Origin of the sequence: Pseudoalteromonas sp. NZS127_1, assembly GCF_015864295.1 — a bacterium.
Lineage (GTDB): Bacteria > Pseudomonadota > Gammaproteobacteria > Enterobacterales > Alteromonadaceae > Pseudoalteromonas > Pseudoalteromonas arctica.
Genome location: NZ_JADYXO010000005.1, coordinates 173,015 through 214,055, shown reverse-complemented (window position 1 = coordinate 214,055; position 41,041 = coordinate 173,015). Strand labels below are relative to the sequence as shown.

The window sequence follows — 41,041 nt, the reverse complement described above, 5'->3', positions numbered from 1 at the left end:
TAGGCGATAACGCAGCATAAATACCAAACATGCGCTGCCCATTGGGTTCTTTCTAGGGACGATTAACTCTTTGTTGCCTACATGGATGTAGGTAAGGGGCGTGAGCAGGACGCGGAAGCTTTACTCGGTTTTTACTTAGCCCACTAGGTTACAAACCTCGCGCCGCGATTTAATCGCCCCTAGATTGAACAAATTTCAATCCACAAAGATCAACACGCCCTAGTGAAATAAATTAATTTTGCAGATAACAAGCTTGCTAAGCTCTTTTAATATGCGTTAACTTGCTGTTTTAAGGTTTATTAGGAAAAGTTAGTGCAGTCAATTACGCTTGAGCAATTTAATGGTTACTTACAAGGGCAAGGCAAAAGTCGTTACGACATATGCAACCTAGATTGGCAAGTGAATCTAGGAGAACATTGGCTGCTTCTAGGTGCTAATGGAGCCGGTAAATCTGCACTGACAGCTGCGTTAGTTGGTGAAGCTAAGTGCGAAAGTGGTAAGCGTATAAGTAGTATTAATAAGCTTATGCTCGTGTCTTCAGATTCGCATAAACAGTTACTAGCTCAAGAATTAGAGCATGAAAAGCACTCCCTCGTTAAAGACCTTATTTTTACAGGGCATAGTAATAATGATGAGTTATTAGCGCAGCTAATAGAATTATTTAAATTTAGCTCATTACTAAATAGGCATTTTAGAGACCTTTCAACGGGTGAAACTCGTAAACTCCTACTTATAAAAGCACTCAGCTCCCATAGTGAGTTAGTCGTACTTGACGAGCCATTTGATGGACTCGACGTACAATCTTGCCAGCAACTTAATAAAATACTCATAGAGCTTAGCCACACGATTACTTTTGTTTTTGTGCTAAACCGCTTAGACGAAATGCCTTCATTCATTACTCACTATGGTTATGTAAACCAAGGCTGCTTGTTACATACTTTAGCAAAGCCAAGTAGTGAGCAATTAAGTGACTTACTAAAACTACTTCATTTAGAGCATACTTCATTGGATGTGCCATCTCCTGATACCGAACAAGAGCAAAAGACATTCACTGGTAATACCTTAGTTAAATTGAGTAATGCTAAAGTTAGTTATAGTGACGTAAGCATATTCAAAAATCTCAATTGGACTATAAAAAAGCATCAGCATTGGCAGCTTACTGGAGCGAACGGTTCAGGTAAAACATGCCTATTAAATTTAATAACAGGTGATAACCCACAGTGTTATAACAATGACATTGAAGTGTTCGGTTTTAAACGTGGGACAGGGGAGAGTATTTGGGATATAAAACAGCATATTGGTTTTATATCTAACGCGCTACATATGGATTATCGCGTAAGTATATCGGCTTTAAATACTGTTATATCTGGTTTTTATGACAGCATAGGTTTATATCAAAAGCCGAGCGACGCACAAGTTAATATTGCTCAACAGTGGCTGGCATTTATTGGTTTAAGTGACAAGCAAAACACCTCATTCACCCAGCTTTCGTACGGCGATCAACGTATGCTTTTAATTGTACGAGCTATGGTAAAGCATCCAACGTTACTTATTTTAGATGAACCTTGCTTAGGATTAGATGAAGCAAACAGGCAACGTGTACTGCTACTAATAGAGAAAATTTGTGCTGCTAATACAAGTACTGTGATTTATGTAAATCATCATGCGGCAGACAAAATTAAAGGAATAGAGAATTACTTAAAAATGGAAGACTTTAATTAAAAGCTCAGAGAAAGGTTGAGCGAAAATTCACTCAACCCATTTTTATTTTAAAGACGAGTAACGCTAAAGCCTTTATCTCGTAGCTGTTTAAGTAACCCGTGTTTTTCAGGTAAATGCAGAGCGCCTACGGCAATAAATAGTTGCTCGTTTGCTAAACGCGGTGTGAGTTGTTTAACCCAATTATTATTGCGGTTAGTTAGCATTACTTGCTCGCTAATTTCACCATAATTACTGTCATCAAAACTCATGTTGTAGTAATCGGTTAGTGTATCCATATCCCCGTTTTTCCAGGCATTAACTAATTTGATAAAGTAAGTATTAATATCGCTGAGTTGCTCAAAGGTTTCTTCAATCATTTCATTGCTTAATAGCGCCATGCCATCAAACATTTGCAGTTGTTGCTCTAGAGTTTCAAGCTCACCAATTTTTATTTTATGCTCTTTAGCATAACTAAGCACTTGCTTGTCTATGCCGGTTTTATCTGAATATCCTGCATTTTGAAATTCAATTTGCATCATAGTCACCATAACAGCCCAAGGCTTTAAGCCATTAAACATAGCAATATCAATCGACTTTTTAGCAAAGTAATTTTTTAGCTTGGTATAATTTTGCTTTGAAAGCTCAGTTTGTAATGTTTTACCGTCACTTAGCATCATAAATGGCATTGAGCGCTGTTGCATTTCAAGTGGTGTAAGTTTGCTTATATCAACTTCAACAATGACTTCTTTGCTTGCGCTAATTGCATCGGTTACATTTTTAGGTAAGCCTTTCATGCTGGCATCACCAACGTGTACAGTGCCAAATAAGTAAGAGCTGACGCCATTTTTTTCTATTTTATATAAGGCGGGAGCTGCATAGCTGTTAAGGCTAAATGTTATAAGCAATGCCACAATAAAAAAGTGGCTAATACGGGTAAGAGCATTCATGGTTTGTCCTTAAAATCTCGAAGGTTAGTAGTGTAAATACTAACCTAAATTTACTTCAGAGGTAACGTTAATATAAACGTTAACGTATTGCTTTCGGTATTACTGGCCGTGATAGTAAAGCCATTTAAGTTACATAAGCTCTGTACAATTGATAATCCTAAACCATGGCGCTGGTTATTAGTTCTAGATGAATCTAGCTGATAGAGCGGGTCAAAAATAGCAGTGAGCTGTTCACTACTTAGTGGTTTATTTACTTTGTTACTAACAGAGATGGTCATGTTTGTGCTGTTATTTACGGCAGTTAATTTAATTGGTGCCTCAGGGAGTCCATAAAATAGTGCGTTATCGATTAAGTTACATAAAATGGTATTTAAACTAAATTCGTCAGCATTAAGTGTAAACTCGTCAGTTATCTCATTATTTAAACGCGCTTTAATAGTTGGGTGCTTAAAGGTCAGCTCATCAACAATTTGATTTACTAGGTTATTTAGAATGATATTTTGTGCATTTAATTGCATTGCACTGCTACTTGAGCGCTGCAACAGTAATAGGTTGCTAACAATCGTTTTCATACGCTGTGAAATATTAAGCACATCACTGGTATAGGTGTCGCTAATGCGTCTATCGTCAGGGTAGCGAATAGCCACTTCTGAGAGGCTTATTAGTTCAGCTATTGGGGTTTTAAGCTCGTGTGCAATGTCGCTTGTTAGGCGTTTTTCATTACTATAGAGTTGCTGATTAACGGTAATAAACTTATTTAGCTCGTTACGTATAGGTTCTATTTCTTCTACTTTAAAGTCGCTTTCTATTGTTTGCGCAACACCGGTAATATCGAGTAACTTAATTTGGTCGTTTAAGTTGTGTAGCGGGTGCAGACCTTTATTTACAATACGTGTCACTAAATAGCGCACACCAAACACACCAAGTACACAGGTTAAAATAAAGACCACATCAATAATAATCAGTACTTTATTAAGTTCGGCTGTCGGCGCTGCAATCGCAAGAGTCATGGTATTAAAAACAGCAGAGTGAGTGGGGTTTCTATCGTCTTTTTGGGCTACAAAGTGACTTATAAGTGCGCGGCCATCACGCCCGTTAGGAAGCTCGTAATCTATAATTTTAGATTCGTTTATCGGCATTTCTAAAAAAGGTAGGTTAGCATTTTCATAAAGCTCTAATGAGTCCGAGCGCTCAAACACATCACGGCCATGCCATAATTGGTAAAACTCCGTGGCATCGGCTGCTTCATACTCCGACATAAACTCACCAGCAAAATCAAATTCAACTACGTTGTTGTCATCCTCAACTAAGGTTTTTAAGTAGTTAGCTTTGTTAGTTAGAGACTGATTGAACTGATCTTCCACCCAAGTATCAACACTTAGATCAACGGTTAAAAATATGGTGAATAAAATAACAGAGATCACAGCGCTAATATTATTAACGAGTTTACGTTTTATTGAGTGATTTTTATTTTGTTGTTGCGACATAACCAAATCCACGTTTATTTTTTATCGGGAGCTCGCCATCAAACTGTCTTACTTTTTTACGTATGGTTGAGATGTGTGCTTCAAGCGCATTTTTAGAGAGCATATCAAACTGCCCTACCACCGCTTCACTTATAAGCTCAAGCCCCAATACTCGCTCTGGGGCGTTAAATAAGCATTCTATTATTTTGTATTCATTACGCGTGAGCTCAATGGCATGTTGCTTGTAATGAAGCGTTTTAAGTGACAGATCTAATACGCAATCACCTACGGTAAGGGTATTTTGTTGGTTTTGCAGTGAACCACGACGAAGTAATGCAAGGACGCGAGCATGGAGTTCTTCAAACGAAAATGGCTTAGTTAAATAATCGTCAGCGCCTTTCATAAGGCCGTTAATTTTATCTTGAGGCTCACTTCGTGCCGATAAAATTAGCACACGGCTTTGGCTATTACTGCTGCGCAGTGCTTGTAAAATACTCATGCCATCAACGCTCGGTAGCATTAAATCAAGCACGAGGAGGTCGTAGTTTCCACTCAGTGCCATACTCAACCCTTCTGAGCCATCACCAGTTTCATCTACGGTAAAACCAAGGTTGCTAAGGCCAACTTGCAAGCTGCGTCTTAGTGCTTCAGAGTCTTCAATAACGAGGATTTTCATGTTTACTCGGTTTATAAAAATAGCCTTGTTACTTTAACAAGGCTTTATTATCAAGTCACTTGGTTAATGATACCAACCATTTGTGTAGGCTAAATTACCCAAGTTCGCGTGGGCTAGGGCTTTTTTAACTAGTTGCTCATCGTTTTCACATGGCACAAGCTGGTTATTGCTATACGTATAGGTGGTTGCTGATTTTTGTGGTTGTAACACCACCACTTTATTATCGTGCATGTAGGCAAAGTTTTTGTCGTATTGCATCATTGCGCGTTGTTTGTTGTCGCTAATTGGCTTTGATAAATCATGACCTATCATAGGGTGCTTACCACTTGCGCCAATTAAAGACAGTAGAGTCACAGGAATATCGAGCTGGCTGGCTAGTTGGCTATCTCGTTTATGGGTAATATTTTTACCAAAAATAACGGCCGGAATTTTAAAGTGATCAACCGGTACTAAACTCGCCCCAGATACACGCGAGTCGTGATCAGCAATAACTATAAATACAGTGTCGTCCCAGTAGCTCGATTTTTTAGCTTTTTCGATAAACGTGCCTAGTGCGTAATCGGCATACTTTGCTGCATTATTACGGGTTTGTTTTTGTTTATCGTACAGCGTTATTTTATCGTCAGGAAAGTCATACGGGCTATGATTAGAGCTTGAGAATATAAGGCTAAAAAAGGGTTTGTTTTGATTTTTAAGCTTAGTAAGTTCTATGTCGGCCTGGTCGTACAAGTCTTCGTCTGATGCGCCCCACGAGCCATTAAAATCTATTTTATTAAAGTTATTTGTATCTACGATACTTTTAAAACCGTTGCCTAAAAAGAAGCTGCGCATGTTATCAAAATGGCTTTCGCCACCATAAATAAACTGCGTGTTGTAATTTTGCTTCGCTAAAAAATCAGCAATGGTAAAAAAGTCACGTTGTGATTTATCAAGCTTAACAACCGCACGCGAAGGTGTGGGTGTAAACCCTGTAATTACCGCCTCAATCCCACGCACTGAACGTGTACCCGTGGCGTATAAATTATCAAACCCCCAGCCTTGTTTATAAAGGGCGTCTATATTAGGTGTAAGCGGTAAACCGCCAAGCGTGCCTACATAACGAGCACCTAAACTTTCTTGTAAAATAATGACTAAATTTTTGGGTTTACCTATATTACTTGCTTCATGAAACGTTTTTGTAGGGGCGGTTACATCATTAAATGCGGCTTGCGTGTTTTGCATGTTACTACGCACAATGCTAAGCAATTCATCGGTAGGCATTTTGCCATAATAGTCTTGGCTTGATTGCTCGTTAGAGAGTTGCTTAACTGCAAATGCGACGCTATAAAGTGAGTTAAGGGTTAAGTCGTTAAGTAAGTGATCAGTAGAGAACGAGACCATGGCGGGGTTAAGTGGTCTGTGCCCTAATGAGTTACGCGCGCCCAAAATAGTTAAGCATACTAAAACGAGCGCTAAAATTGATTGGTTTAAGCCTGTTAGTGATGACGTACTTTGCCATTGATTGCCAAATACTTTACCTGCAAATTTACAGCTTAAAATAAGTGCTATAACAGCAATAAATACTTCTAACTTATAGCCTGAAAAAATCATTTTTGAGACTTCTTTAGGGTAAATTAAATATTCTATAAATAAGCGGTTTGGGCGTAAATCGTATTCGTTTATAAATGTAGGCGTAATCACTTCAAAAAAAACGAGTAAAGCAGACATCCCCACTAAATAAATTTTAATGAGGCCGCGTACTTTAATTTGCCAACCTACGCTTTGCGTCAGTAAACTAAGTAGTAATGCGGGCATAATAATGTAGCTTAGAGTGGCTATATCTACTCTTAACCCACCTATAAATATAGATAACCACGCATGCGATCCAAATACACGCTCCCCTTGCCATACACTTAATCCAAAGCGAGCAAGTGTTAAAAAGCTAAGTGCCAAAACAGTAAATACAACAAAAATCCATACAGGGCCAAGTGCATTTTGTATTTTAGGTATAAAAGTTAGCTTTATGCCCATAACACAGCCCACCAAATAAGAGCGGCAATTAGCATAGCTATAAACACGCTTGCAGAGGCAATATCTTTAGCTAGCCCCGAAAGCTCATGGTATTCACTGCCAATTCTATCAACTACAACCTCAACTGCCGTATTTACCAGCTCAGCAAACAATACAAAAAGCAGGCTGGCTATCAGTAATAACTTGTCGCTTAGTGCAATTTCTTGTAGCCACACAAACACACCGAGTAACGAAAACAGTGCTAACTCTTGTTGAAACGCCGCTTCAAATCGACTCATCCATTTTAAGCCGTTAAAAGAATGGCTTAAGGTAAAAATAAGGCGCATTAAGCCTTGGCGTTTTATAACGGTTTTATTGCTCATAATTGTATTTCGCTTGGTGTTGTTTGGCAGCTAGCAAGTAAATCAAGCGATGCCTGATATGTTTTGCTCTTAATGCCAATTAAATTTAAAAGGGTGTGAAAAATATTGTTGTGTGAGCGCGCAGCGCGGGTGTCTAAATTAGCTAAACAGGTATTAGTAATGCGCTGGTTATGCTCATCAGCCCACATATAAAGGGGGACATGTGTTTGTGTACTTGGGGCAAAGCTATACGGAAAACCATGCAAATAAGCACCGGCTTCGCCAAGTGATTCACCATGGTCAGAGACATATAAAAACTGCTTATCTATGTTGTTTGGCAGTGCTTTTAATTGCTCAATTACTTGGGCGTTAACAAAGTCGCTGTACGCAATTGTGTTGTCGTAGGTATTAACTAATTCATCGAGTGAGCAGTTTTGAATGTCGCTTCTATCGCACGTAGGCGTAAATTGCTTAAACTTATCTGGGTAGCGTTTAAAGTAAGTTGGCCCGTGTGAGCCCATCATATGTAGGACAAGAACGGTGTTAGCTTGGCTTAAATTAGCGAGTTTGCGTTTAAGTGGAGCAAGGAGTGCTTCATCAAAACAATATTTCCCATCGCAAAGCGCTGATGGGGTGGTTGGGATATCAATGTTAACAACACGAGGGCATACGTTTTTACAGCCGCTGTTATTATCAACCCACAATACATCGCTGCCAGCTTGTTGTGCTAAGTCAATCAGGTTTTGTTGGTTGTCGGCTGCTAATCGATCAAAGTTATCTTGTGTTTGCAGTGAAAACATACACGGCACAGACACAGCAGTAGCGGTGCCACAAGACGCCACATTATTAAAATACGTCACATTGTACTTTTGTGTGTAAGAATTTGTGTTGCGCTTATAACCTTGATAAGCAAAGTTTTCTGCTCGTGCGGTTTCGCCAACAACCATAACGGTTACGCTGGTGGTGTTAGGCGCAATAAGAGTGGGTGTTGCATCTATATTTTTAAATTCTATATTGGTATACAGCAGCTGATCGCGCATATATTTATAACCGCTAGAGAGGTATTGAAACGGAATAATTTCTTTTTTCAAAATGCGGTTGTTACGACCAGTGGCTGCGTAATCGGCGTAAAAGTTAGCGACCACTAAAGCAATTAGCGTTAAGCAGGCAATAATAAGTTTTATGCGGCTAATCGCTTCTTGATGAGGGCGAGTAAAGTGTATTTTTACTTTGCTTAATATAAAAACAGGTAGCGCACAAAACAACAGTAAAAAGGCTATGAGTTGCGGATTTAAATAGCTCAGCGCTTCGCTTGAATCGGTTTCGAACGTGTTTTGAATCATTGAATAGTCAAACACGACACCGTAATTTAATGAGCCGTAAAGCACGGCGCTCGAAATTATCAGTAAAAGATAGTTAACTGGTTTTAATAACCATCTAACCGACACTATCGAAAAGAAAATAATTAAAAGGCATAACAAAAGTAGCGGGACTGAAAGTAAAAATAGCCATGAAAAAGATGCAAGAGAGGTTATGGCGCTAAACGAACCTTGAATAAAAGGAATGTTTATAACTAAACAGTAATAACAGGCAATCATCACTACAAAGGAATTTGCACTACAGTGAATGTAAAACCGTTTACTACGATTTGGCTTTTTTTGTGCTGGTGTTTGACTAATTACGTTCATATTTAGGCTCGTTTAAAATAACAACGCCATGCTATGCAACAACACTTAAGAGTCGCTTAAGAGAACCTACGCATTACCTGAAGGTGATAAATAATTTTATTTATAAAAATATTCTTAAAAATTAATCAAACCTTAAATAAGGGATATAAGAATAGTGAATTTCTGAGAATAAAATTAGAGCATAAAAAAACCACTACTAGCTTGTATAATGAATTTTAAAACCTGATAAATTGCCTTTTAGTCTTTTTGTTAGATTAACTTTGGTGTTGACTTAAAGGGCCTAGCGCGGTACTAATATAAAAAGAGAGCGAAGGAATAACCTTCGCGATAATTGAACAAAATTTGGTATTAATTACATGCTTACAAACGCACTTAACCTAGTCCTGATTATTATCGTGGTGATTATTCCCGCGAGGGCTTCGTAGTGCTTTAAAAACTTAAGCATTAAAAAAGCCCTCCGCACTTAACCGTTCGGAGGGCTTTTTAGTTTTAAGGGCAAAGTTTTTAGCGTAAAAATGTAATTGGGTTGTCACTGAGGAATGAGGGTTTATTAATGACAGGCGCAGAACTAACAATCGACTTATTGGCCAAACACGGCGTAAATGAAGTATTTGGCTACCCAGGCGGAGCTATTATGCCAATTTACGATGCGCTGTATGGCGCGCCAGTCAAACACTACCTTACTCGTCATGAGCAAGGTGCAGGGTTTGCAGCTGTTGGTTATGCTCGCAGCACGCGTAAATTAGGTGTGTGTTTTGCAACATCGGGCCCAGGTGCAACTAACTTAATAACTGCCCTTGCTGATGCGATGATGGACTCAGTGCCATTATTGGCGATCACAGGCCAAGTGCCTACTGCAGCTATTGGTTCAGATGCGTTTCAAGAAATAGATGTACTAGGTATGTCGCTTTCGTGTACTAAGCACAGCTACATGGTAGAACGAGCGGAAGACTTAGCAGAGATATTACAAGAAGCAATTCATTTAGCGCAAAGCGGCCGACCAGGTCCAGTACTTGTCGATATCCCAAAAGATATTCAAATGGCGCAAGTACCATTTAAGCCTTGGCTTGCAGCTGATGAATACTTACCTGAGTTAGATTTAAAGCAAGTTGCTATTGCTAATCAATTGTTGAGTGAGGCTAAACAGCCTGTAGCGTACGTAGGCGGTGGTGTACAAGCCGCTGATGCGCAAGACGAGTTAATGCAGTTTTTAAATAAAACTCAGATGCCGGCTGTATCAACACTAAAAGCATTAGGCAGTGTGTTACCTGACTACGAGCATTACTTAGGTATGCTAGGTATGCATGGTACTCAAGCGGCTAATATTGCCGTGCAAGAATGTGATGTACTTGTGTGTATAGGTGCGCGCTTTGATGACCGCGTAACGGGTAACTTAGCTAAATTTGCAGCTAAAGCTAAAGTAATTCATTTAGATATTGATGCCGCTGAAGTAGGTAAGCGAAAACCTGCTAAAGCTTCATTAATTGCTGATTTAAAAACGTCGTTACCTGCACTTGAGTGCTTTGTAACACCTAAAGCGTGGTGTGACACAAATAAAGAAATGAATATCAAGCACGCGTGGCGTTACGATTACCCAGGTGAGAAGGTTTACGCACCGTACTTATTAAACCAACTGAGCCAACGCATGCCAAAAACTGGCGTTGTGTGTTGCGATGTTGGCCAGCATCAAATGTGGGTAGCACAACACATGAAGTTTACTCACCCGAGCAATCATTTAAGCAGTGGTGGCGCAGGCACAATGGGCTTTGGTTTACCGGCTGCTATTGGCGCACAAGTAGCACGCCCTGATGACTTTGTTATCACTGTATCGGGCGATGGCTCAATAATGATGAATATTCAAGAATTGGCCACGATTCGCCGTAATAATTTACCTGTAAAAATATTAATTTTAGATAACCAGCGCTTGGGTATGGTTCGCCAATGGCAAGAGCTATTTTTTGAAGGACGTTACTCTGAAACTAACCTTTCGGATAACCCAGACTTTGTGCAACTAGCTGCTGTATTTGGTATTCCAGGGCAAACAATTACCCATGCTAACCAAGTTGATGATGCTATTACAGCATTAGTTAACAGCAAAGGCCCGTACATAGTACATGCTTGTATTGATGATAAAGAAAATGTTTGGCCACTTGTACCACCTGGGGCTGCTAACGACGAAATGATGACGGAGAAAGCAAAATGAAACACAGCCTAACTATTGCATTAAAAAGCCAAAGTATAGCGGTAGAACGCTTTTTACGAGTGGTGCGTCATCGTGGTTTTAACCTAACGCATTTTCAGCTCAATATAGATGATGGCTTATACAACGTAGCCATGACGGTAGATAGTGATAAACCTATTCATCTATTAACCAGCCAGCTAAACAAGCTGGTGGATGTAAAAGAAGTCACTTTACAAAATTTACAGCACCAACAGGCTGTATAATTACGAATTACAAAATAATTTACGAGTAACTGAGTCACTCGGTTATTCACCAATTTTAGAATGAGGAATGCCCGCTTATATTGCGGCAAAAACTGAGGTAACTATGGCTAAATTAAGAAGTGCAACAACAACTGAAGGACGTAAACGTGCAGGCGCAAGAGCATTATGGCGCGCAACAGGTATGACAGACTCTGATTTTGGTAAACCGATTATTGCCGTAGTTAACTCGTTTACACAATTTGTACCAGGGCATGTACACCTTAATCAGCTTAGTGAGCTTATGGGTGAGACAATAACCCAAGCCGGTGGCGTTCCAAAAGAATTTAATACCATTGCTATTGATGATGGCATTGCGATGGGACACGGCGGTATGCTTTATTCATTGCCTTCACGCGATTTAATTGCTGACTCGGTTGAATACATGGTAAATGGACACTGCGCCGATGCGATGATCTGTATTTCAAACTGCGACAAAATCACCCCAGGGATGATGCTGGCAGCGCTACGTTTAAATATACCGGTGATATTTGTATCGGGCGGTCCAATGGAGGCGGGTAAAACTAAACTTGCTAACATCGACATTAAACTTGATTTAGTTGATGCCATGGTTAAAGGCGCAGATGAATCGGTAAGTGATGCAGATTCAGAGCAAGTAGAGCGCTCTGCGTGTCCTACATGTGGTTCGTGCTCAGGCATGTTTACTGCAAACTCAATGAACTGTTTGTTAGAGGCTATAGGTTTGGCACTGCCGGGTAACGGTACCACGCTTGCTACCCATAAAGACCGTAAACAACTGTATGTTGAAGCAGGGGCTCGTATTGTTGATTTATGTCGTGAGTATTATCAAAAAGATAATCAAGATGTATTGCCACGCGCAATTGCCAATAAAACAGCCTTTATGAATGCAATGGTTGTTGATATTGCAATGGGCGGCTCGTCAAATACCGTATTACATTTACTCGCAGCAGCGCAAGAGGCCGGCGTTGATTTTGATATGTCGCACATTGATGCGCTTTCTCGTAAAACACCGTTTTTATGTAAAGTTGCACCAGCAACACCAGAGTACCATATTGAAGATGTCCACCGTGCAGGTGGCATGATGGCTGTTGTACGCGAGCTTGGTAAAGCGGGCTTAGTTGACATGTCGGTTAATCATGTAGCTGGGTCAACAATGGCTGAGCTTGTTAAAAAATGGGATGCAACCGACCCAACTAACGAAGTTGCGCGCAAATTTTACCGTGCGGGTCCTGCGGGCATTCGTACTACTAAAGCAATGAGCCAAGAGTGTCGTTGGGATGAAGGCGATAATGACCGCGTGAATGGGTGTATTCGAAGCGTTGAACATGCTTTTCGCCAAGACGGTGGTTTAGCTGTGCTTTCGGGTAATCTAGCGGTTGATGGCTGTGTTGTAAAAAGTGCTGGCGTAGTTGATGAAATGCTACATTTTGAAGGCACCGCCATTGTATACGAATCACAAGATGATTCAGTAGAAGGGATTTTAAATAACGAAGTAAAAGCCGGCGATGTTGTTGTTATTCGTTACGAAGGCCCTAGAGGCGGCCCAGGTATGCAAGAAATGCTATACCCAACAAGCTACTTAAAATCGAAAGGCTTAGCTGAAAAATGCGCACTTATTACTGATGGTCGCTTTTCGGGTGGTACTTCGGGTTTATCAATTGGCCATGTATCGCCAGAAGCGGCGAGTGGTGGTGCAATCGCTTATGTTGAAAATGGCGACAAAATCATTATTGATATCGCAACACGTGAAATCACATTAGCGCTAAGCGATGAAGAACTTGAGGCACGTAAACAAAAGCAATTAGCACGCGGAAAAATGGCGTACAAGCCAGTTGATCGTGAGCGCTATGTCTCGTCTGCTTTAAAGGCTTATGCATTACTTGCAACAAGTGCTGATAAAGGCGCTGTGCGCGACTTAGCTAAATTGGAGGCGCTTAGTTAATTATGGTCTCTCAAGAGCTCGATTATTTTCGCGCTATTATTCAAGCAAACATGGAGCCTTTGGCTAAAGTTACTGAGGTTAGCGAAATGGCTGAACTCAGTAAAAAGCTAGGTAACCATGTTTGGTTAAAGCGTGAAGACCAACAGCCCGTGTATTCATTTAAGTTACGCGGTGCGTATAACAAATTAAATAAATTACCTAAAGGCTCAGTGGTTATTACTGCTTCTGCGGGTAATCATGCTCAAGGGGTTGCATTAAGTGCATCTCACCTTGGGCATCAAGCAACTATTGTAATGCCAGTAACAACGCCTGAAATAAAAGTCAGCGCAGTGCGCGCACTTGGCGGTGAAGTTGTATTACATGGCCATCATTTTGATGCAGCAAAAGCCTATGCGCTTGAGCTTACAGATCAGCGTAACGGTATATTTGTCCCGCCATTTGACGATCCGGATGTCATTGTTGGTCAAGGCACTGTAGCACGCGAGTTAATGCAGCAATTAAACGAGCTTGATGCTGTGTTTATTCCTGTTGGCGGCGGCGGTTTACTTGCTGGTATGGCGGTTTACATTAAATCGTTGCGTCCAGATATAAAAGTAATTGGCGTAGAAGCCGACGAAAGTGCGTGTTTACAAGCAGCACTTGAAGCTGGTAAGCCAGTAGAGCTTGATCGCGTTGGTAGTTTTGCCGATGGCGTAGCGGTTAAAATTATTGGCACTGAAACATTTCGTTTAGCGCAAAAGTTTTGCGATGAAGTCGTAACCGTTACTAGCGATGAAATATGTGCAGCCATGCAGGATATTTTTGTATCTACGCGTGCAATTGCAGAGCCATCAGGTGCACTTGCAACGGCTGGGCTTAAAAAGTGGAGTCAGCAGTCGGGGTTAAAAGGACTACATTTAGCGGCTGTGCTTTCGGGTGCTAATTTAAACTTTGATCGCCTGCGTTATGTTGCAGAGCGCACTGCGCTGGGTGAAAAAAACGAAGCGCTATTAGCCGTTACTATTAAAGAAGAAAAAGGCAGTTTTAAACAGTTTTGTGCTTCTTTAGGTGGCCGTGCTATTACTGAATTTAACTACCGTTATGCAGGGCCTGGTGAAGCACAAATATTTGTGGGCATTGCTCTGCGCCAAGGCGAGCAAGAGCTTAATGAGTTAAAGCAAGACTTAACAAATAACGATTATCAATTTTGCGATTTGTCGGATAACGAACTCGCTAAATTACATGTGCGTTATATGGTTGGCGGAAAAGCACCAGAGCAATTACATGAACGTTTATTGCGTTTTGAATTTCCTGAGTATCCGGGTGCGCTTGCACGCTTTTTAGATACTTTAGGCTGCAATTGGAACATTACCTTATTTCATTATCGTAATCACGGTGGTTCGATGGGGAATGTACTGGCAGGTTTTGCTATTGAGCCGAGTCAGTATGAAATGTTTAACGAGCATTTGAATCGCTTAGGTTACAGTGTACAAGATGAAACACAAAATCCGTGTTTTACCCAATTTTTAACATCAAAACCGCAAGCAGAAAAAGCCGAAAAACTCGCCTCAGTATAACCCTTCTTTAAAGGCAGGCACCTAACTAGGGTGCTTGCTTTATTACACGTTTTACATATAGTTACAGGTAATCGTCATACCTTTTGAGGACACCTATTTGCTATTTAAAGGATTAATCATTGGATTGTGCTTTTTTTGCAGCCATATCGCGGCGCAAGAATCAGTCACATTACAGCTAAAATGGACACATCAGTTTCAGTTTGCTGGCTACTATATGGCTAAGCAAAAAGGCTTTTATAATGAAGCGGGCCTTGATGTAACTATTAAACAAGCTAATCCAATGAAACCTGATACCTTTGGTCCTGTGGCCAGTGGCGAAGCACAATTTGGTGTAGGGCATTCTGGTATTTTACAGCAACGTATTAATGGTCAGCCTTTTGTTGCAATGGCAGCCTTATTGCAGTTTTCACCTTATTGCTGGATGGTAAAAGACACGTCTGATATTTTTCACCCTCGTGACTTTGTTAATAAACGTATCACTGCTGTGAGCAAAAATGACGGCACCGAGCTACTTATTATGCTTAAACGCAGTGGCGTTGATGTAGATAAACTCAAAGTTTACAATGGCGAAAATTTTAACCAGGCTTGGATTGAAAACAAGCTAGATGCTATGCAAGTTTATGTTACTACAGAGCCTTATTATATGACTCAACAAGGCATCGCTCATCGGCTTGTTTGCCCACAGCGTTATGGTATGGATGTATATAGCGACATTTTATTTACCAGCGAAAACATGCTTAAGCAAAATCCACAAACGGTCGAAAAATTCTACCAAGCGAGCCTAAAAGGTTGGCGCTATGCAATGATGAATATGGATGAAGCCATTGCAGTCACCCAGCAAAACTATGCACCGAGTAAGAGCTTTCATCAGCTCGCCTTTGAGGCTGAAGTACTAAAAAGTTATATAACCCCACCCACTACCAGTTTAGGGCATATGTCGATAGCAAAGTGGCGCTTAATAGCTGACTTATATGGCATACAGCAAAACGAATTTGACGAAGTGAAATCTCACTTTATTTATAAATACCAAGAGCCTGAAAAGATGCAATTATCATGGATGCTTATAGCAGCTATTTTGGTGAGTATTATTTCAATACCTTTGTATTTACGGCTGATTTTTAGGCAAAAATAACTGCTTAATGAGAGCTCACTGAGCTGATATAATTAATTGTCTTTTTATTTTTTAAGCTGTTATGACTTTAGCTGAGCAATTTTTTGCACTTGATTCACTTTTAATGCGCCATCGTCAGTATTGGCAGTGCACCGCATTTGATTTTGACACTATTCCTTGGCCAGAGCTGCAAGGCATACTTAACGAACTAACTGATGATCAGGTAACCGTTCTTGATAACGATCAAAATCAGCTATACCAATTTTTTAGCCAACACATAAACCAACTTGATGAACTTGCTAAGCTATGTGACTTACCTAGCTCTGCACACTCTCGAGCTGATTATCCGTTTTGGATAAGTAACGGCATTAAAGGTCGTAAGTTTGATCAGTTACAAGATTTTGTATCTGCACTACCTAATACTAAGCAACCAGTTTTAGAGTGGTGTGCGGGTAAAGGACACTTAGGGCGAATGCTTGCTTTTAATGGCGCAAGTGATGTGCATAGTATTGAACTGCAACAAAGCTTATGCGAGCAAGGACAAAAAAGTGCACAGCAACAAGGCTTGGCAATGCACTTTAGCCAAGCAGATGTATTAAAAGAGGATATCACTCAATTTTTTAATGCTGATATGCATGCCGTAGCGCTACACGCATGTGGTGGTTTGCACCAAGCATTTATGCGTCAAGCAAGTTTAGCGAAAGTACAGCAAATTAGCTTTTCACCTTGTTGCTATCATTTATTTACGGCTAATGAGTACCGTGTAATGAGTGAGGTTGCAAATAAAAGTGAGCTTAACCTAACGCATCGCGATTTAAAGCTCGCATTACAAGAAACCGTTACAGCGCCTTCTCGTCTGGAAAAAGTACGTAAAACAGAACTAGAATGGCGGCTTGGTTTTGACGCACTTAGAAAATCGATTACTGGCGAGCAATATTATGTAAGCGTACCTTCGGTTAACAAAGCTATATTCTCAGATTCGTTTAAATCATTTTGTGTATGGGCTGCAGATAAAAAGGCAATAAACCTACCTCAAGGTACTGATTATAATAAATATTTAGATATTGGTGTTGCTCGAAAAAAAATAACTGACCGAGTTGAACTGGTTCGACATGTGTTCAGAAGAGCAATTGAAGTTTGGCTTGTGCTCGATCGTGCTTTATATTTGCAACAGCAAGGCTATCAAGTAAGCGTTAAAACGTTTTGTGAAAAGCAGTTAACGCCTCGTAATATTTTGATTCTTGCTAATATCCATTAAATTTCCGTCCTCGACTTAATAAGAGATGCAATGAGAAAGTTAAAAAATTTATTCGATAACAATAAACGTTGGGCTGCACGTACAAGCGAAGCTGATCCTGAGTTTTTTAAAATTTTATCTATGCAACAAAATCCAGAGTATTTATGGATTGGTTGTTCAGACTCTCGTGTACCTGCTAATCAAATAGTTGATTTATTACCAGGCGAATTATTTGTGCATCGTAACGTTGCAAACGTGGTTGTACACACTGACCATAACTGTTTGTCGGTTATGCAGTACGCTGTAGAGGTTTTAAAAGTAAAACATATCATGGTAGTAGGTCACTATGGCTGTGGTGGCGTACAAGCCGTTTTAAACAATGCAAAATTTGGCTTTATTGATAATTGGCTACGCCATGTAGGGGATGTAAAAGAAAAGCATCTTGAACAACTTGATGCAATGCCAGAAAGCGAACGTTTAAGCCGCCTTATTGAGCTAAATGTAATTGAGCAAGTGCGTAATGTATGCCGTACTAACATTGTGCAAGATGCGTGGGAGCGCGGCCAAGAGCTAAGCGTTCATGGTTGGGTTTATGGTTTAGAAAACGGCCATCTTCATGATTTAGAATCTGTAGTAACGTGCGCGAGTGAAGAAACGCAAAGCTACAAAAAAGCAGTGCAGCACGTACTTAATAAAGTGGGCGAAAATAAATAAATTTATGACTAAAACGGCGATATTAATAGGTGCTACAGGTTTGGTCGGTAATGAGTTGCTACATAAGCTACTTAAGAGCGATCGTTATACCAAAGTGGTTACGTTAAGTCGTCGGGCTTTGCCTATTACACACGCAAAGCTAGTTAATCACGTTATTGATTTTGAAAAATTAACTCAATACGTTGAGCTTTTTAAAGGTGACGTATTGTTTTCGTGTTTGGGCACAACCCGTAAACGGGCGGGCTCTACACAAGCTCAGCGTAAAGTAGATTTTGATTATCAGTTTATAGCGGCGCAGTTAGCGGCATGTAATGGTGTTACGCATTACTGCTTAGTGTCATCAAGCGGGGCGAACACGCACAGTAATAGTGCTTATTTGAAAATGAAGGGTGAGCTTGAGCAACATATTAAAGCACTCCCTTTTGATAAAATAAGTATTTTACAACCGTCTTTATTATTAGGTGATCGTGAGCAATTTAGAGTGGCAGAAAAGATAGGTAGTATTATTTTTCCTGTTATTACACGGCTCCCGTTTTTAAAGCGTTACAAACCAATAACAGGTGAGCAAGTTGCGCAAAAAATGCTGAGTGTGAGTTTAGCGCAGCAGGCTAAGTTATTTTATTATGTGCTAGATGAGCTATTTGAATAAACTTGGTAAAACGCAAAAGGCAGCCTAAGCTGCCTTTTTTGTACATTAAATTAATACCAATTTTATTAAAAAAATGCTCATTCTAGCGTATTAAATAACTCACTAACTACGTTAAAAATTATTTATATAGAACAACTATGTACCATAACTTTAGCCTTGTTATTGAGCTATTTTCTTATCGCTATAATAGAACACTAATTTAATGCAATTGGTATAATTATTCAGCGTCAGTTTTAGTGCTAAGTTGTTGCTCAAGCAATGCAACTTTAGCTTCAAGTTCGGTTAGTTTTTCGCGAGTACGAATAAGTACTTGGCTTTGCACATCAAATTCTTCACGGCTCACAAAATCCATCTCAGCAAGCTTGTTTTGTAAAACTTGCTTTGTTTTACCTTCGAGTGTCTCTGCTAGGTTTTTTACACCTTGTGGCATATTGCTAGTAATTTGCTTAGCAATTTCTTCAAGTTTTGCTGGGTTGATCATATTTGTCCCTTCGATGCGGCCTAAAATAATAATAACTAATATTACCTTATACCCACGGTATTTAACACATGATCATCTTTACCTTAATTAATTAAGGCAATTGCTATGCTCGCAGTAATGGTTACGTTAAAATTGCGCGTCTTTTAAATTTCTTTGGTCGTTATGAAACTCAATCCTAAACAAGATGAAGCCGTAAAATATATTAGTGGTCCATGCTTAGTACTCGCAGGCGCAGGCTCTGGTAAAACCCGTGTTATTACGAATAAAATCGCTTATTTAGTGAAAAAATGTGAGTACAAAGCGCGAAATATAGCCGCTGTTACTTTTACCAATAAAGCAGCCAAAGAAATGCGTGAACGAGTACTGCAAACGCTCGGAAAGCAAGACGCTAAAGGTTTATGGGTATCAACGTTTCATACACTCGGTTTAGAAATAATAAAAAAAGAGTTAAGCACATTAGGGTTTAAACCCGGCTTTTCGTTATTTGATGATCAAGATACCAATCAGCTTCTAAGTGAGCTCACCGAAGATGAGCTAAAAAAAGACAAGGACTTACTCAAACTACTTAAAATGGAAATTGGTAGTTGGAAAAACGAATTAGTACTGCCAGAGCAAGCAATACGCGAAGCGCGTGATGCGCAAAAGGCATTGTTTGCACAGCTGTATGCTCGTTATCAAAATCAACTGCGTGCTTATAACGCACTGGATTTTGATGATTTAATTATGATCCCTACTTTGTTACTTACTAATAACGCCACATCTCGTGAGCGCTGGCAGCAACGCTTTAAATACTTGCTGGTGGATGAGTATCAAGATACCAATACAAGCCAATATCAACTTGTTAAATTGCTAGTAGGCGAGCGTGCCCGTTTTACTGTGGTAGGTGATGACGATCAATCAATTTACTCATGGCGTGGTGCTCGCCCGCAAAACTTAGTGTTATTAGGTAAAGACTACCCAGGGCTTAGACTTATAAAGCTTGAACAAAACTATCGAAGTGCAGGGCGAATACTAAAAGCGGCTAACATTTTAATTGCGAATAACCCACATGACATAGAGAAAAAGTTATTTAGTGAACTAGGTTATGGTGAGCCGATTAAAGTAATAGGGTGCCGCGATGAAGAGCATGAATCTGAGCGTGTGGTTGCTGAAATAATTTCACATAAGTTTATGAAGCGTACCAGCTATAAAGATTACGCGATTTTATATCGTGGTAATCATCAAGCACGTGGCTTTGAAAAATCATTAATGAGTAACCGTATCCCTTATAAAATTAGTGGCGGGATGTCATTTTTTGCTCGTTCAGAAATTAAAGATATTATGGCGTATTTACGTTTGCTAGTTAATCAAGATGATGACAATGCATTTTTACGTATCGTAAATACACCACGACGCGAAATAGGCACGGTCACACTTGAAAAGCTTGGTACGCTTGCTAACGAAAAGCACATGAGCTTATTTGCTACCTGTTTTGATAACGATTTAGGCTACAGACTAAAAGGGCGTGGTTTTAATGCGCTTGCTGGGTTTGCACGCTGGGTTGTTGAGCTATCCGATAACGCAGTACGCGGTGATACGCTCGAAGCTGTTAAAGACTTAGTGCGTAATATTAATTACGAGGCATATTTGTACGAGTCGTCACCGAGTGCAAAAGCCGCTGAAATGCGTATGAAAAACGTATCTGAGCTGTATCGCTGGATCACCGATATGTTGACCGGTGATGCCGACAACGAGCCAATGACATTGGCTGAGGTTGTTAGCAAGCTAACCCTTCGCGACATGCTTGAGCGTAACGAAGAAGAAGATGAAACCGATGCAGTGCACTTATCAACACTTCATGCATCAAAGGGCTTAGAGTATCCATATGTATTTATGGTAGGCATGGAGGAGGGCTTACTTCCGCATCAGGTAAGTATTGATGAAGATAACGTAGATGAAGAACGCCGCTTAGCTTATGTCGGTATTACTCGTGCGCAGCAGGAGTTAACACTTACTTATGCAAAAATACGTCGTCAATTTGGTGAAACCTCACAAACTGAGTTAAGCCGATTTGTACAAGAGTTACCGCAGGACGATCTCGCGTTTGAAAATAAAAAGGCGCCAAACACGCAAGCAGAGCGAATGGAAAAAGGCCAAGCAAGAGTCGCTAACCTTCGTGCAATGTTTAAAAAGCCTGAGTAATACCTCAGGCTAATTTTATAAAGACTGGGTTGCTTGTATTTCAGGTAACTCAGAACACACTAGAGCGTGTTGTTTTCCCACAAAAAATGCCAAACCGTGCTTGTCTAGTAAAGCTCTAAAATTAAGTATTGATGGGCCTTTAGCAATTACTTTCATTGCTTTGAGCTTCGTAATTGCTAGCACCCCTTGTAGCTGAAAATCGTAACTTTCTTGTTGTAAAACACGTTTACTAAAGGTCGAGCTAAGTAGCAGATAGTCAAAATTAATATCGGTTAGTAAATTAAGTTCGCATCGATCTTTAGCAAAATTGTTTAAACCAATTGAATAACCAAGTTGTGATAGCTTTTTGAGGTTTTCTATTTGTGTTGCGCTTGCGTGACGAATTTCTTGCTCATCAAATAGCAAACAGAGCTGGCTATGTCCTTGTTGTTTATTTAGCGTATCTGTAAATAAAACAAATTCGTGCTCCTCGAGTAGTAAACCAGAGCAAGGAACCAGCGCCATAGTTACATCTGCGGTAATTGCTTGTGCATAAGCGCGTTGTAATAACTGTAACTCTATCTCAAGGTGCTGTTCTTTATCTGATGCAAACTTTTTCAAAATATCAAAGCTAGTAAAGCCAAGTATTGGGTGTTCACCAAATGCTTCAAATAAAGATTCAGACTGATGTTGTTCATCAAGCGTAATTATTTCTGAGCTTCTAAAGCTCATAGGTAATATATCAAGGTGATGTTGTGCTTTTAGTGCCTGCGCAGGTATTGATTGTGTTAGTAGCGGATGAAATAGCTCGTAGCGATTTTTTCCGGAGTTTTTAGCGTGGTACATTGCGGCATCGGCATCACGAATAATTTCATCCGTATGCATATAGCTTTTCTTTGAGTAGGTTATTCCTATACTAGCACCACTTTGAAGTGATTCGCCTTTAAGGAAAAAAGGCTTTTTCATTAAATCGATAATACGATTAGCAACATCTTCTGCTTGTTGAGGCTCAGTTAAGTGCGTTAATAAAATAACAAACTCATCGCCACCTAAGCGTGCTAGTAAATCATGTTCGCGTATACACTGGGCAAATAACTCACTAACGTTAATTAAAAACTGATCGCCAGCATGGTGACCAAGTTGGTCGTTAATGTCTTTAAATTTATCTAAATCAATAAATAAAACAGCAAAATTATGTTCAGGAAAGCGCTGATAATGTTGTAGTGTTTTTTCAAGCTGAGTTAAAAAGAGGCTGCGATTAGGTAAGCTAGTAAGAGAGTCGTGATGTGCGTCGTGATAAAGCTGCTGCTCTATTTTTTTACGCTCATCTATTTGCATTTGTAAGTGCAGATTTGTTTGACGCAGTTCTTTGGTTTTTTCGTTTACTCTAAATTCGAGTTCTTGATGGCTTTTTGCAATCGCTTGATTGGTGAGCTTTGTTTGTAAAACCGCTGCAATTTGATGAGATACAAAGGTAATTAACTCGCAATCATCCCGGCTGAAAATATGTTTGTTATCGTAAGCTTGGCAAACAATAAGGCCGATAACACCTTGAGCTGTTTTAAGTGGAGCGCCTAACCAACTAGTGGCCATTTGCTCTTTTTGTACAGGCTTAGCTCTTTGTACTACACCGCTTTCTATTAATTCTTTTGCTCTACACGGGTGTATAAGTTGCGTTTCTTCAGTGCTTATTACCAGTTCACTATAACCTTTAGCAAAGCGTCTTGGTTGTGTGTTTTCTTTAAATTCATCTACACAATAAGGGAAGCTTATCCAGCCCGACTCTTTATCGTAAAGTGCAATATATAAGTTTTCTGCGTAGGTAATTGTTTTTATTATTTCATGTATCTTAAAGTAAGCATCATCAAGGTTTTTAGCTTGCGTTGCTATTTCAGATATTTTAAACAGAATTTGTTGGCGTTGAAGTGCGCGTTTGCGTTGTTCTATTTCAAGGTTTAACGCGTCGTTACTTTGAGTGAGTGCTCGGGTACGAATTTTAACTTCTGACTCAAGGAGCTCTCTTTTTTTTACACGCTCTATTGCAGTTGCTAAATAAAGCGACATAAACTCAAGTAATTGTATTTGTTGTGAGCTATAGCCCTGTTTTGTATCGTAACTTTGCGCTGCTAAAACACCGATAATATTGTGTTCTTGGTAAACTGGAACACCTACCCAATGCTCTGCTGGAGTGCCTAATGCTTTAAATAAGCCTTCTGCTGCGGCATTTTGCATTTGCTGCTTGGTAAAACATGTGGTTTTACCCTGTTTAAATACATAACCAGTGGCGCCTTCATCAAAGCTATTTGATTGGTTAAGGGCGACGGCAATACCATCTTTTTCATCTGAAAAGTAAGAAAGTTCTAGCGATTGACTGTATTGATTTGATAGCACCACATAAAAACTTTTACTCGGCACATATTTTTGTAAAATGTCGTGGATAGCGGGATAAAGTAGGGTTAGCTCGGCAACAGTACTTGCTTGCTCTGATAATTGTATCAGCGCATTTTGTAAGTGATGTGATTGTTTGTATTTATTGAGTAATGTTTTTAGACGTTTATTTTGATACGCCAATTTACTCGATACTGAGAGTTTATCTTCCAATGATCTAACCGGCTATTTTTATTGTATAGTTATTAGCCTTATACTTTCACTTTTAGCGCTTATCGTCAAGTTGATATTCGTACTATCATACTGGCTAGAAACACTATTTTAGGTATTAAAAAAGGCTTACCGAAGTAAACCTTTTTTGTGTATTTCAGCTGTATTTACTTAGATGTCATGAAGTCGATAGCAGCGCTTATCTCATCATCAGAACAATCCATACAGGTGCCTTTTGGAGGCATCGCATTAAAGCCATTTAGTGCATGCTCAAGTAAAGTGTCTTTACCTTTAGCTATACGTGGAGCCCAATCGTCAGGCGATTTAGGCGCGCCTAGTGCACCAGTACCGTGACATGCAAAACATGCACCTTGATAGACTTGCTCACCAGAACGAGGGCCTGTAGGCGCCGCTGCTACAGCAGCTTTATCGCCTTCAAGGTATACAGCACCAACCGGCGCGAGACGTGCTTTAATTGCATCTTCAGTCATAGAGTTATCATATGGCTGTGCGTATGCAGTGGTTGCTAGCATTAATAATGCTGCAGCTGTTAATTTTTTCATTTTGCCTTGCTCACTTCGATTTGAACGTGATCAATCACGATTAAAGATGACGGAAATTAAACCGATTATAACTCTCTGAGCCAATTTATAAAATGCTAAGAGGCGTTTTTATTAATAAAACTGACTACTTTTTGCGTTAACGCAATAAAATTTAATTATTTACTGTTTTTTGTTAAGCAATTTAATAAGCGCAAACAGTCATACAATTAACTTTTAGATCCTAATATCAATTTATTGATAATACGCTACTAACTAGTTTTTCGATCCCTGCATCGGCTTCAATAATCGATTGCGCAAGCATATAAGCTGGGGTTGTAACTAGCTTATTTGGCTGATCAATAACAACATCATCTACTGCACAATTTATATGTTTAGCGCCTAATGTGCTTAGCGCTTGTGCTGTCTCTGCATCGTTACCAATCGTAAGTACAGCGTTATCGTAAATAAATGGGATCAAAGCGGGTGCAATACACATATAACCAGCAGGCTTATTTTCTTTTGCAAATGATTTACAAGCATTAAGTACGTCTTCATTAATATTTGCTTTTGCGCCTTTAATTGCAAAGTCACATAAGTTTTTTGCAGCGCCAAAACCGCCAGGTACAATTAATGCGTCAAACTGAGTTACGTCTAATTCAAGCAGCGATTTAATGTCACCCCGTGCAATACGAGCCGCTTCTGTTAATACATTACGTTTATCAGGCATTACTTCGCCCGTTAAATGGTTAATGGTATGAAGTTGTTCAATATCCGGTGCAAAACACTGATACGTTGCGCCATTTTTGGCTATATGTAATAAAGTTAAAATTGCTTCATTAATTTCACTACCATCGTACACACCAGACCCTGCTAATATTACCGCTACGTTTTTCATGCTTTTGTGCCCCTAAAGTCTTTTTTATAAGTCGATCGGATGAAGTCTAACATGCTCAAAATTTCTCGCGAAAATAAATTTTTAGTACAAAAATCATTCTCTATGCAAGTTGTATTGCGGTTTATGCCATTTGCGATCACTTTGCCTTTAAAAAAATTATAAAGGATCGCTATGATCTTCGATCCATTGTGCTAGAATACTCCTCCGGTTATTTAAATGGACGCGAATAATCAAAGTGAATAACAACACAAGCAGTCGTTAGAAAACCTTTTTCCACATTGGTTTAAAATAATAAAAAAAGAACCTCGTATTATCTTTTTTAAATTAAAACATACAGTTAAAGTATTTTCTAAGCATTTTATAATGCTTTGGAAGAATAGCTCGTGGCTGTTATCTACACACTTATCCACAGCTTGCTATAGTTTTAATAACACGATAAGCAGTAATTCACTGTCGTTTTATTTACTACCTTATGGCATGCTTATAATTACCTTAATTTTTTGCATTTAGGATCCAAATTCACCATGGCTCAGATCCCCGAAAACCCACTTATTTTAGTTGATGGCTCGTCATATTTATTTCGTGCTTATCATTCTCCGCCGCATTTAACTAATTCTAAAGGTGAAGCTACGGGCGCTATTTATGGCGTGATCAATATGCTTAAAAGCTTGATCAGACAATACGATCCATCACATATGGTGGTTATATTTGATGCTAAAGGTAAAACGTTCCGTAACGATATGTATAGCGAGTATAAGGCAAATCGTCCGCCTATGCCGGATGACTTACGCACTCAAATAGCACCGATACACAGTATTATTAAAGCGATGGGCTTTCCGCTAATTAGTATTGAAGGCGTTGAAGCTGATGATGTTATTGGTACATTTGCACGTATAGCATCAGAGCAAAAACGACATGTACTCGTCTCTACTGGCGATAAAGACATGGCACAGCTTGTTAATGAACACGTTACGCTAATAAACACGATGACTGACAGTATTTCAGATCCCGTTACCGTGGTTGAAAAGTTTGGTGTAGGCCCTGAACTTATTATTGATTACTTAGCATTAATGGGTGATAAGGTCGATAATATTCCGGGTGTTGAAGGCTGTGGTCCTAAAACGGCAGTTAAATGGTTAGAAAAATATGGTTCTCTTCAAGGTGTAATGGATCACGCCAGTGAGATTAAAGGTAAAATAGGCGAAAAGTTAGCAATTGCTCTTGATCATCTGCCTTTAAGCTACGAACTTGCGACAATTAAGTGTGATGTTGAAGTTGAATCTGATCTTGATACATTCAAACTTCAAGAGCCTAACAAAGACGAATTAATTGCATTATATGGTGAGTGCGAATTCCGTCGTTGGTTAGCTGAATTACTTGATAATCCTAAAGATGCTGAAACACATTTAGCTGTACCTACCGAAGCTACTGAATTACCAAAAGTAGAAGATGCTCATTACGAAACTATTTTAACGCAAGTGCAATTTGATACGCTAATAGAGCAATTAAATAGTGCTGAGTTATTTGCATTTGATACTGAAACAACCAGCCTTGATTACATGAAAGCGCAATTGGTGGGTATGAGCTTTGCCGTAAAAGCGGGTGAAGCTGTGTATTTACCGGTAGCGCATGACTACCCAGGTGCGCCTGAGCAATTAAGCCTTGAATTTGTAATGCAAAAGCTAGGTCCAATTTTGGCAGATGAAAACAAAGCTAAAGTAGGGCAAAACCTTAAATATGACAAAAGTGTATTAGCGAATGCAGGTTTTGCGCTAAATGGTATTAAGTTTGACACCATGCTTGAGTCGTATGTATTTAATAGTGTAGGCACGCGTCACGATATGGACTCGCTAGCACTTAAATACCTAGGTCATAAAAATATTAGCTTTGAAGATATTGCTGGCAAAGGTAAAAAGCAACTTACCTTTAACCAAATTGAACTTGAAAAAGCAGCGCCTTACGCCGCAGAAGATGCCGATATTACTTTGCGTTTACACGAAGTGCTTTGGCCAAAAATAGCAGCTGATGAAAAGCTAAAATCGGTATTTGAAGATATAGAAATGCCACTTATTAGTGTGATTTCTGATATTGAACGCACCGGTGTTGCGATAGATAGCAATATGCTTGGAGCGCATAGTCAACGTTTAGGTGAGCGTTTAATTGAGCTTGAAAAAGAAGCGTTTGAAATAGCAGGCGAACCATTTAACTTAAGTTCTCCAAAACAGCTACAAGTACTGTTGTTTGAAAAGCTTGGGCTGCCTATTATTAAAAAAACGCCTAAAGGTGCACCTTCTACCGCAGAAGAAGTACTGCAAGAACTTGCTCATGATTATCCGCTACCTAAAGTAATTATAGAGCATCGTGGTTTATCAAAGCTTAAATCAACGTATACCGATAAATTACCATTAATGGTGAATGAGAAAACCCAGCGTGTACATACGTCTTATCATCAGGCAATTACAGCTACGGGGCGCTTGAGTTCAACTGATCCTAATTTACAAAATATTCCTATTCGTTCAGAAGAAGGACGTCGTATTCGTGAAGCGTTTATAGCCGCAGATGGTTATAAAATTGTTGCTGCCGATTATAGTCAAATTGAGCTACGTATTATGGCGCATCTTTCACAAGACAAAGGTCTATTAAATGCATTTGCTAACGGCTTAGATGTACATAGTGCAACTGCCGCTGAAGTATTTGGTGTAGAGCTTGATGATGTAACTACCGATATGCGCCGTAAGGCGAAAGCAGTAAACTTTGGCTTAATTTACGGTATGTCGGCATTTGGTTTAGCACGTCAACTAGATGTGCCACGCCACGAAGCGCAGCATTACATAGATAAATACTTTGAGCGTTTTCCAGGTGTATTAGAGTACATGGAAACAACACGCGAAAAAGCAGCTGAAAATGGCTACGTTGAAACAATATTTGGTCGTCGCCTACATTTACCAGAAATAAACGCACGTAATGGGGCGCGTAGAAAAGGAGCCGAACGTGCTGCTATAAACGCACCAATGCAAGGTACTGCCGCCGATATTATTAAAAAGGCAATGCTGAGCGTTAACCGCTGGGTACACGAACAAGCGCCAAATACAATTAAGCTGCTTATGCAAGTGCACGATGAATTAGTATTTGAAATCAAAACAGACTGCGCACCACAGTACACAAAACACATCTGTGAACTGATGTCGCAAGCTGCTGCGCTAGATGTACCACTTATAGTTGAAGCTGATGAAGGTGACAACTGGGAACAAGCTCATTAATGCAATTTGAGCATTTTAATTAAAGCGCCTTTTGGCGCTTTTTTTATGTTTAATAAAAATGGCGAATAACAGCGATTCAATCAGGTATATGCAAGCTTTAGTTAAAATAAGGTTAATTTAAGCAACTATTTGTATTAAATAGTTATATGTTCGTCAATTCGAGCTGTTTTACAGGAATATGATTGTATTTTAATGCGTGCTTTTGTTAAAGTCCCGCCTGTCCTATCCTGTAGGACATCCTGTTGATGATGCATCTGAAAGGGTGCAACAAATTGATAGCTTCTCCCCAGTTTGCTATACCGGCCTACCAACTTGTTTGGTGGGCCGTTTTTTGTTTTACGCCTGAAAATCCTATCTAATTAATTCTTTATTGCGCTATACCAATTGTATTATTCATTCGTCATTTCGAGGTGGTTTGGGTACATCGCAGGTGATACCATCGAAGTGATATTATTTTTATTCTTTTCATTTTATTACTAAGGAGTGCGTTATGTTTAAAGCATTAGCTATTGCAGGTTTTTCTTTATCAAGTTTAGTTATTTCTAATGTTGCTCAGGCCAATTGGCAGCTAGTGAATGATAAAAGCCAACTAAGCTTTGTTTCAATTAAAAAAGATTCGATTGCTGAAGCTCACCATTTTACTAACCTTGAAGGTATGCTTTCTGATAAAGGCGAGTTTAGCGTTAATGTTGATTTAACATCAGCTGAAACTCTAATTCCTATTCGTAATGAGCGTTTAACGACATTTTTATTCGAAGCGGCTAAATTTCCAAATGCTGTTTTAACTGCAAATTTAACTAAAGAACTGAGCAATATTAAAAAGCCTGGTCAATATGTATTAAAGGGTATTAAAGCTGAGCTTGATTTTCACGGTAATAAAAAGCCATTGGCAATTGATGTACTCGTTAACAGCACGCAAAGTGGTGATTTAACGGTATCATCATTAACACCTATTATTATTAATAGTGATGATTTTGGTGTAACCGAAGGCGTTAAAAAGCTGCAAGAGCTAGCGGGCTTACCTTCAATTGCAACAGCAGTGCCTGTTACATTCGCAATTACACTTAAAAAACAGTGATTTCTTTAAGTGAGCTTAGCAAGCAATTAAGCGAGCCAAGCAAACCTTTTGATAGTTGGCAGCCTAATCATTGTGGTGAACTGCCAATTGTCATTAATCATAAGGGGAAATGGTTTTACGATGGCAGCGAAATAACACGCCCAGCCATGGTGAAGCTGTTTGCTTCTGTTCTATGTAAAGAAGGTGAGCAATTTTATTTAAAAACACCTGTCGAAAAAATAACAATAACGGTTGATGATGCGCCGTTTATTATTGTTGATTGGCGTTTTGAAAATACAGTGCAAGGGCAGGTGTTGTGTTGTATTGATAATTTAGCTAGGCACTGGTTGGTGAGCGCTCAGCAGCCTTTAGTTATAAAAGACTATAAAGGGTCAAAAGTACCTTATCTAAAGCTACCTTATGGCTGTAGTGCGCGTGTTGCGCGAAGCGTATATTATCAGTGGGCTGAAAAAGCCGAGTCTGATAAACTCGGCTATTTTATTAAATCTGCAGGAAAGCAGTTTTATTTATCGTAACGCCAGCGTTTAAGCCTCTGGGTTAGTTTCGTCTGTGATTGTTTCATCGGTAGGTGGTACAGCAATAACAGGACCTAAAAACCATTCATCTAGTTTTTTAGCTACTTCTGGTAAACCCGTGCCTTTTAATGATGAAAATGCATGAACTGTAATATCCCCATCAAGCGTGCTTAATTCACGACGAACTTGCAGTACTTGTGATTTACGAGGGCCTTGCTTTAATTTATCGGCTTTAGTTAATAGTGCCAATACTGGAATTTCACTACCAATAGCCCAATTAATTAAATCGCGGTCTAAATCTTTTAATGGATGACGAATATCCATTAAAATAACAATACCTTTTAGGCTTTGACGCTTTTGTAGGTATTCGCCTAGCGATTTTTGCCATTTCTTTTTCATTTCGATTGGTACTTTAGCAAAACCATAGCCTGGTAAATCGATAAGGCGCATATCGTCAACATCAGCTAAATCGAATGTATTGATTAGCTGAGTACGTCCAGGTGTTTTACTTGTACGTGCTAGCTTCTGATCGGTTAATGCATTTAATGCACTCGACTTACCTGCGTTGGAGCGACCGGCAAACGCAACTTCAATTCCCGTATCAGCAGGTAATTTAGTAATGTCGGGAGCGCTTGTTACGAAAGACGCAGTATTATATTTGATACGAGATTTGAGCACAGGCTCTCCTAAAACTTAAATAAATAACGTTGAGTAAACCAAATTCACTCAGGGCGCGTATTTTATACTATAAAGGATGTATTAAAAAGCGTATTTAACCACCTAAAAACAGCACCTATGGTACATTTAAAACATGTTAAAGCTTAATCTAAGTCAAAACCCTGTAAATTATAAGCTTAATATGTGTAGAAAACGTGCCAGAGAATTTATTATCGTGTAGAATATATGTATTACAACATCACGATTGTAGATGATACAGGGTCGGAAACAGAGAATTCACCATGAAAAAAATAGCACTATCTTTAACAATATTGCTTGGTGCGTTGTCAGCAAGCAACGCAACAGCATTTGATGGCGATGTAAACGCAGGTAAAGAAAAATCAGCAACGTGTGCGGCTTGTCACGGCCCAGACGGTAATGCGCCGGTTAATATTTACCCTAAAATTGCAGGTCAACATCCAGATTATATCCTTAAGCAACTTCAGGATTTAAAATTAGGTATGACGTCAGGCGGCAAAGAAGGGCGTATGGATCCAGTAATGAGCGCTATGGCTATGCCACTTAGCGAGCAAGACATGAAAGATCTAGCTGCTTATTTTTCTTCAATGAACATGACTGAAGGTGCTACACCTAAAGATGTTGTTGAAGTTGGCGAGATGCTTTTTAAAGCAGGCGATGCAGAACGTGGAATTCCATCATGTGCAGCATGTCATGGCCCACGTGGTAATGGCTCGTCACTTGCTAAGTTTCCAAAAATTTCTTTTCAGCATCCAGGATATATCAAGGCTCAACTTGAAAAATTCCGTGATGGTACTCGTCATAATGACTTAAATGGCATGATGGGCGATATTGCAAAAAAATTAACAGATAAAGACATCGAAGTACTTTCTCAGTATTTAGGTGGCTTACACTAAAGTCGTATTTATTTAGCAGTTAATAATAAATAAACTACAATGTGTTAAAAAAAGCAGCCTAGGCTGCTTTTTTTGTGTCAAAAATTAACGATATCGTCCGTTTTAATGTAAGACATTGACCATGTCTGGTTGTAAGAAAAGTCTTCTTTTTATTTTTGATTATTGATTAACTTATTGTAATTTATGTTTATTTTTATATCTCAATGTAATAAAGATAATAAAAGTTATATAAACCAGTTGTAACAAAATCATTAACGAGTAAATTAACCACTGTCGCAAAACAACAATAACAAAACGGAAATAACTATCAAGGAAAGTAACGCGGCATGACTACATAGCATAAGATTAGTGCTACTAAAGGAAATAATAAAAAAGTGTCAGGATGACCGAAAATAATAAAAAACTCATGGAAGTTTAATAATAAAAACAAAATGGAATGTAACAAGGAACGTAAAAATAATAACAATACGGACTGATAATAATAAAAATAATAAAGACTAAAAAAAGTCGAAGGGAGAAGTGTCCAGATAATGGCGCTCAGATTAGCAGGCGGTAGAGATGTTTTCTCTACCGCCTTTTTATTTGTCCTGTTACAATACCCACCGTTTAAAATTAGCGATTAATTAGCTAAGGCGCTTTTAAATGAGAGACCCAACCTCTAAGCGCAAACTGAATTCTTCTGGCTAGGCCAGCACTGCGATGCCCATTAATTTGCGCTTCGCTCAAAACCTCTTAAGTGAGATGATCAAGATATGAGTAGAACTAAAAAGTCACGCAAAAGCCCAGCAAACGGACCTGTTCGTTTAAGCCAAGATAAGCTTAAAGAAATGCGCGCATTAAAAGAGCAGCGAGTTAAAAAAACCAAAGGTGCTAAGCCAGGTTCTCGTAACGCGCCAGATTTACTAGATAGCGAAAGCCATAATGCTGGTCACGCGCCGAAAGATAAGCGTGTAGGCAGTAAAAAGCCGGTACCATTAATTGCAACTGCGCCTGAGCCTAAAGTTGAAATGAAACGCAACTTAAAGCCAACTATTGAGCTGAAAAAGGTAATCGAGCCTGAATTTACACCTGAACAAGAGCTAGAAGCACTTGAGAATGACGAGCGTTTACTTAAACTAGTAGAGCGTCATGAAGAAGGTGAAATGCTAACTGGTAAAGATGCTAAGTACTTTAATAGCCGTATTGCTCGCCATCAGGCGTTATGTGAAATTCTTGGTATTGAAGACGAGGATGAAGACGAATTTGAAGATGACCTTGAAGATGATATTGAAAGCAAAGGCAATTCTGATTTCGATCAATACTTATCTGACGATTTAGCCAACGAATGGTTAGATGAAGACGACAAATAGTAAGGATAAATAATGAGTACCGCGGTAATTTTAGCCTTACTTTTAGGCGCTGCTATAATAGTTGGTCTGGCATTTTATGCGGGTCAGTTGCTGTATAAGTTAAATGCGCAAAAAAAGTTAATTGCTAAAACGCAGGCTGAACAAAAGCAAAAGCTTGAGAAGTCGCGTTTAAAGCGAAATGCCAAACTAGCCGATAGTATTCATTTAATTGCGCGTGCAATGAATGAAGAGCAGTGTGAGTTTTCTGAAGGCTGTTTACGTATTTGGGTACTTATGTCTCAATATGGCTTTGAGAGCGAGCGTGATTTAACGACACAATATCCTGGCATTTATAAAATGTACCGGGTAGTTAAAGAAATGCCGACACACGATGCACGTAAAAAATATGCTAAAAAAGAAATTTTTAAGCTAGATAAAGCTCGCTGGCAAGCTGAAGAAACACTTAAAGATGAAGTTAAAGCCGATTGCGCTAAAATTATCATCGAGTTTAAAGCCGCTCCTGGCAGCGATAAAGTGGTTTTTAACTAGCTTTAGTTTTTCGAGTACTCAAAAAAAGCAGACCTTGGTCTGCTTTTTTTATGCGTAAAAATTTTCATACTAATTGCATTAAATTAGTGATCTGCTAAATCACTCGCGAAAAACGCGTCGCATTTATTTGTTTTTGTAAATGAGCGTCAAAGCACATGCAAATAATACGAATGAATAAGTTGCCGCGTGGCGTTACGCTAATTTTATTATCATTTATAGTGACTAGTTCATCTTTTATAAGTGGCGTAAGCGCAATTAACGCATCCTCAAAGTAGTCATTAAATATAAGCGCATGCTTTTCGCTAAAGTCTTGTATATCTAATTCAAACTGGCAAATGAGCTGCTTAATTGCATCAGCACGAATTACATCATCATGCGTTAAGTGCATAGCTTTATTAAGAGCACAGCCGATTTGTGTTTCGATGCTGTGGTAATAATGTTTTAATTCTTTTTGATTTTGTAAAATGGCACTGTCAATTTGCGAAATTGATGACACGCCTAAGCCTAATAAATCACAATTTCCATGGGTTGTATAACCTTGAAAATTACGATGTAACTTGCCTTCATTTTGCGCAATAGCTAGTTCGTTATCGGTTTTTGCAAAGTGGTCCATACCAATAAATTGATAGCCTGCTTGCGTCATCTGCTCCAGCGTGTTTTTAAACATAGTGAGTTTATTATGTGCACTGGGTAAATCTGCATCTTTAATCTTACGCTGTGCGGCAAAGCGCTCTGGTAAATGCGCGTAGTTAAACACCGATACTCGGTCAGGGCTTAACTCAATAAGTTGCTCTATAGTTTGCTTAAAGCTCTCTGGCGTTTGCAGAGGAAGCCCGTAAATCATATCTGCATTAATAGATTGAAATCCCAGCTCGCGAGCTTGTGTAATTAATTGCTTGACCGTATCTGCATTTTGCGGGCGATTAACAGCAAGTTGCACGTCGTCGTTAAAGTCTTGAATCCCAAATGAGACACGGTTAAAGCCAAGCATCCTTAAATCAACGAGCATATTATCGGCAAGTGAGCGTGGGTCTATTTCAATGCCGCGCTCTGTTGTGCTTGTAAAATTAAAGTGCTGCTCTAAAAGCTTAATTAGACGAGTCATTTGTTTTGCGGTTAAAAAGGTGGGAGTACCGCCACCTAAATGTAATTGCTCAACCGTGTAGCTTTTAAATAAAGGCGCTTGGGCAGTAATTTCTTTTGCTAAAAAGTCGAGATACGTATCTGCCTTAGATTGATGGCGGGTAATTATTTTATTACAGCCACAGTAGTAGCAAAGCTGACTACAAAACGGGATATGAATATATAGAGAAAGTGAACGGCTCGTTGATGATTCTACAGCGCTAAGTAGGTCTTGTTGTTGATATCCATCACGCAGTGATAGAGCTGTGGGATACGAGGTATAACGCGGGCCAGACACATTATATTTGTTTATTAGGGTTTGATCCCATTGTGGAAGTTTAATCATCACGCGCACCTAAGTATTTATTTAGGGGGTGATTATAAAAAAGTACGCAGTGAGGCGGTTTGATCTATAACAAAAAAGGTGCCGAAGCACCTTTTTTAATAAAATATCAATTAATGCGGTCTAATTAATACGTAACAGTATGGGCATCTTTGAGATATTGAAATAACTCTTTATAACCTTTACCCGGCTTTTCAGCTTTCGCTTCTTTTGCCGCATTACGAACCAATTGACGCATTTGCTGACGATCAAGAGACGGAAACTGTTCAATAGTCTCATTGATAAGGTCATCACCTTGTTCAATTAGGTCTGAACGTAATTGCTCAATTTTTTTGACCAATACTTCAGCTTGGTTATTTTTATTAAGCATTACATCGATAATCGCTCTAATAGCGTCAATGTTTTCTACAGTACGCAACGTTTTAGCGATGTAGTTTAAGTGACGGCGGTACGCGTCACTTTTATTACTTATTTTATCAGCAACAACCATTGCCGCTTTTAAATCGTCATTTAATGGCAGGCGTTCGCGCTGTTTTTTACCCATTTTGGCAATTTCAGTACCTAACTGATGAAACTCTTGCGCTTCGCGCTTAAGCTCCGTTCTTGATACATATTCAATTTCTTCTTCAATTTCAGCAGGCTTGCCTTTTTTCTTTGCCATGGGGTGCTCTTAAATAAAAATAACTTTTGCCATTATACATGAATATGATACTTAGGAATATTAGCTGATGTGATGCATTGAGTGTGTTAGCATTTAAATATAAGAAATGCGTGCATTATGCCTCTAAGGCTCAGGACTTAATTTATGAAAAGCCAACAAAACGATCCAATTTATTCTCAAATATCGCAAGTTAAAGATGCGGTAGCAGAAGTACTCGAACATGCCAAAAAATTAGGCGCAACAGCTGCAGAAGCGGCTATGTCTAGCACGTCTGGTTTATCGGTTAGTACACGAATGGGTGAAGTAGAAACCATTGAGTTTAACCAAGACGGCGGCTTAGGCATTAGTGTATATGTTGGTAATAATAAAGGCTCAGCATCGACAGCTGATTTAAATCCAAAAACATTGCGCATGGTAGTCGAAAAAGCGATTGATATAGCCAAATTTACATCGGATGACCCATTTAACGGCGTTGCTGATAAAGAATTGCTTGAATTTAATCCTAAAGATTTAGATTTATACCATCCTTGGGATGTAAGCCCTGAAGAAGGTATTGAGCTTTGTCATGCTGCTGAGCAAGCTGCATTAAACGCAGATGAGCGCATTGTTAACTCTGATGGTGCGAGTTTTTCATCTCACCAAGGATTACGTGTTTATGGTAACAGCCATGGTTTGATAACTGGCTTTCCACGCACTCGTCATAGCATTAGTACTATGGTAATTGGTCAAGATGGCGAGCAGATGCAACGCGACTCTGCTTATACTGTTGCCCGCGACCAAGCGGGTTTAAATGACGCAGCGGCAGTTGGGCTTGAAGCAGCAGCTGAAACATTGGCTAAATTAAATAGCCAAAAGTTAGGCACAATGAAAGTGCCTGTTATTTTTAGAGCCGATATTGCAAATTCATTATTTGGTCACTTAGTGTCGGCAATTGGTGGTGGTGCGCTTTATCGTAAATCAAGTTTTTTACTTGATAGCTTAGGCACACAAGTATTTAGTAATTGTGTGAATATTGCCGAGCGCCCACATATTTTAAAAGGGTTGGCGTCGTCACCGTTTGATAGCGAAGGCGTTAAAACATTCGATAGGGAAATTATTCAAGGCGGCGAGCTACAAACTTATTTATTAGCAAGTTATGCCGCGCGTAAAATGAATATGACCCCAACAGGGCATGCTGGCGGTATACATAACTGGCTTGTTGAGCAAACTCATAACGATTTAACTGCACTATTAAAAACGATGGGCACCGGCTTATTAGTTACAGAGCTAATGGGGCAGGGCGTAAATACCGTAACGGGTGATTACTCTCGTGGTGCTGCTGGTTTTTGGGTTGAAAATGGTGAAATCCAATATCCTGTAAGCGAAATTACCATTGCTGGTAATTTAAAAGATATGTTTAAAGGCATATCTGCTATTGGTGGTGACATCGAACGCCGTGGTGGTATTCAAACTGGCTCAGTATTAATAGAGCAAATGCAAATAGCCGGCGCGTAGTATTAATACGCAGTGTATACTTAGACCTAGAGTATTATCTCTGGGTCTAAGTGAGCTTTTACGAGGTGTAAAATGGCTAAAGATAGATATGCACCAAAACCGCTAACCGATATTATGGCGGGGTTAAATAATCGTTTATCAGCTTATGCAGGCAAAAGCCAAGCACTTGATACACAGCAAACCCTATTAAAAGATTTTTTGGGTCCTAAGTTGGGTGATAAATGCCGAGTCAGTAATTACCGAGACGGCACGCTAATGATAGAGGCTGTATCTGCACCTATCGCGCTTAGACTTAATTATTTGAAAATGGATATGCTTTCACATTTTAGAGCTGCCGGAATGGCAGAGCTCGGGCAAATAAAAATAACTGCAAATCCTCAAGCAACTCAGAGATTAAGTACAGCGAATAAGTCGGGCAGTCCTGCAGTTACCAACTCACGTAAAATGAGTGAGCAAACAGCGGATTACTTAAACGCGATAGCATCTTCTGCACCCCCTTCTTTAAAAGAAAAACTAGAGCGTTTAGCGCTTCACGGAAAAAATAAAAGTAAGTCTTAACTACCCACCATCTTGTTATTGGTGGGGCTAATTTGGCAGCTCACCGCATTCAAAATACTTTGTTACATATTCCATTTTATTGTTGGCTTAATGAGGTTTATGATACTGCGTGGGCTTTATATTGATCGAAAGCTCTTTGATACCCATTCCATTAAGTAAAAGCGTGTAGGCAGTGCTATTTTTACTCCTGCTATATTCAAGAATTTAATGGAGTTGGTATGTGATACCAACCTGCATAAGTCTTTGATCAATTTAACGAATTAAATTGCACTATAACGTCGTTAAAAATTTTTTATTTAGAGCAACTAGATACAAAAACTTTTGCCTGGTTCTAGCGTAATTTTCTTAACGTTAAATAGACCCCATATATAAGCAGATTGGTATGATTCAATTCTAACTAACAAACGGAATAATTATGAATAAAGTAACAATGGCTGCTGCAAGTATCGCACTTGCGCTTGGCTTGGTAGGTTGTGGTGAAAAACAACAAGAAACTAAAGTAACCGACACTCCAGTAGTAACAGCACCCGCTGAAAAACCACTAGAGCTTGGTATTGAACTAGCTAATATGGATAGTTCAGTACGCGCACAAGACGATTTTTATTACCATGTAAATGGTCAGTGGTTAGCTAAAACTGAAATACCAGGTGATAAGTCTAACTACGGTTCTTTTTCGCAGCTATATGATGAGTCACAAAAAGCGATGAAAATTGCCCTTGAAAACGCAGCCGCGAATAAGGCCGCTAAAAAAGGCAGCGATGAGTATAAAATTGGCGCATTTTATAAAAGCTATATGAATAAAGATGCGCGTAATGAGCTAGGTATTACGCCATTACAACCGTCATTAGATACAATTGATAGCGTTAAATCTAAAGCTGATTTAGTGGGTTTAATGGCTAAAATTCAAAAACAAGGCGGTACTTTACCGTTTGGTTGGTTTGTAAATAACGATGCTAAAAACTCAAGCGAGTATGCATTGTATTTATCTCAGTCGGGTCTTGGTTTACCAGATCGTGACTATTACTTAAAAGATGACGAAAAATTCACTAAAATTCGCGCTTCTTACGAGCAATACATCACTGATGTTTTAGCTAAGTCAGGCGTTAAAAATGCAGCAGAAGCTGCTAAGAGCGTACTTGCATTTGAAAAAACACTAGCTGATGCTCAGTGGAGCCGTGTGCAAAGCCGTGATGCAACTAAATCTTATAACAAGATGACAGTAGCAGATGCAAGCAAGTTGATGGGTGACCTTGATTTAGCTGCATTCTTTAAAGATGCAGGCGTGAGTGCAAGTGACATTATTGTACGTCAACCAAGCTACTTAGAAGCACTTGCTACTATTTACAAAGACACTGATTTAGCGACGTGGAAAAACTACTTAAAATTTCATTTTGTAAGTGGTTATGCAGAGCTACTTAGTGAAGATTTAGTTAACCTTAACTTTGACTTTTACAGCACAACACTTCGTGGCGTAGAAGAACAAGCACCTCTTTGGAAGCAAGCGGTTGATGCATCTAACAGTGTACTTGGTGAAATATTAGGTAAGGTATACGTTAAAGATAACTTCCCGCCAGAAGCAAAAGCACGCATGGAAGAATTAGTTGATAACGTAATTAAAGGTTACGGTGTTGCTATTGAAAATCTTGAGTGGATGAGCCCTGAAACAAAGCTTGCAGCGAAAGAAAAACTAGACAAATTTACACCTAAAATTGGTTACCCAGACACGTGGAAAGATTACTCAGAGCTGGATATTAACTCAGATGAGCTAGTAGGTAACTACATTCGTTATAGCGAATGGGCATACGCAGACATGATTGCTAAATTGGGTAAACCAGTTGATCGCTCTGAGTGGCACATGACTCCGCAAACAGTAAATGCGTATTACAATCCAGTAAACAACGAAATTGTATTTCCAGCAGCTATTTTACAACCGCCATTCTTTAATTTAGAAGCGGATGATGCTGTAAACTACGGCGCAATTGGTGCAGTAATTGGGCATGAGCTTGGTCATGGTTTTGACGACCAAGGTGCTAAATACGACGGTGATGGCAACTTACGTAACTGGTGGAGTGAGACTGACCTTAAGCAATTTGAAGAGCGTACAGCGGCTTTAGTTGCACAGTATAACGAATATAAACCGTTTGAAGATGCAAGTGTTAATGGCGAGCTAACGCTTGGCGAAAACATTGGTGACTTAGGTGGCTTAACGGTTGCGCATAAAGCGTATATGCTGTCTTTAGGTGATAAAAAATCACCAGTGATTGATGGTTACACAGGCGATCAACGCTTCTTTATGGGTTGGTCACAAATTTGGCGTCGTAACTATCGCGATGAAGAGTTACGTAATCGTTTATTAACAGACCCTCATTCACCAAGTCACTACCGTGTAATCGGTATCTTGTCGAATATGCCTGAGTTTTACGAAGCGTTTGACGTAAAAGAAGGTGATAAAATGTATATCAAACCAGAAGATCGCGTAAAAATTTGGTAATTTACTAAATAGACTGATTTAAAGTTAATAAAAAACCAGTAAGTTTTTAGCTTACTGGTTTTTTTGTATCTTGAATTTGTAAATAACCTGAACTATGGATAATAAATCTACCTCAAGCAGCTATTTTCAGCGCTAACTGCGTTGAATTTACTTGCAATAGGCCAGCTATTGACGCGTAAATTCGCCTTGTTTTCACTAAAAATCTCTGACTAGAGAAAATAAATTTAAATATCACCATGATTCAATACGTTAATAAATCTCTTAACCAGAGTTCAGGTTAAATAAGCTTTAGCTCATTAAGTATTGGTGCATCCATTTTTTGTTACTGAGTATGTTTTTATAAAGCGCGAGTTGGTTTTGTGCTCGCTCTAAATTATGCTCTGCATGAGCCACTTTAAAGTACACATCGTTATTTAGGTAATCAGTTAAAAAGCGCACACTTAACATGAGCGGCATTATTTTAGCGCCTAGCAGCAGGCTTTCTTGTTCTTTTGTACTCATGCTACTTTTTAATGGCGTTACATAGCCTTTAACAATGGCTGAAAATATATCTTTTCGAATAATAACGTTGTGTAAGTTTGTTGAATCCTCGGCTTCGGGGGAGCAGAAAGTGCGTACCATGTCGCCAAAATCATAAAGCCTAAATCCCGCCATGCAGGTATCTAAATCAATCACTGCTTTTGCTTTGTGAGTTGCACTACAAAACAGCATATTATTTATTTTTGTATCGTTATGACACACTCTAAGTGGTATCTGCTTAGCTATACTACTAAGCTCGGTAATTAAATGCTGCTGCGATAAGCAATATTCTATTTCGTCAGCGCAGTGCTTTACTCTATTTACAGAGTTATTTGTGATTGCGGTATTTAATTG

33 protein-coding genes (1 of these 33 only partly in view) are annotated in these 41,041 nt (G+C 39.2%); 19 read left to right on the top strand and 14 right to left on the bottom strand.

The window, feature by feature from the left end:
- The first annotated feature begins 312 nt into the window (after window positions 1-312).
- Window positions 313-1,722: an ATP-binding cassette domain-containing protein gene (locus tag I6F50_RS07290; RefSeq protein ID WP_197175830.1), complete on the top strand. Its 1,410-nt coding sequence runs from the start codon at window positions 313-315 to the stop codon at window positions 1,720-1,722.
- A 47-nt stretch (window positions 1,723-1,769) separates the two neighbouring features.
- Here the strand turns inward: I6F50_RS07290 and I6F50_RS07285 are convergent, their stop codons facing one another.
- The 6 genes from I6F50_RS07285 to I6F50_RS07260 all read right to left on the bottom strand — a co-directional run bounded on the left by I6F50_RS07285 (window position 1,770) and on the right by I6F50_RS07260 (window position 8,829).
- Complete coding sequence (locus I6F50_RS07285) at window positions 1,770-2,648, bottom strand: TraB/GumN family protein (RefSeq protein ID WP_197175826.1); 879 nt, start codon at window positions 2,646-2,648, stop codon at window positions 1,770-1,772.
- Window positions 2,649-2,698: 50 nt separating this feature from the next.
- On the bottom strand, window positions 2,699-4,135 hold the full coding sequence (locus I6F50_RS07280; protein WP_165741078.1) for a HAMP domain-containing sensor histidine kinase: 1,437 nt from the start codon (window positions 4,133-4,135) through the stop codon (window positions 2,699-2,701).
- Entirely contained in the window at window positions 4,116-4,790 is a 675-nt protein-coding gene (locus I6F50_RS07275) for a response regulator transcription factor (RefSeq protein ID WP_007377292.1), read from the bottom strand. Before I6F50_RS07275 ends, I6F50_RS07280 begins: the two co-directional genes overlap by 20 nt.
- Window positions 4,791-4,853: 63 nt before the next feature.
- Window positions 4,854-6,800 (bottom strand): LTA synthase family protein, encoded by a 1,947-nt coding sequence (locus I6F50_RS07270; RefSeq protein ID WP_197140519.1) that lies wholly within the window; start codon window positions 6,798-6,800, stop codon window positions 4,854-4,856.
- Entirely contained in the window at window positions 6,791-7,162 is a 372-nt protein-coding gene (locus I6F50_RS07265; protein ID WP_024605310.1) for a diacylglycerol kinase, read from the bottom strand. Before I6F50_RS07265 ends, I6F50_RS07270 begins: the two co-directional genes overlap by 10 nt.
- A complete protein-coding gene (locus tag I6F50_RS07260; RefSeq protein ID WP_197140517.1) occupies window positions 7,159-8,829 on the bottom strand; it encodes a phosphoethanolamine transferase in 1,671 nt (556 codons plus the stop codon). Before I6F50_RS07260 ends, I6F50_RS07265 begins: the two co-directional genes overlap by 4 nt.
- 553 nt (window positions 8,830-9,382) lie before the next feature.
- Between I6F50_RS07260 and ilvG the strand changes: the two genes are divergently transcribed.
- From ilvG to I6F50_RS07220, 8 genes are all read left to right on the top strand, one after another.
- Complete coding sequence (ilvG, locus tag I6F50_RS07255; protein WP_197175824.1) at window positions 9,383-11,032, top strand: acetolactate synthase 2 catalytic subunit; 1,650 nt, start codon at window positions 9,383-9,385, stop codon at window positions 11,030-11,032.
- The gene (gene ilvM / locus I6F50_RS07250; RefSeq protein WP_165728087.1) at window positions 11,029-11,274 is read left to right on the top strand and encodes an acetolactate synthase 2 small subunit; all 246 of its coding nucleotides are present in this window, start codon (window positions 11,029-11,031) and stop codon (window positions 11,272-11,274) included. Before ilvG ends, ilvM begins: the two co-directional genes overlap by 4 nt.
- Before the next feature lie 103 nt (window positions 11,275-11,377).
- Window positions 11,378-13,234: a dihydroxy-acid dehydratase gene (gene ilvD / locus I6F50_RS07245; RefSeq protein ID WP_010553830.1), complete on the top strand. Its 1,857-nt coding sequence runs from the start codon at window positions 11,378-11,380 to the stop codon at window positions 13,232-13,234.
- 2 nt (window positions 13,235-13,236) lie between these two features.
- On the top strand, window positions 13,237-14,790 hold the full coding sequence (gene ilvA / locus I6F50_RS07240) for a threonine ammonia-lyase, biosynthetic (protein ID WP_166378250.1): 1,554 nt from the start codon (window positions 13,237-13,239) through the stop codon (window positions 14,788-14,790).
- A 97-nt stretch (window positions 14,791-14,887) separates the two neighbouring features.
- The gene (locus I6F50_RS07235) at window positions 14,888-15,922 is read left to right on the top strand and encodes an ABC transporter substrate-binding protein (protein WP_197140515.1); all 1,035 of its coding nucleotides are present in this window, start codon (window positions 14,888-14,890) and stop codon (window positions 15,920-15,922) included.
- A gap of 61 nt (window positions 15,923-15,983) precedes the next feature.
- Complete coding sequence (locus I6F50_RS07230; protein ID WP_165740387.1) at window positions 15,984-17,159, top strand: methyltransferase; 1,176 nt, start codon at window positions 15,984-15,986, stop codon at window positions 17,157-17,159.
- Window positions 17,160-17,189: 30 nt separating this feature from the next.
- Complete coding sequence (can, locus tag I6F50_RS07225; RefSeq protein WP_007582103.1) at window positions 17,190-17,852, top strand: carbonate dehydratase; 663 nt, start codon at window positions 17,190-17,192, stop codon at window positions 17,850-17,852.
- 4 nt (window positions 17,853-17,856) lie between these two features.
- On the top strand, window positions 17,857-18,501 hold the full coding sequence (locus I6F50_RS07220; RefSeq protein WP_165728091.1) for an NAD(P)H-binding protein: 645 nt from the start codon (window positions 17,857-17,859) through the stop codon (window positions 18,499-18,501).
- A gap of 217 nt (window positions 18,502-18,718) precedes the next feature.
- On the opposite strand, the gene I6F50_RS07215 is transcribed toward I6F50_RS07220, so the two are convergent.
- Entirely contained in the window at window positions 18,719-18,982 is a 264-nt protein-coding gene (locus I6F50_RS07215) for an accessory factor UbiK family protein (RefSeq protein ID WP_007582099.1), read from the bottom strand.
- Between the two features lie 162 nt (window positions 18,983-19,144).
- Here I6F50_RS07215 and rep point away from each other — a divergent pair, with 162 nt between their 5' ends.
- Window positions 19,145-21,163, top strand: coding sequence for a DNA helicase Rep (gene rep, locus I6F50_RS07210; RefSeq protein ID WP_024589913.1), 2,019 nt, complete (start codon window positions 19,145-19,147; stop codon window positions 21,161-21,163).
- A gap of 15 nt (window positions 21,164-21,178) precedes the next feature.
- Here the strand turns inward: rep and I6F50_RS07205 are convergent, their stop codons facing one another.
- The 3 genes from I6F50_RS07205 to elbB all read right to left on the bottom strand — a co-directional run bounded on the left by I6F50_RS07205 (window position 21,179) and on the right by elbB (window position 25,177).
- Window positions 21,179-23,743, bottom strand: a complete 2,565-nt coding sequence (locus I6F50_RS07205; protein WP_165728092.1) for a diguanylate cyclase — start codon at window positions 23,741-23,743, stop codon at window positions 21,179-21,181.
- A gap of 164 nt (window positions 23,744-23,907) precedes the next feature.
- Window positions 23,908-24,303, bottom strand: coding sequence for a cytochrome c5 family protein (locus I6F50_RS07200; protein WP_007582093.1), 396 nt, complete (start codon window positions 24,301-24,303; stop codon window positions 23,908-23,910).
- 226 nt (window positions 24,304-24,529) lie between these two features.
- Complete coding sequence (elbB, locus tag I6F50_RS07195; RefSeq protein WP_007582090.1) at window positions 24,530-25,177, bottom strand: isoprenoid biosynthesis glyoxalase ElbB; 648 nt, start codon at window positions 25,175-25,177, stop codon at window positions 24,530-24,532.
- Between the two features lie 524 nt (window positions 25,178-25,701).
- On the opposite strand from elbB, the gene polA reads away from it, so the two are divergent.
- From polA to I6F50_RS07180, 3 genes are all read left to right on the top strand, one after another.
- Window positions 25,702-28,437, top strand: coding sequence for a DNA polymerase I (gene polA, locus I6F50_RS07190; RefSeq protein ID WP_165728094.1), 2,736 nt, complete (start codon window positions 25,702-25,704; stop codon window positions 28,435-28,437).
- Between the two features lie 490 nt (window positions 28,438-28,927).
- Window positions 28,928-29,515: a YceI family protein gene (locus I6F50_RS07185; protein WP_007582084.1), complete on the top strand. Its 588-nt coding sequence runs from the start codon at window positions 28,928-28,930 to the stop codon at window positions 29,513-29,515.
- Window positions 29,512-30,030 carry a DUF1285 domain-containing protein gene (locus I6F50_RS07180; RefSeq protein WP_165728095.1) on the top strand — a complete coding sequence of 173 codons (519 nt, stop codon included), beginning with the start codon at window positions 29,512-29,514 and terminating at the stop codon, window positions 30,028-30,030. Before I6F50_RS07185 ends, I6F50_RS07180 begins: the two co-directional genes overlap by 4 nt.
- 9 nt (window positions 30,031-30,039) lie before the next feature.
- Here I6F50_RS07180 and yihA read toward each other — a convergent pair whose 3' ends face one another.
- Complete coding sequence (gene yihA / locus I6F50_RS07175; protein ID WP_007377272.1) at window positions 30,040-30,708, bottom strand: ribosome biogenesis GTP-binding protein YihA/YsxC; 669 nt, start codon at window positions 30,706-30,708, stop codon at window positions 30,040-30,042.
- 281 nt (window positions 30,709-30,989) lie between these two features.
- On the opposite strand from yihA, the gene I6F50_RS07170 reads away from it, so the two are divergent.
- The 3 genes from I6F50_RS07170 (at window position 30,990) to I6F50_RS07160 (ending at window position 33,499) form a co-directional block, all read left to right on the top strand.
- Window positions 30,990-31,622, top strand: a complete 633-nt coding sequence (locus I6F50_RS07170; RefSeq protein WP_007582080.1) for a cytochrome c — start codon at window positions 30,990-30,992, stop codon at window positions 31,620-31,622.
- A gap of 752 nt (window positions 31,623-32,374) precedes the next feature.
- The gene (gene yihI / locus I6F50_RS07165) at window positions 32,375-32,971 is read left to right on the top strand and encodes a Der GTPase-activating protein YihI (RefSeq protein WP_007582074.1); all 597 of its coding nucleotides are present in this window, start codon (window positions 32,375-32,377) and stop codon (window positions 32,969-32,971) included.
- A 12-nt stretch (window positions 32,972-32,983) separates the two neighbouring features.
- Window positions 32,984-33,499: a DUF2489 domain-containing protein gene (locus tag I6F50_RS07160; protein ID WP_197140513.1), complete on the top strand. Its 516-nt coding sequence runs from the start codon at window positions 32,984-32,986 to the stop codon at window positions 33,497-33,499.
- 94 nt (window positions 33,500-33,593) lie between these two features.
- On the opposite strand, the gene hemN is transcribed toward I6F50_RS07160, so the two are convergent.
- Both hemN and yjgA read right to left on the bottom strand, forming a co-directional pair.
- Window positions 33,594-34,967: an oxygen-independent coproporphyrinogen III oxidase gene (gene hemN, locus I6F50_RS07155; RefSeq protein WP_197175822.1), complete on the bottom strand. Its 1,374-nt coding sequence runs from the start codon at window positions 34,965-34,967 to the stop codon at window positions 33,594-33,596.
- A 124-nt stretch (window positions 34,968-35,091) separates the two neighbouring features.
- Entirely contained in the window at window positions 35,092-35,625 is a 534-nt protein-coding gene (yjgA, locus tag I6F50_RS07150; RefSeq protein WP_007582068.1) for a ribosome biogenesis factor YjgA, read from the bottom strand.
- 144 nt (window positions 35,626-35,769) lie between these two features.
- Here yjgA and pmbA point away from each other — a divergent pair, with 144 nt between their 5' ends.
- The 3 genes from pmbA (at window position 35,770) to I6F50_RS07135 (ending at window position 40,168) form a co-directional block, all read left to right on the top strand.
- A complete protein-coding gene (pmbA, locus tag I6F50_RS07145) occupies window positions 35,770-37,119 on the top strand; it encodes a metalloprotease PmbA (RefSeq protein ID WP_007582066.1) in 1,350 nt (449 codons plus the stop codon).
- A 72-nt stretch (window positions 37,120-37,191) separates the two neighbouring features.
- Window positions 37,192-37,677: a DUF721 domain-containing protein gene (locus I6F50_RS07140; RefSeq protein ID WP_024589904.1), complete on the top strand. Its 486-nt coding sequence runs from the start codon at window positions 37,192-37,194 to the stop codon at window positions 37,675-37,677.
- 415 nt (window positions 37,678-38,092) lie between these two features.
- Window positions 38,093-40,168: a M13 family metallopeptidase gene (locus I6F50_RS07135; RefSeq protein ID WP_165728097.1), complete on the top strand. Its 2,076-nt coding sequence runs from the start codon at window positions 38,093-38,095 to the stop codon at window positions 40,166-40,168.
- A 288-nt stretch (window positions 40,169-40,456) separates the two neighbouring features.
- On the opposite strand, the gene I6F50_RS07130 is transcribed toward I6F50_RS07135, so the two are convergent.
- Window positions 40,457-41,041: the 3' portion of a phosphotransferase enzyme family protein gene (locus I6F50_RS07130; RefSeq protein WP_165728098.1), read on the bottom strand. 483 nt of this gene lie beyond the right edge of the window; 585 of the gene's 1,068 nt are visible here — the last part of the coding sequence; the start codon falls outside the window, past its right edge; its stop codon occupies window positions 40,457-40,459.

Bases quoted from the DNA above. Each gene is read 5' to 3' on its own strand.
- I6F50_RS07285 (WP_197175826.1), bottom strand. From the start codon at position 2,648: ATGAATGCTCTTACCCGTATTAGCCACTTTTTTATTGTGGCATTGCTT.
- I6F50_RS07280 (WP_165741078.1), bottom strand. From the start codon at position 4,135: ATGTCGCAACAACAAAATAAAAATCACTCAATAAAACGTAAACTCGTT.
- I6F50_RS07275 (WP_007377292.1), bottom strand. From the start codon at position 4,790: ATGAAAATCCTCGTTATTGAAGACTCTGAAGCACTAAGACGCAGCTTG.
- I6F50_RS07270 (WP_197140519.1), bottom strand. From the start codon at position 6,800: ATGGGCATAAAGCTAACTTTTATACCTAAAATACAAAATGCACTTGGC.
- I6F50_RS07265 (WP_024605310.1), bottom strand. From the start codon at position 7,162: ATGAGCAATAAAACCGTTATAAAACGCCAAGGCTTAATGCGCCTTATT.
- I6F50_RS07260 (WP_197140517.1), bottom strand. From the start codon at position 8,829: ATGAACGTAATTAGTCAAACACCAGCACAAAAAAAGCCAAATCGTAGT.
- ilvG (WP_197175824.1), top strand. From the start codon at position 9,383: ATGACAGGCGCAGAACTAACAATCGACTTATTGGCCAAACACGGCGTA.
- ilvM (WP_165728087.1), top strand. From the start codon at position 11,029: ATGAAACACAGCCTAACTATTGCATTAAAAAGCCAAAGTATAGCGGTA.
- ilvD (WP_010553830.1), top strand. From the start codon at position 11,378: ATGGCTAAATTAAGAAGTGCAACAACAACTGAAGGACGTAAACGTGCA.
- ilvA (WP_166378250.1), top strand. From the start codon at position 13,237: ATGGTCTCTCAAGAGCTCGATTATTTTCGCGCTATTATTCAAGCAAAC.
- I6F50_RS07230 (WP_165740387.1), top strand. From the start codon at position 15,984: ATGACTTTAGCTGAGCAATTTTTTGCACTTGATTCACTTTTAATGCGC.
- can (WP_007582103.1), top strand. From the start codon at position 17,190: ATGAGAAAGTTAAAAAATTTATTCGATAACAATAAACGTTGGGCTGCA.
- I6F50_RS07220 (WP_165728091.1), top strand. From the start codon at position 17,857: ATGACTAAAACGGCGATATTAATAGGTGCTACAGGTTTGGTCGGTAAT.
- I6F50_RS07215 (WP_007582099.1), bottom strand. From the start codon at position 18,982: ATGATCAACCCAGCAAAACTTGAAGAAATTGCTAAGCAAATTACTAGC.
- rep (WP_024589913.1), top strand. From the start codon at position 19,145: ATGAAACTCAATCCTAAACAAGATGAAGCCGTAAAATATATTAGTGGT.
- I6F50_RS07200 (WP_007582093.1), bottom strand. From the start codon at position 24,303: ATGAAAAAATTAACAGCTGCAGCATTATTAATGCTAGCAACCACTGCA.
- elbB (WP_007582090.1), bottom strand. From the start codon at position 25,177: ATGAAAAACGTAGCGGTAATATTAGCAGGGTCTGGTGTGTACGATGGT.
- polA (WP_165728094.1), top strand. From the start codon at position 25,702: ATGGCTCAGATCCCCGAAAACCCACTTATTTTAGTTGATGGCTCGTCA.
- I6F50_RS07185 (WP_007582084.1), top strand. From the start codon at position 28,928: ATGTTTAAAGCATTAGCTATTGCAGGTTTTTCTTTATCAAGTTTAGTT.
- I6F50_RS07170 (WP_007582080.1), top strand. From the start codon at position 30,990: ATGAAAAAAATAGCACTATCTTTAACAATATTGCTTGGTGCGTTGTCA.
- yihI (WP_007582074.1), top strand. From the start codon at position 32,375: ATGAGTAGAACTAAAAAGTCACGCAAAAGCCCAGCAAACGGACCTGTT.
- I6F50_RS07160 (WP_197140513.1), top strand. From the start codon at position 32,984: ATGAGTACCGCGGTAATTTTAGCCTTACTTTTAGGCGCTGCTATAATA.
- hemN (WP_197175822.1), bottom strand. From the start codon at position 34,967: ATGATTAAACTTCCACAATGGGATCAAACCCTAATAAACAAATATAAT.
- yjgA (WP_007582068.1), bottom strand. From the start codon at position 35,625: ATGGCAAAGAAAAAAGGCAAGCCTGCTGAAATTGAAGAAGAAATTGAA.
- pmbA (WP_007582066.1), top strand. From the start codon at position 35,770: ATGAAAAGCCAACAAAACGATCCAATTTATTCTCAAATATCGCAAGTT.
- I6F50_RS07140 (WP_024589904.1), top strand. From the start codon at position 37,192: ATGGCTAAAGATAGATATGCACCAAAACCGCTAACCGATATTATGGCG.
- I6F50_RS07135 (WP_165728097.1), top strand. From the start codon at position 38,093: ATGAATAAAGTAACAATGGCTGCTGCAAGTATCGCACTTGCGCTTGGC.